The sequence below is a fragment of the Streptomyces sp. NPDC039736 genome (genome assembly GCF_055596485.1).
The window spans coordinates 399,444-453,400 of record NZ_JBVIUQ010000002.1 but is presented as its reverse complement, the minus strand read 5'-3'; the positions used below and the strand labels follow the sequence as shown (position 1 = coordinate 453,400).

Below are 53,957 nucleotides of genomic sequence, written 5' to 3'. Positions count from 1 at the left end.
TTGATCTCGCCTCTTCGGATGCGGTCGCGCAGGGTGTCGGCCACTTCCCTGTACGTCCGCCTGCCACCGCTTCCCGGACTGCTCAACTCGCTCACACCACAACGGTATAACTCACAGCCATCTGACGGGAGTTGTCGCTCAGTTGTTTATGGATCGCGACCAAGTGGGGACAACTCCCTTGAGTTGGTTGCCACTTGGCACACTTGGCTGAGGCAGCGTCGCCTCCCCGCCGCCCGTACCGCCGGTGATTCCCGAGGGAGGGACCCCATGCCTGCTCTGCTGCTGCTTTCCGCCGTCTTCGTCATCGGATTCGAGAGGTTCGTCGAGTGGCGCTACGGGGCCCCCGGCTCCATCGGTGTCCTGCTCACATGCATCGGGGCGAAGGCCAAGAGCCCCGCCTGCGCGGGCGTCGGTGCGGCCCTCCTCACGCTCGCGGTGCTCGCGCCCGTCGCCGCCGCCTAGGGAGCAGCCCGGCTGCCGACTCGCGCTCAGTTGGCAGCCAGGTCCAGATCCTGGCTGATCGTGTTCCAGATCGCGTCGAACCACGACTGCGACTGCTCCACGAACGTCCGGTCCCGCTCCCCGCCCGCCTGCCGGTCGAAGGGGAACAGCATGGACCGGGTGCCCACCGTGTCGTACATCTCCAGGGGCTCGCGGTCCTGCTCGAACTGCTCCTCCTGCTTCGTGATCATGTAGTACGCGAAGAGGGCCTCCGTGCCGTTGAGGAGGTACAGCTTCACGGGGGGAGTGAAGGGGAGCGCCCGGAAGGTCACGTTCACGTCGATGCCGTGCGAGCGGCGCAGGCTGCGGAGGTTGTGCAGCAGCACCTGCCCCTGCGCGTTGCGCTGCGAGAGCCAACGGCCGTGCGGGCGGGGGTCGTTGCCGTCCGCGACCGGCGTCGGGAAGGCCAGGTCGATGTTCCGGCTGGGGAGCAGCACCCGCACGGTGATCCTGGACGGCCGCACCCGGCCCTCGTGCACCCGGCGCAGCGCCTCCCCGAAGCCCAGCGTCAGCGAGACGGCCGTCAGGCACAGGGCGTCGATCTCGACGTGGTCGGCCTCGAAGGCCTCCGTGATCCGTGAGCCGAGGGCGACCATGGTGGGCTGCGGCGGCGAGGCGACGCTCGCGCCGAGCGCGGCGGGCGCGTCGCCCGCGACCGTCGCCGGGGAGCCCTTGGTCACGTTGGTCAGCAGCCCCTCCTCGACCAGGATGCGGAGCGCCTGGCGCACCGCGCCGCGCTCCACCGCGTACTCCTCCGCCAACTGGGCCTGCGTCGGCATGCGGTCTCCCGGCCGCAGCTCCCCGGTTCTGATCCGGGCCCGCAGCGCATCGGCCACGTCTCGGGGTGACCTCTTCCGGCCGTTCATCGCGGCGCCGACTGTGCTCACAACCAGAACACTACAACTTCACACCATCTAACGGGAGTTGTTGACGGACCTGGTTAAAGGTTCTTGGTGCATGGGGACAACTTCAGAAGAGTTGGCCACCAACTCGTACAAGGTGGTTTCGCTTCCACCGGGATGGTTCGCAGTGACACCAGGATCGTCCGCCCCTCCACCAGCCTGGCTGTACGGCCCGTACCGACCGGCCAACGGGCCGCCACCCCGACCACCGTCTGGAGTGATCCCCATGCCGCTCATCGTCTTCCTCGCCCTCGGCGCCTACCTCCTCAGCGAGGTGGTCGAGAAGCAGTACGGTCTGCTCGGCGCCGCGGCGCTCGGCTTCCTGACCGTCGGCGTCAAGACGAAGAACACCACCTGCATCAGCATCGGCGCCGTGGCCCTGGTCTTCCTCGGCCAGTCCGCCCTCGGCTGACGCCGCAGGGGCGAGAACCCTCAGAAGATGTCCGGGCACCACGGCTGACGCGCCGTCCGGAACAACCCGTCCACCCGGGCCGCCGCCCCCGCCACCTCCTCGGACACCTCACCCAGCGCCGCCATCCGCAGCGCCGACCGCCCACCCAGGTACAGCGCCCCCAACTCCCGGGCGCCGAGGCGGAGTTCCGCGTCCTCGGCCGTCGGCTCGCAGGTCGCCGTACCGAACTCCGACACCGTCAGCCGGAAGCGTCCGCCCGCCAGGCCCAGCCGGTCCGCCACCTCCAGCACCGCCGTCCCGCTCTTCTCGTAGGTCCTGGCCTCCAGCGCCCGTACGACGTCCAGCACCCGCACCCACAGCCAGTCCGCCGACGTCACCACGGTCGCCGCCCGCTGATCGACCAGCAGGTCGGGCAGCAGGTCGTCCGGCGCGCGGTAGCCGGTCCGCACCTTCGCCACCCAGTCGATCGAGCACAGGTAGTGCCACAGCGCGCGCTCGGCCGCGGGGCTGGTGGCGATCATGTGGTCCACGTGCACGGTGTTCAGCGGCTGCTTGCCGTCGCCCCACGTGTCGTCCGCCCGGTACGCCGCCAGCCCCTCCACCTGCCCGCCGCGCGAGGCCGGGGCGCGGTAGACCACGTAGAAGGCGGGCGGCTGGGGGTCGAAGGAGTACGCGGTCAGGCCCGTACGCGCCTGCCACCAGTGCTCGTCGCGGTCGATCGCGCCGTGCCGCTCCGCCCGGAACCGCTCGTGCAGCTCCGGGCCCGCCTTGCGGATCTCCTCGCCGTCGACCAGTTCGATCCGGCCGCCGCACTCGGGGCCCGACCAGCGGGGGTCCAGGCCCGTGCGGTGCGTGTCGATCTCCCAGACGTTCGTGGAGGTGGCGTGCCCGAAGCCGTAGCGTCCGTAGATCGGGTACTCGGCGGCGATCAGGGTGGCCACCACGTCCCCCCGCTCCTTCGCCTCCGCGAGGTCCGCGCGGATCATGCGGCTGAGCAGTCCGCGCCTGCGGTGCGTCGGCGCGACGGTGACCGCGGAGATCGCGTCGGCCCGCACGAACTGCCCGCCGGGCACTGTGAGCTGCTGGGCGAAGGAGCGGTACGTCGCCACGCACCGCCCCTGGTCGAACGCCCCCCGCGCCCGCGAGAGGTCGGTCCGCGACAGCCGCAGCGCGAGATCCTCCTCGGTGTACGCGGCGGCCCGCAGGAACCCGGTGTTGGTGGCACGGGCCCAGTCCGGGAAGTCGGCCTCGGTCAGCACTCGTACGTCAGGGGAGTCGGCGGCAGCGGAAAGATCGGCGTGGGCGCTCATGCGCCCACGCTAAGCACGCCCCGCTCAGAATGTCGCCCGGATTTCCCCGACCTTCACCGGCCCGCCGAGCAGCGGCGCGTCCCCGATCCGGGCCACCACCTCGCCGTCCACGCCCAGCAGCCGCAGCGCCCTGGCCAGGACCGGCCCCAGCGCCCGCCCGGCACCGTCGTCGATCTTGAAGGCGAGGGCCCGCCCGTCCGGCAGCGCCATCGCCTGCACGGCCTCCGCGCCCATCTTCGACAGGGCCCCCGGCACGGCCCGCATCAGCCAGGTGTCGGGGCGCCTCGTGCCCGCCACGTACTCGGGGTGCGCCCGCATCGCGTCGGCCACCCGGCGCTCGGGGGTGCCCTCGTCGGCGAGGACGAAGTGCCGGAAGGCGCGGGCGAGGCCGGCCAGGCTGATCGCCATCAGCGGCGCCCCGCAGCCGTCCGTGCCCACGGCCGTGACCCGCTCGCCCGCCGCGCGCTCCACGCCCGCCAGGACGAGCTGCTGGAGGGGGTGGGCGGGGTCCAGGTAGCCGGCGGTGTCCCAGCCGTTCAGCCGGCAGGCGGCGATCATCGCGGCGTGCTTGCCGGAGCAGTTCATGGTGACCCGGTCGCGGACGTGCCCGGCGGCCAGGTACGCCTCGGCCTCGACGGGGTCCAGCGGCAGGTCCGGCGGCGTCTGGAGGTCGGCGTCGGTGAGCCCGTACTCGCTGAGCATCTCGCGCACGAGAGCGAGGTGGAAGCCCTCCCCGGAGTGGCTCGCGGCGGCCAGCGCCAGACGCTCGCCGGACAGGTCCAGGCCCGCCCGGAGCACGGCGGCGGCCTGCATGGGCTTGTTGCTGGAGCGGGGGAAGACGGGGGAGGTGACGTCGCCGAGGGCGAGCTCCGTGCTGCCGTCGGCCGCCAGCACCACCAGCGAACCCCGGTGGTGGCCCTCGACGAAGCCGGATCGGACGACTTCGGCGAGGACCGGGGGTATGACAGGGGCCGGGCCGGCAGCGGGGGCGGTGGAGGTCGTCATCGTCGACAGGGGCCTTCCGGACAGGGACCCGCCCGCGATCGGGGCCGGCCGGGGATCGCCCGGTCAGGACCTCAATGGAGCAGATCGTCTACTTGTGCTTCGCCTTCACGGTACCTGCGGGCGATCTCCGCGCTGCAATCGTCGGCGGTGCGCTGGAGGGCCTGCCGCTGCCGGGAGACCTGCTGCTCGTAGCCGATCAGGCGGTCCATTCCCGCGTGCAGCTCCGCGTCCGTCCGGGCGTCGAGGTCGGACAGCTCGACCTCCGCGAGCATCTCGGCGGCCAGCCGCGTGTACTCCTCGTTGCGCGGTGTGGACAGCGTCACGTGCCGGGCGGAGGAACGGTGGGCGGAGGGGGTGTCGGCGAGGATCTCCGACAGCCGCTCCACCACGGGCGTCATGGGCCCGCCCCGCCGGGCCAGCTCGGCGCGCAGGATGTCGATGCGGCCGTGCAGCAGCCGCCGTACGTAACTGAGGTCGGCCTCGTCGCTCTGCGCGCCCTGGCGCAGGATGCGCAGCTCGGGCAGGCCCAGGGCCCCGAGGTCGAGCGGTGGAAGTGCGGGCAGTGCGTCGCGCACCCCTCGATCACCGGCCCTGTGGCCGTGAACCGTGTGCCCGGCGCCAGAAATGCTCATGAGTGTCCGTCCCCTCGAACGGTGCGGCGCACCGCCTTGCCACGCATCGTGCCACTCCTGCCGCTTCCCACGCAGGCGCACTGCACCCGTATGGCCCTTGCACGGGGGAGGGGATCGCGGGCGGGCATCATGGTCGGCATGCGAGCTGTGGTGCAGAGAGTGGACGGCGCGAGCGTCGTCGTCGGCGGCGAGACGGTCGGGGAGATCGTCGGCGAGGGCCTGTGTGTCCTGGTGGGAGTGACCCACGAGGACACCCCGCAGAAAGCGGCGCAACTGGCCGGGAAGCTGTGGTCGGTGCGGATCCTGGAGGGCGAGAAGTCCTGTTCCGACGTGAACGCCCCGCTCCTGGTGATTTCACAATTCACCCTGTACGGGGACGCCAGGAAGGGCCGGCGCCCCACCTGGAACGCCGCCGCCCCCGGCGAGGTCGCCGAGCCGCTGGTCGAGGAGGTCGTGGCGCGGCTGCGGGAGCTGGGGGCGACGGTGGAGACGGGCCGGTTCGGAGCGGACATGCGGGTGTCGCTGACCAACCACGGGCCGTTCACGGTGCTGCTGGACGTCTAGGCCCGGAGAATCGGAGCGGAGGGACCTCCGGGCCCGGAAAGTGGGACATCCGGGCCGCGAAGTGTCCTACTGCTCGACGACGACCTCCTGGGCGGCCGCCGTGTCCCCCGCCATGAGCTCGGCGTCCACCGGCACGTTCCGCTTCACCAGCGCGAGCGCGATCGGCCCGAGCTCGTGGTGGCGCACGGACGTCGTCACGAAGCCGATCTGCCGTCCGTCCGGGCCGTCGGCCGCCAGCCGCACCGGCGTCCCCGACGGCGGCAGCAGGACCTCGCTGCCGTCCAGGTGCAGGAAGACCAGCCGGCGCGGCGGCTTCCCGAGGTTCTGCACGCGGGCGACGGTCTCCTGCCCCCGGTAGCAGCCCTTCTGCAGGTGCACCGCGCTGCCGATCCATCCCAGCTCGTGCGGGATGGTCCGGTGGTCGGTCTCGAACCCGAGCCGGGGCCGGCGCCCCTCCACCCGCAGCGCCTCGTACGCCAGCACGCCCGCCGCGGGCCCGTGCCCGGCGGCGAACTTCTCCAGGTCGGCGCGCGGCAGGAACAGGTCCCGCCCGTACGCGGTCTCCCGTACGACCACACCGTCCGGCGCCTCGGCGATCGACCCGGCGGGCAGCCAGACGACCGCGAAGTCGTCCGTCCGGTCCTGGACCTCGACCCGGTAGAAGAACTTCATGCTCTCCAGGTACGCGATCAACTCGCCCCGGGTGCCCGGCTCGACGTGCATCCAGACGGTCTCGCCGTCGTCCACCAGGTACATCGCGTGCTCGACGTGCCCGTTGGCGGTGAGCACCAGCGCCTCGGTGGCCTGCCCGGCGGGCAGCTCGGTGACGTGCTGGGTGATCAACAGGTGCAGCCAGCTCAGCCGGTCGGAACCGGTGACGGCGACGACCCCCCGGTGCGAGAGGTCCACGAAACCCGACCCGCCGGCGAGCGCGCGCTGCTCGCGGAACAGATCCCCGTAGTGCGCGGCCACGCCCTCGTCACGTCCCTCGGCGGGGACGGCGCCGGGCAGGGAGAGGAGGGGGCTGCTCGGTGAATTCGACTGCATACCACCCAGCCTACGACTCGGCCGGGGAGCCCTTCTCCGCCGTGGTCCCCGCCGTGCAGCCGGCGCACCGGCCAAAGATCGCGAAGTGCTTCATATCGGTCTCGAACCCGAATTCGCCCCGCAGTTTGGCGATGAAGTCCCCGGCGACCTCCACGTCGGCCTCGATGACGTCGGAGCAGTCCCGGCACACGAGGTGGAGGTGGTGGTGCCGGTCGGCGAGGTGGTACGTCGGCGCGCCGTGCCCGAGGTGCGCGTGGCTGACCAGCCCGAGCTCCTCCAGGAGCTCCAGGGTGCGGTAGACGGTCGAGATGTTGACCCCGGAAGCGGTCTTGCGCACCTCGCCCAGGATGTCGTCGGGCGTCGCGTGCTCCAGCGCGTCCACCGCTTCCAGCACAAGCTGCCGCTGCGGTGTCAGCCGATAACCGCGCTGCCGCAGATCACTCTTCCAGTCGGTGCTCACCACGCCGCCCAGTGTAGGCAGCGCGGCGAGCGTCCGGCCCGCGTCCGGCTCAGCGGAAGAACGCGATGCCGTCGTCCGGCAGGTCGGGGAGGTTCTTGGCCATGGCCTCGACCTCCTCCGGGGTGACGGTCTTCTTCAGGTGCGCGGACATGTACGGGCGCAGCTCGACCTCGGGGGTGGCCTTCTCGCCGACCCACATCAGGTCGCTCTTGACGTAGCCGTACAGACGCTTGCCGCCCGTGTAGGGGCCGGACGCGGCGGTGCGCGCGACGGCGTCCGTCACCAGGTCGATCTGCGGCTTCTGGGCGGCCAGCTCGCCGTACCAGATCTCGACGACACCGGTGTCGCGGGTCATGACGACCTCGACCTTGCGGTCCTTGTCGACGCGCCAGAAGCCGGACTCGGTCTCCAGCGGCTTCACCTTGTTGCCCTCGGCGTCGAGGATCCAGGAGTGCGAGACGTACTCCAGGAAGTCGCGGCCGTCGTGGCTGAAGGTGACTTCCTGGCCGAAGTTGGCCTTCTCCTGGCCGGGGAAGTCGGTGACGCCCGCACCCGTCCACTTCCCGAGGAGGAAGACGAGGGGGACGAGGTCCGGGTGGAGGTCGGACGGGATCTCGATCATGAGGGGCTCAGGCGATCTGTGTGGAGGGGGTGACGGCTCGCTGTCCGGTACGCGTGTGCGTCCGTACGGGTCAGCGCTGGCCCTGGTAGAGCTTCTTCACGGCCAGACCGGCGAAGGCGAGGACGCCGACGCAGACCAGGACCAGCAGGGCGGAGAAGACTGCCTCAAGCACGGGGTGCTCCTTGGGATGAGCGGGGTGTGGGACACGGGCCGGCCCCCAGCTTAGTCCGCCGGGCTCCGGCGCTCTCGGTGAGGTTCGCCGCGCACTAGGGTCGGGGCATGTCGAAGAAGCTCGTGATCAAGGTGACCGCCGGGGCCGACGCCCCCGAGCGGTGTTCGCAGGCGTTCACCGTCGCGGCGGTGGCGGTGGCCAGCGGGGTGGAGGTGTCGCTGTGGCTGACCGGTGAGTCGGCGTGGTTCGCGCTGCCGGGGAGGGCGGCGGAGTTCGAGCTGCCGCACTCGGCGCCGTTGCCGGACCTGATCGAGTCGGTCCAGGCGGGCGGGACGATCACCCTGTGCACGCAGTGCGCGGTACGGCGCGACATCGGCGAGCAGGACGTGCTGGAGGGCGTGCGGATCGCCGGGGCGCAGGTGTTCGTGAGCGAGATCATGGCGGACGGCGTGCAGGCACTCGTCTACTGACGCCGGGGGCGCCCGTCCAGTTCGTCCCACCAGTCGTCGGACCCGGGGTCCCCGGTGGTGTCGTCGTACCACCGGTCCTCGGGCCCCTTCCGGTTGGCGACGACCGCAGCGACGGGCGGGATGACGGCCGCCACCACGCACATGCCGACCGCGACCGGCACCGACCACAGCCGCACGACCGCGCATGCGCCCACGAAGAGGACGAGGCACGTCCCCATCAGAAGGAAGTAGCCACGGCGGCGACGGGCGTACATGCCCCCACGGTACGTCCGGGGGCCGGGCGGTACGAGGGACGCGTCAGGAAAGAGCAGACCGGAGGGCCGCACCCTTCGTCACAGGTATGGCGTCCAACCCCCTGTGGGTGCGGCCCTCCGGCCGGTATCGCTGCGCGACGCGGATCTCAGACCGCGATCGCGACCTCCGCGAGCCCGCCCGTCCGGGCGACGACCGTGCGGTCGGCCGTGCCGCCCGGGACCAGGGCGCGCAGCGTCCAGGTGCCCTCGGCGGCGTAGAAGCGGAACTGACCGGTGGCCGAGGTGGGGACCTCGGCGGTGAACTCGCCGGTCGAGTCGAGGAGGCGGACGTAGCCGGTCACCGGCTCGCCGTTCCTGGTGACGCTGCCCTGGATGGTGGTCTCACCGGGCTTGATGGTGGAGGCGTCGGGGCCGCCGGCCTGTGCTCCGCACATGAGGGGTACTCCAAGTTCCGTGAGGGAGGGAGGGTGCTTACTTGCCGGCGCCGAGCTCGATCGGCACGCCGACCAGGGAGCCGTACTCGGTCCAGGAGCCGTCGTAGTTCTTGACGTTCTCGACGCCGAGGAGCTCGTGCAGGACGAACCAGGTCAGGGCCGAGCGCTCACCGATGCGGCAGTAGGCGATGGTGTCCTTCGACAGGTCGACCCGCTCGGCCTCGTAGAGCGCCTTGAGTTCCTCGTCGGACTTGAAGGTGCCGTCGTCGTTGGCGTTCTTCGACCACGGGATGTTGCGGGCGCCGGGCACGTGGCCGGGGCGCTGCGACTGCTCCTGCGGGAGGTGGGCGGGGGCCAGCAGCTTGCCGGAGAACTCGTCGGGCGAGCGGACGTCGACCAGGTTCTGGGTGTCGATGGCCGCCACCACGTCGTCGCGGTAGGCGCGGATGGACTCGTCCTGCGGCTGGGCCTTGTACGAGGTCTTCTCGCGCTGCGGGACCTGCGCGCCGTCGACCAGGTCGCGGGAGTCCAGCTCCCACTTCTTGCGGCCGCCGTCCAGGAGGCGGACGTCGCCGTGGCCGTACAGCTTGAAGTACCAGAAGGCGTAGGAGGCGAACCAGTTGTTGTTGCCGCCGTAGAGGACGACCGTGGTGTCGTTCGCGATGCCCTTCTCGGAGAGGAGCTTCTCGAAGCCGGCCTGGTCGACGAAGTCGCGGCGGACCGGGTCCTGGAGGTCCTTGGTCCAGTCGATCCGGATCGCGTTGCGGATGTGGTTCTTCTCGTACGCGCTGGTGTCCTCGTCGACCTCGACGACGGCCACCTTCGGGTCGTCCAGGTGGGCCTCGACCCAGTCGGCGTCGACCAGTACGTCGCTGCGGCTCATGTGTTTCTCCTCCGGGGCAGTTACGGGGGGATACGGGTGCGTGCTTGCACGGTGCTGCGGGGTGCGCCCGGGTACGGCTGCGGGGCCGCGGGGGCGGCGGCGCACGGTACGTCGGGAGGGGGCGCGGATCGCCCCGGGAAGGCGGGGGTACGGACTACGAGGCCCGGCGGGTCCCGCTCAGAAGGAGCGGCGACAGAGCATGGCGGCGACGCGGCACAGGTCTACTGCCCGCCGCTTCGTGAGGTCCGCCTGTCGCTGCTGCATGGGTCCGATCGTAGGGACGTACCGGTGGGCGTGTCACCGGTGTGTCATATCGTGAGACGAAAACGTCCGGTGCATGGGATACGACGAGGGGCCGGAACGTCCGTCCCGGCCCCTCGTCCCGCCCGTTCGGCGTCCAGTCCTGCGGAATGGACTCCTCCGTCTCGCTATCCGGCCAGGTGCACGTCCGCCCCGCTCACGGAGATCTCCATGCCCGTCTCGACCGGGGTGACCTTGTCCAGCTTCAGGCCGTTCGGCAGGCCGCCGATCGGGCGCTCGAAGTCGATCTTCTTGCGGATCAGCTCCTCGACGCCGGGGATGCCCTGTCCGGGCACCTCGTCGGCGCGCACGGCGATGGACCTGCCGCCGTCCTTCAGGCTCACGCTGGACAGCACGCTGCGGGTGATCTCCCGGCCCAGGACCGAGACCGTGCCGGTGACCTTGACCTTGCCGTTCCCGCCGTGGGCGAGCTTGACGTCCTTGTCGCCCGCGGCGCGGGTGAGGTCGTCGTAGGAGATCACGGCGGTGCCGGTGGCACGGGCGGCGGTGGCGGAGGAGAAGTTGTTCTCCAGGGCCACGTCGTGCAGTTCGGCGGTCATCCTGCCCACCGTCAGCTTCTTGCCGTCCGCGCTCGCCTGGAGGCCGTCCAGGGCGACGTCGACCCGGTCGAGGTTCTTGCCCAGGACCTGGGTGAGGAACGGGAAGCCCTTGATGTCGACCTGGGGTTCCGTGGCGAGGCCCTGGCTGGTGCGGACCTTGGCGGCGACCTCGCCCTCGGCGTAGTTCACGGCCAGGCGGTCGGCGGCGACGAAGATGCCGCCGAAGACCACCGCCAGGATGAGAAGTATTCGTATCGCTCGCATGACCGGTGTTCCCCCACCCGCGTTCGTCGGCCCCCGTGTCTGACGGTGAGCCTAACCGGTGGGGATCACACCATTCCCACCGATGACCACCTGCCACAACGACACCGCGGTCAGGCGAACGCCCTGCCCAGCAGGTACACCGCCGGGGCCGCCGCCGTCAGCGGCAGCGCCACGCCGGCGGTCATGTGCACGAACTTCGACGGGTAGTCGTAGCTCGCCACCCGCAGCCCGATCAGCGCGCACACGCCCGCGCCGAAGCCGATCACCGCGCCGCCCGTGCCGACCCCGTTGGTCCCGCCGACCGCGATGCCGGCGCCCGCCGCGGCGAGCAGCGCGACCGCCACCGACGCGGCCGTCGGCAGCGGCAGCGCCCGCGCGAAGACCGCGACGGCGACCGCGGCCCCGCCGACCGTCATGGCCTTGGGGTCCGCCGCCAGGTGCCCGGAGGCGACGACCGCGAGGGCGGCCGAGGTGACGCCCGCGGTCAGGGCGTACAGCCGCTCGTCGGCGGGCATCCCGTTGCGCAGGTGCAGGACGAGGGTGAGCAGCACCCAGACGCCGAGCGTGCCCAGGATCGCGGCGGGCGCGTACAGGGCGTCGAGGAACAGGATCGCCACGTCGGCGGCCACACCGCCGAGGAAGGCCAGCGCGATGCCCTGCCGGGCGGGCCACATGCCGTTCAGCCGGAACCAGCCGGCCGCCGTGACCGCCTGGAGCAGCACCAACGGCACGACCAGGGCGAACGGCCCGAACGACGCCGCCCCGGCGAGCAGCGCGCCGAGCACCGCCGTGATCAGGGCGGGCCGCATGCCGGGCTCCATGACCGGCGACCGCCCTTCGGCGCGGGCCCGCTGGGCGTCGGTGATCCGCACGTTGCCGCGGGTCGCCGGGGAGCTGTAGGCGGGAGCGGGCTCCGCGGCCGGAGGGACGCCGTGCGGGGCGTGGGCCCGCGGGGCCGCGGCGGCGGGGGCGTGCCACTGCTCGGGGCCGGGCTGGGGGTGGGGCTGTGGTTGGGGGTGGGGCTGGGGGTGCTGGGCCGGGACCTCGGGCGGGAGCGGCTGACTGCCGGTCGGCCGGGTCCCGCTCCCGTACGCGGGGCCGCCGTACGAACCGTCCGGAGGACCCCCGTACGAGGCGTCCGAGGAACCCCCGTACGAGCCGTCCGGGGTGCCGCCGTACGAGCCGTCGTACGAGGGCTGGTTCTGCTGCGGGAGGTACGCGGTGTCCGCGGCCGCCAACCCGGGCTGGGCCGCCTGGTACGGGGTGTCCCAGGTCAGGCCCTGCCAGGTCTGGGTGGAGTACGGGTCCTGGGGCTGGGGTTGAGCCTGGAACTGCGGGGACTGCGGGGCCTGCGGGGACTGCGGGGCCTGTTGGTCGGCGGGGTGGGGCTGGTCGCCGTACGGAGCGGCCGGAAAGGGGTCCTGCCCGTACGCGTCGGCCGGCGGCCGGCCGTGGTCCTGCTGCCGGTACGGGTACTGCTCGTTGCTGCTGGAGTTGCTCATGGTCTGGGGTTCACCCTCCTGCGAACGGCGGGAGCACCTCGACCGTGCCGCCCTCGGCCAGCCGTACCGTCCCGTGGTCACGAGTGCCGACGGGGTCGCCGTCGATCAGGAACGAGCACCGCTGGAGCACCCGCGTCAGCTCCCCCGGATGCCGTTCGCGGACCGCGTCCAGCGCTTCGGCCAGGGTGTCTGCCGCGTACGGCTCCTCGGCGGTGCCCGCGGCGGCCTTGGCCGCCGCCCAAAAGCGGATGGTTCCCGCTGCCACAGCGGCACTCCTCTCACGCGACCGGCTCGTCAGCTGTCCATCATGGGCCATCCGGCGCACCCGCCCGCCACCACCGCTTCGGCCCCCACGCCCTGACGCGCTTCCGTGCGCCCCCCGTGCACCGGTGCGCACGAAAAACCGCGGCCCCGCCTTACGCGGGCCCGGACCGCGGCACGACCGGGCGGTGCGCCGGGTCCGCGGGGTGATCAAGGGAACAGGGAGGGCGTCCGCCCGGTGGGCTATTCTGCTGGGCAGAGGACTCGGGCAGCGTTGCCCCCGAGTCCTTTTGTGCTTTCCGGGTGACCTAAAGAGCTCGGAAAGAACAGGGCAAGAGAGCAGGAAAGCGGGCACGTCGGACCCCGGGGCGCGGGGGCCTTCGGCCTAGGACGTACGTACACAGCAGTACGTACCCACCCAGCAGTACGCATGCAGTGCCGTAAACGTCCTCGCAGGGACCGAGGAGGAACCGACGTTATGGGCGAGCGAACCGTGCACCAACCGAAGACGACGACGATCGTGCGAGCAGGTGGGGCGCGATGAGCTCCCTGCTGCTCCTCACCAACGCCCTCCAGCCGTCGACGGAGGTGCTCCCCGCCCTCGGCCTGCTGCTGCACAGCGTGCGCGTGGCCCCCGCCGAAGGACCGGCGCTGGTGGACACCCCCGGCGCGGACACCATCCTGATCGACGGCCGCCGCGACCTCCCGCAGGTGCGGTCGCTGTGCCAGTTGCTGCGCTCCACCGGGCCCGGCTGCCCGCTGATCCTGGTCGTCACCGAGGGCGGCCTGGCGGCCGTCACCGCCGACTGGGGCGTCGACGACGTCCTCCTGGACACGGCGGGCCCGGCCGAGGTCGAGGCGCGGCTGCGCCTGGCGACGGGCCGCCGGAACCTGACCGCGGACGACATCCCCACCGAGATCCGCAACGGCGACCTGACGGTGGACGAGGCGACGTACAGCGCGAAGCTCAAGGGGCGGGTGCTGGACCTGACCTTCAAGGAGTTCGAGCTGCTGAAGTACCTGGCGCAGCACCCGGGCCGGGTCTTCACGCGGGCGCAGCTCCTCCAGGAGGTGTGGGGCTACGACTACTTCGGCGGCACGCGCACGGTGGACGTCCACGTGCGGCGGCTGCGCGCGAAGCTCGGCGTCGAGAACGAGTCCCTGATCGGTACCGTCCGCAACGTCGGCTACCGCTTCGTGGTACCGGAGAAACCGGAGAAACCAGAGAAGGCGGCGAAGACGGACACGACGGAGGCCCGCGGGCCGGGGCGGGCCGTCGGCCGGGAGGCCGAGAAGGCCCGCGCACGGGCCTCCGCCTCGGTAGCCCGGACGGCGGAATGACCCGTACCGGGCCAAGTCGGCCGGATCCTTGGGACGACCGGCCTGTGACCTGGTCTCTCCGCGTAGACTTCCGCGCGTGGCCAAGGTGACGCGGGACGATGTGGCAAGACTGGCGGGGACGTCGACCGCGGTCGTCAGTTACGTCATCAACAACGGACCCCGGCCGGTCGCCCCGGCCACGCGCGAGCGTGTCCTCGCCGCGATCAAGGAGCTGGGCTACCGCCCGGACCGGGTCGCGCAGGCCATGGCGTCCCGCCGCACGGACCTCATAGGGATGATCGTGCCGGACGCCCGGCAGCCGTTCTTCGCCGAGATGACGCACGCGGTGGAGCAGGCGGCCGCCGAGCGCGGAAAGATGGTGCTGGTCGGCAACTCCGACTACCGCAACGAGCGCGAGATCCACTACCTGCGGGCCTTCCTCGGCATGCGGGTCTCGGGCCTCATCCTGGTCAGCCAGGGCATGAGCGAGAGCGCCGCCGCCGAGATCGACGCGTGGGACGCCCGGGTCGTGCTCCTGCACGAGCGGCCGGAGGCCATCGACGACGTCGCCGTCGTCACGGACGACATCGGCGGCGCGCAGCTCGCGACGCGGCACCTGCTGGAACACGGTCATGAGTACGTCGTCTGCTTCGGCGGCGTCGAGTCCACCCCGGCGGTGGGCGACCCGGTCGCCGACCACGTCGAGGGCTGGCGGCGGGCGATGCACGAGTCGGGGCGGTCGACGGAGGGGCGGCTCTTCCAGGCGCCGTACGACCGCTACGCGGCGTACGAGGTGGCGCTCGGGCTCCTCTCCGGTCCCGAGCGCCCGCCCGCGATTTTCTGCTCGACGGACGACCAGGCGATCGGCGTGCTGCGGGCGGCGCGCGAGCTGCGGATCGACGTGCCGGGGGACCTGGCGGTGGCCGGTTTCGACGACGTCAAGGAGGCGGCCCTGACGGACCCGCCGCTGACCACCGTCTCCTCGGACCGCCCGGCGATGGCGCGGGCGGCGGTGGACCTGGTGCTGGACGACGGCCTGCGGGTGGCGGGCTCGCGCCGGGAGCGGGTGAAGCAGTTCCCTTCGGCGCTGATCGTGCGGCGCTCGTGCGGCTGCGGGTAGCCGGGCGGCGCGCTGGGGCTGCGGGCAGCCGGGCGGCGTGCGCGGGGCCGGGGGCGGCTCTCCCGCAGGCGCCCGCGCTCCCTTACATCGGGCATACGGGAATCTGCCGGGCTTCTTAACCGGCCCTCAGACAGTTCTCATGCGCCGAGCCCAAGCTCATGAACATGACGAACGAGACCTTCCCCACCGGCAGCGCCCCCGACCCCGCAGGCGCCCCCGGCAGCGACCCGCACCCGCAGCCCGCGTACACCGGGTTCCCGCCGCCCCCGGCGCACGCCCCCACCGTCCACCGGCGCCGCGCCGGCCGCCCGGTGGCCCTGCTCGCCGCGGTCGCCGTCGTCGCCGCGACCTTCGGCGGCGGCGCCGCGTACCTCACCGAGCGCTACACCGGTGACGACGGCACCGGCCTCAGCAGCGCGGGAGCCCCGGGCAGCAACGTCTCGCAGTCCAGCATGGGCACCGTCTCCGGCGTCGCGCAGGCCGTCGGCCCCGCCATCGTGGAGATCGGCGCGCAGTCGTCGTCCGGCCGGTCCACCGGGTCCGGTGTGATCATCACCGCCGACGGCGAGGTCGTCACCAACAACCACGTCATCGCCGGGGCCGACTCCGTCAAGGTCAAGCTGTCGGACGGCAGGACCTACACCGCCGAGGTCGTCGGCACCGACCCGGACAAGGACCTCGCCCTCCTGAAGATCCAGGGCGCCGCCAAGCTCCCCACCGCCAAGCTCGGCAGCAGCAAGGACGTCAAGGTCGGCGACCAGGTCGTCGCGATCGGCTCCCCCGAGGGCCTGTCCGGCACCGTCACCAGCGGCATCGTCTCCGCCCTCGACCGGGACGTCACGGTCTCCAAGGAGCAGCCCCAGCAGCAGCGCGACGGCGGCGGCTGGCCGTTCGAGTTCGGCGGCGAGCAGTTCAACGGCGACACCGGCCGGTCCAAGACCACGTACAAGGCCCTCCAGACCGACGCGTCCCTCAACCCCGGCAATTCCGGCGGCGCGCTCATCAACATGCGCGGTGAGATCATCGGCATCAACTCCGCTATGTACGCACCGAGTTCGGGCGACGGCGGCAGCGCGGGCAGCGTGGGCCTCGGCTTCGCCATCCCGGTGGACACGGTCAAGGCCGACCTCGACAGCCTCCGCAAGGGCGGCCCGGGCGGCCGGCAGCAGGACCAGGGCCGGCCGGAGCAGCGCGGCGACGGCCTCGGCGGCCTCGGCGTGTGACGCCCGGCACCGTGCAAAGCTGGACGCGCCGCCCCGTACCGAGAAGAGCAGGACCAGGACGAGATGACTCCCGCAGCCACGCCCCCCGAGGACCGGACGACGGCCTCCGCCGAGCGCATCCTCGTCGTCGACGACGAGCCCGCCGTGCGCGAGGCGCTCCAGCGCAGTCTGGCCTTCGAGGGGTACGCGACCGAGGTCGCCGTGGACGGGGCCGAGGCGCTGATGAAGATCGCCGCGCACTCCCCCGACCTGATCGTGCTCGACATCCAGATGCCTCGCATGGACGGCCTCACCGCCGCCCGCCGGCTGCGCCACTCCGGTGACACCACGCCGATCCTGATGCTCACCGCCCGCGACACGGTCGGCGACCGGGTCTCCGGCCTCGACGCGGGCGCCGACGACTACCTGGTCAAGCCCTTCGAGCTGGACGAACTCTTCGCGCGGGTAAGGGCGTTGCTCCGCCGCAGTTCGTACGCGGCCCAGGCCGGGCTGCCCGGGACGCCGGGCGACGTCCTGTCCTTCGAGGACCTGCGGATGGACCTGGTCACCCGCGAGGTGACCCGCGGCGAGCGCCCGGTCGAGCTGACCCGCACCGAGTTCACCCTGCTGGAGATGTTCCTGGCGCACCCCCGTCAGGTCCTCACCCGCGAGCAGATCCTGAAGTCCGTCTGGGGCTTCGACTTCGAACCGTCCTCGAACTCGCTCGACGTGTACGTCATGTACCTGCGCCGCAAGACCGAGGCGGCCGGCGAGCCCCGCCTGGTCCACACGGTCCGGGGCGTCGGCTACGTCCTGCGGGGCGGGGAGTGAACGGCCCCGTCCGCCGCTACCGCCGCCTCCCCCTGCGCTCCCGGCTCGCCCTGCTCGTCGCCACCGCCGTCGCGCTCGCCGTCGCCGCCGCATCCGTGACCTGCTGGTTCGTCACGCGGGAGGCGCTGCTGAACGCCCTGGACGGCTCGCTGAGCAACAACCTCCCCGACCGGGGCTACGTGTCCCAGCGGATCGACCTCGACCCGGCGGCGGACCGGGCCCGCTGCCTGCGCGAGATCCCCGGCCGCGACGACCCCACCGCGTACCAGCAGACCATCCAGGTCGTCACGGCCGACGACCAGCAGTGCGTCATCATGGGCCGGCAGTCGGTCCGGGTGACGGACCTGGACCGGGCGGTGGCCGCCGGACACCTGGCGGAAGCACACCACGACGCCGTCGCCTCCGACGGCAGGAAGTACCGGGTCTACACCTACCCGCTGCGCGACTACCCCCAGCTCCAGCTCGCCGTGTCCGTCGCCCGCCCGCTCGGCGAGGTCGACAAGCCGCTGGACGACCTCGCCCTGCTCCTGCTCTTCGTCGCCGGGGCCGGCGTCCTCCTGGCGGGCGGCGCGGGACTCTGGGTCGCCCGCAGCGGGCTGCGCCCCGTCGACCGGCTCACCGGCGCCGTCGAACACGTCGCCCGCACCGAGGACCTGAGCCTGCGCATCCCCGTCGAGGGCGACGACGAGATCGCCCGCCTGTCCGCCTCCTTCAACGCGATGACCGCGGCCCTCGCCTCCTCCCGCGACCTCCAGTCCCAACTGATCGCGGACGCCGGCCACGAGCTGCGCACCCCCCTCACCTCCCTGCGCACCAACATCGAACTCCTCGCCCGCAGCGAGGACACGGGCCGCCCGCTCCCCCCGGACGACCGCAGGGCGCTCCTGGCGTCGGTGAAGGCCCAGATGAGCGAACTCGCCTCCCTCATCACCGACCTGCAGGTGCTGGCCCGCCCGGAGTCGGCCCCCGGGCACGCCTCCCCGAAGGTCGTCGGCTGGCACGACCTGACCCGTACCGCCGTGGAACGCGCCCGCCTGCGCGGCCCGGAGCTGTCCTTCGACGTCTCGCTCGCCCCCTGGTACGTACGGGCCGAACCCCCGGTCCTGGAACGGGCGTTGATGAACCTCCTCGACAACGCCGTCAAGTTCAGCCCGCCCTCGGGCACCGTCGACGTCCGCCTCCACCTCGGCGAACTGACCGTCCGCGACCACGGCCCCGGCATCCCGCCCGCCGACCTCCCGCACGTCTTCGAACGCTTCTGGCGCTCCCCCTCCGCCCGCGCCCTCCCCGGCTCCGGCCTGGGTCTGTCCATCGTGGCCCGCGCCATCCGCGAGGCGGGCGGCGAGGTCTCCCTGCGCGCCCCCCTGGACGGCGGCCCGGGCGCGGAGGCGGTGGTGCGGCTGCCGGGAGCGCCGACACCGCCGCCGGGCGGGGTGGCGTAGCGCCGCCGGAAGGACCGGGTGCGGCAAGCGCGTCACGCGCACCTTTCAGGCGCGGCGGCGCTCAGGAAGGTCCCCGGCTCCGTGCCGTGCCGTGCCGCGGGCCAGCGCGGACAGGCGTTCCGCGTCCGGGGTGCCGGGTTCGGCCGACCAGAGGACGAGCTGCTGTTCGGGGGAACCGGCGTAGCGGAAGGTGTCCCAGTCGAGGGTGAGTTCGCCGACGGCGGGGTGGGCGATGCGTTTGCTCCCGAAGTCCTGGTGCGCGACCCGGTGTTCGGCCCACCAGGCCCGGAACTGCCGGTCGGCGACGGCCAGTTCGCCCACGAGAGCCGTAAGGGCTGGGTCGGCCGGATGCGTTCCGGCCTCCATCCGCAGGACCTCGACGCAAGTGCGGGCCACGTCCTCCCAGTCCGGGTAGATGTCGCGCATCGCCGGGTCGGTGAAGACCATGCGGATGTAGTTGCGCTCGGACTCGGGCACGGCCGCGAAGTCGCAGAGCAGTTCCGCCGCCAGCGGGTTCCACGCGAGGACGTCGAGCCGTGGGCCGAAGACGATGGCGGGCGTGGTGGTGAGCTGGCCGAGCAGCCGGGTCAGGTGCGGGTGCACGTGGGGGCGCGGGGACCGGCGCGGCGTCGTGCGGTGCCCGGTCCGCGCGGCCTGGGCGACCAGTCCTTCCGCGTACGTCCTCTGGTCGGCGTCCAGCCGCAGCTCCCGCGCAAGGGAGTCGAGCACCGGCGGCGACGGCGCCAGCCGGCCCTGTTCGATGCGTACGTAGTAGTCGGTGCTGATCGCGGCGAGCTCGGCCACCTCCTCGCGGCGCAGCCCCCGCACACGCCGCCGGGTGTGCGCGCGCTCGGGGAGCCCCACCTGCGCGGGGGTGAGCTCGCCACGGCGGTGCCTGAGGAACTCACCGAGCTCACGAAGATGCGCGGAACCAGTCATTCCTTCAGCATGGCACCGGGGAAAAGGCCCTGCCTGGGAGAGATCCTTCCCAGGAAACAGCACGACCTTCCTGCGCCCGGCCGTCGGCCGGACAGTGGATACGGGCCCGCAGATCGCCGGCCGCCCACCACCCCGCAGGAGCAGAACATGAGGACTGACGTCCGCTTCCCGACCAACGGCCTGCAGCTCGCCGGCCACCTCTACCTCCCCGACGGCGTCGACGGCCCGTTCGCCGCCATCGTCGTCGGCCACCCCACGACCGGAGTCAAGGAGCAGGCCCCGGCGGCGTACGCGACCCGCCTGGTCAAGGAGGGCTTCGCCGTCCTGACCTTCGACGCCGCCTTCCAGGGCGAGTCCGAGGGCCTGCCGCGCGGTCTGGAGGACCCCTTCCAGCGTGCCGAGGACTTCCGCGCGGCGGTCTCCCACCTCACCACCCGCCCCGAGATCGACCCCGACCGCATCGGCGTGATGGGCGTGTGCGGCTCCGGCGCCTACGCGCCCTACGCCGCCCAGACCGACCACCGGATGAAGGCCGTGGCCGGTGTGTCCGGGACCGACGTCCCCAGCTTCTTCCGCGGCGCCGACCCCGAGGGCTGGCAGCAGATGGTGGCGAGCTCCGGGAACCTCCGCAGCGCCGAAGCCGCCGGCGAGCCCGCGGCGACCTTCGCCGTGCTGCCGGAGAAGGTTGACGCCGACACCCCCGCCCCGACGGCCGAGTTCGTCGACTACTACAAGACGCCCCGCGGCAGTCACCCGCGCTCCACGGGTGACATGGTCGTGCGCAGCGCGGACCTGCTCGACCAGTTCGACTCCTTCGCCGACGTCGCCAAGATCGCGCCTCGCCCGCTGCTCATGATCGCCGGTACCGAGGCGGTGACCCGCGGGTTCTCCGAGAAGGCCGTCGCCGACAGCCCCGGCAACGCCGAGCTGTTCCTCATCGAGGGCGCCGGCCACGTCGACCTGTACGACCGCGATGAGTACATCACCCCTGCCGTCGCCAAACTGGTCGAGTTCTTCGGCGAGCACCTCGCCTGAGCCGGCACGCGGCGGCGCCGGCCCGCCTCCCCCCGGTACCGCTCAGGGCGCCGGCACCACCGCGAGCCGGTCCACCAGCAGGGCGATCCGCCGGTCGGCGAGTTCGGGGGGCAGGCGGCCCGCGCGGGTGAGGGTGGCCAGGCCGTGCAGGGCCGCCCAGAAGGTCTCCGTGAACAGGCCCGGGTCGGTGCCGTCGCCCGCGACCTCCGCCAGGCTCTCGCGCAGTGCGGCGAAGGCGTCCTTGAGGGGGGCCGGGGTGTCCTCCCGGGCGTACGCGAGGCCGCCGTCGAGGTGGAAGAGGGCGTCGTAGACCGCCGGGTGGCGGGTGGCGAAGTCGAGGTAGGCGCGGGCGAGGGCGGCGACCCGTTCCCGGGGGCCGGGGGTGGCGGCGGTGGCGGCCCGTACCGCTGCGGCCATCTCGGCGGCCCCTTCGAGGGCGACGGCGCCGATGATCTCGCGCTTGCCGCGGAAGTGGCTGTAGAGGACGGGCTGGCTGTACTCGATGCGCTCGGCGAGCCGGCGGGTGGTGACCGCGTCCCACCCTTGCCGCTCGGCGAGTTCACGGGCGGTGGCGACGATGAGGCGCTCGCGCTCGGCGCGTTCGCGCTGCTTGCGTTCGTGGACCGACATGACTGGATTCTAGCAGCGCTAGACAAGCGAGCGCGAGTAGGTCTAGCGTTGCCATGACACCTAGCGCCGCTAGGTGATGTGCTCGTGGAGGGGTCGTCATGCTCGATGCGCTTCAGGTCGTCACCACCGTGCTCGTCGGACTGATGGTGGGGGTGGAGTTCGCGGTCGCCTTCGTCATGAACCCGGTCCTCGGCTCGCTGCCGGAGGACGCCGAGCAGCAGGCGCGCAGCAAGGGGGGCCGGATGCTGGGGGCGCTGATGCCGTTCTGGTACGTCGGCTCGCTGGTCCTGGCGGCGGCCTGGGCGGTCGCCGCGGGCAACGCCCTGGTCGTCACGTCGGCGGGTCTGCTCGTCCTCAGCGTGGTCGTGTCGCTCCTGCTCCTCGTCCCGATCAACAACCGGGGCAAGCGGTGGACGCCGGAGACCCGGCCAGCCGACTGGAAGGAGCAGATGAGCCGGTGGGACCGCTACCACTGCGTACGCGTGGCCGTGATCGTCGCGGCGTTCGCGCTGCTCGTCACCGCGCTCGTCTGACGGCCCGTCGCCCGCGGGGAACTGCGCGACCGGCCACTCGCTCACCTGCACGGGAACCGTGGGCAGCCGCGCGGCGAGCGCTTCGAGGAAGGGTCCGTGCGGAGGGGTGGTCCTGAGCGGCTCGGTGGGACATGTGTGGGGATTTCTGTCCCACTTCGCGGGACGCCATAACGGAGGAGCCGGGTCGTCGGCTGTGTTCCTGCGGGCGCTGCCCGCGCTTTCGTCCCCGGCGCGTTCGGCGGGAGCGAGGTGCGTCCTCCCGAGCGGCCCGCATCTCCCGTCGGACACGGGCGGCCTCGCCTCGGACGACCTCCGGTGAGGGGCCGCGCTCCCGCGCGGGCGTCGTGCTCCGGCAGGGGCGGCACAGGCCGCCCGGCAGTTCCCCGGGCCGTCCGGCCGCCCCGCAGCCGAGGCACTCGGCCATGGGTACGCCGAGGGGGGTCGGGGGGTCCGGGGGCAGCTTGGCGAGCAACCGGGACTGCGCGAAACCGAACGGGCGGGTGGCCGGGCTCGGCAGCAACAGGGTGAGGACGTACACGAGTTGGGTTTCGCTCGCCCCCGCCGGAACCACTCCCCCGCCGTCTCGGCCGGCGCGTAGCACTCACTCTCCGACAGCGCGAGCCGCGGCTCCCGCCGCCGCCCCTCGCACCGCGCAGTCCGTGATGTCCGGCGGGCAGGGCGTGCTCAGCGCGTGCGCGCGGCGACCCGGGGCTCCGCGTCCTCCCGCATCGCCGCCCGGTCCGCCGGTGGCAGCCACGCGTCCGGCGGCAGGTCGAGCCAGTGGCGCTCGTGTGCCAGGCGCCGGGCGGTGGCGGTGAGGGCGTCGAGCGCCGGATGGTCGAGGCCGGTGCGCCAGACCAGGGAGAGGGGCGAGAGCGGTACGGGGTCGCTCAGCAGGCGCAGGGCCATGCCGGGTATGTCGATGAACTCCGTGCTCGCCAGTACCCACCAGCCCCGTTTGCGCACGACGCGCATGAACTCCTCCGGGCCCTCTATCTCCGGGAACGGCTCGGCCAGGTGGATGCCGTGCCCGGCGAACAGGCGCAGGGCGAGGTCCGTCCACTCGGCGGCGGACGGATTGCCCGCGGCGGCGTACAGGGTCCGGCCTGCCAGGGCCTTCAACGGGACCCGGTCGTTCGCGCTCAGCGGGTGGTCCTCCGGCAGGAGCACCGCCAGCCGTTCGAAGCGGACCGGACGGTGGGACAGGCGCGCGGTGACGGCTGGGTCGAGTCCGGCGAACCGGCCGAAGGAGGCGTCGAGGGAGCCGTCCAGGATCTCCTGGGCGGCTCCGGTGAGGCCGGTGTGGAAGCGGGCGACGAGCTCCAGTTCCGGATGGGAGCGCCGGGTCTCCTCCAGCACCTGGTGGCCGGTGGTCACCAGGTCCCCGACGTCGACCAGGAGGGGCCGCTGCCCGCGGCCGGAGACCGCCGCGGCGAAGACCTCGTGCGCGGCGAGCACGTCGCGGGCGTACGGCAGGAGCCGTGCGCCTTCGGGTGTGAGGCGGACCTGCCGGGTGCTCCGGACGAACAGGCGGGCGCCTACGTCGCGTTCGAGGCGTTGGATGTCCCGGCTCAGCGCCTGCTGGGCCACGTACAGCCGGCCGGCGGCGCGCGTGAAGTGCAGTTCCTCGGCGGTGGCGACGAAGGCACGCAGAAGACGGGGGTCGAAGTCGCGGGGCATGCGGGAAACCTACCGCCGTGGGCAGCAGTCACAACCGATCTGCGTCAATGCCGGTCAGGCAGGTGTTGGACGCCGGAGGTCGTGGCGAACGAGCGTAGGGGCCATGCCTCATCACGTACGTTCACGTCCTGTCTCCCCCTCGGCCCCGCGCCCTCTGCTGCTGACGGTCAGCGGGCAGACGCTGGTGGCCGCTGCCGTGCGTCCGGAGCGTCGGGGGGAGGCTGGTGGCGGCGGCGAGCGGAGTGGTGGGCGCCAGGCGTCCGCTCCGTTCGGGGAGGCGACAGGGCGCGGCCGGGCCGGGTGGATGCCCATGAGGTGGAGGAGGAAGCGGTGAGCCTGGGGGCGGATGTGGCCGAGCTGTTGGCGGGGGCGGGCGTCGGTGACGTGGATGTCGCTGCCGCCGTGGCCGACGAGCACGTCAGGACGGCCGCGTACCAGCGCGTCGTCGCGGCGGTCGTCGCCTCGGGGAGCCGGGAGCGGGAGCGTGCGGTCGTGGACGTGCTGCTGCGCGATCCGCACGAGTTGGGCGCGAAGACGGCGGTGGTCGCCCTCGTGGACGGGGTCGCGCGGAGGGCGGGCGGGCTCGGTGAGTTCCGGGCGCGGGCGGAGGAGCTGCGGGTGGCGGCCGGGCGGTTCAGGGGGGAGGGGCACCGCGCGTTCGTCCGGCGGCGGATCGACGACTGGGTGCTCTGGCACTCGGTCCGGGAGGGTCGGGTGCCGACGGCGGGCGAGCTGGCGGAGGCCACCGACTGGATGCAGCGGCTGCTCGCCGGGCAGTCCACGTCCACGGCGGTACTCGCCCTCCTCGCCGCGTCCGGCCGCACCCGGAAGGTCCGCAACGTCGCGAAGGGGCGGGTCGCGGGGGTGCGCCCTACGGGCGGTGCAGGCCGGTCAAACGAGACGCAGCGTCTTGCGGAGGGCGGTCCGGGGCGGTAGCGTGCACCCCAGGACCTAGCGAGACGGAGCGTATCGTCTCGGATGACCCGTCCTGACCCCTGCGGAAGGCACCCCACTTGTTCCCAGCGACTGCCACCCCCACCTCCCAGCTCGCCGCCCTCGACCTCACCAAGCAGTACGACGGCCGGCTCGTCCTGGACCGCGTCTCCTTCACCGTCCGGCCCGGCGAGAAGGTCGGTGTCGTCGGTGACAACGGGGCCGGGAAGTCGACCCTCCTGCGGCTGATCGCCGGGCGCGAGCTGCCCGACAACGGCAGCCTCACCGTCACCGCCCCCGGCGGCGTCGGACACCTCGCGCAGACCCTGGACCTGCCCGGCACCGCCCGCGTCGGCGACGCGGTCGACCTCGCGCTGCGTGACGTACGGGAGCTGGAACGGGCCCTGCGGACCACTCAGGACATGGCGGTGTACGCCGCCCTCCTCGCCGAGTTCGAGGCGCGCGGCGGGTACGACGCCGACCGGCACGTCGACACCGCGCTCCACCACCTCGGGGAGCGCGAGGCCCTGGACCGGGGGCGCGCGCTGGGCACCCTGTCCGGCGGGCAGCGCTCCCGGCTGGCCCTCGCGGCCGTCCTCGCCTCCTCGCCCGAACTGCTCCTGCTCGACGAGCCGACCAACGACCTCGACGACGCGGCCGTGGCCTGGCTGGAGGGAAGGCTGCGGGCGCACCGCGGGACCGTCGTCGCCGTGACGCACGACCGCGCCTTCCTGGAGCGGGTCACCGGCACCGTTCTGGAGGTGGACGCGGACCTGCGGACGGTCCACCGGTACGGCAACGGATACGCCGGGTACCTCACCGCCAAGGCGGCGGCCCGGGCGCGCTGGGCCCGCCGGCACGAGGAGTGGAAGGAGGAGCTGGCCCGGCAGTCCGCCCTGGCGGAGAGCAACACCGCCCACCTGCACGCCATCCCCCGCAAGCAACCGCGCGGCTTCAGCGGCGCCGGGGCCTTCCGCGCCCGGTCGCGGGCGCACGGCGCGACGGGGCGGATCCGCAACGCGCGGGAGCGGGTCCAGCGGCTCACCGAACGTCCCGTTCCGCCGCCCCCGGCGCCGCTCGTCCTCACGGGGCGGATCGCGGGTGAACGCCCGTCCGCGGCAGTGGAGTTGAGCGGCGTGCGGGTGAGCGGACGGCTCGCTCTCGACGCGCTCACGCTGGAACCCGGCGAGCGGCTGCTCGTGACCGGGCCCAACGGGGCCGGGAAGTCCACCCTGTTGGAGCTGCTGGCGGGAGCCGTCGAGCCCGACTCCGGCACGGTCTCGCGTCCGGGGCGGATCGGGATGCTGCGGCAGAACACCCCGTACGCCGTCACCCGCGACCAGCGGTCCGTACTGGCCGCGTACGGGGAGGAGCGGGCCCGGCTCCTCGTACGGCACGGACTGTTCGGGGAAGCGGACCTGGCCACTTCCGTGGCCGCGCTCTCCACCGGGCAGCGGCGCAAGCTGGAGCTGGCCGACCTGCTGGCGGAGCCCTTCGACCTGCTCCTCCTCGACGAGCCGACCAACCACCTCTCCCCCGCCCTCGTGGAGGAGTTGGAGGCCGCGCTCGCCGCCTTCCCCGGCACGCTCGTCGTCGCCACCCACGACCGGCGGCTGCGGGAGAGCTTCGCGGGCGGCCGGCGGCTGGAGCTGGAGCCGGTCCGGTGAGCCGGGGGCGGGCACGCGGAAGGGGCGGCACCCGGAGTTCACCGGGCGCCGCCCCTTCGCACGACAGCGCGAGCGCGGACTACTTCACGATCGTGATCCGGTCCGTGGCCGGCGGTGCGAGCGGCTTGGCGGCGCTGGAGTTCGCGGCCAGGTAGGCGTTGAAGACGTCCAGGTCGGAGGCCGCGTTCAGCTTGTTCTTGCCGAGGGCGAGGGCGGGGAAGTTGTCGCCGCCGCCCGCGAGGAACTCGTTCATCGCGACCCGGTAGGTCTTGGCCGGGTCGATCACCTCGCCGTTGAGCTTGACGGTGGCGGCGTCGACGCGGTCGGCGCCCGTCTTGGTGAGGTCCAGGGTGTAGGTGAGGCCCCGGGAGACCTGGAGGATCTTCGGCGAGGCCTCGTTCTTGCCGCTGACCTGCTGCTTCAGGGCGGCGATGAGGTCCGCGCCGGTCAGGTCCACGACGTTCATCAGGTTGGTGAAGGGCTGCACGGTGAAGGCCTCGCCGTACGTCACCACGCCGTTGCCCTCGGAGCCCGACTGCTTGTGGACGAGGTCGGAGCGGATGCCGCCGGGGTTCATCAGGGCGAGCTGCGCGCCGCCCTTGTCGGCGGCGGCCAGGCCCTGCTGCTGGGCGTCGGCGATGAGGTTGCCCAGCGGCTTCTCCATGGCCGTGGAGCCGCGGCCCTCGATGTCGGCGGAGATGTAGCCCTGCGGGCGGTTGGCGATCGGGGCGGCGAGGACGTTCCAGCGCTGGATCAGGTCCCGCATGTCCGCGCCCAGCTCCTCGCGCTCGGACTGGTCACGGGTGACGATGTGGTTGCGCGAGCTCGGGGCCTTGGCCGTCGTACGGACGATGTCCTTGGTGCGGCGGTCGTAGGTGAGCGTGGTCTCCGTGTAGACCTTGCCGAAGGAGGCGGCCGAGGTCACCAGGCGGGGGTTGCCCGCCGGGTCGGGGATGGTGCAGACGTAGCTCTGGTGGGTGTGGCCGGTGACCAGCGCGTCGACCTTGGGACTGATGCCCTTGGCGATGTCGGTGATCGGTCCCGAGACGCCGTCGCCGGGGCCGGGGCTGTCGCAGTCGTAGTCGTACGCGGTGGAGGCGGGGGCGCCGCCCTCGTGGATGAGCGCGACGATGGACTTCACGCCCTGCCGGTCGAGTTCCTTGGCGTACTTGTTGACCGTCTCGATCTCGTCGTGGAACTTCAGGCCCTTGACGCCGGCGGCCGTGACGATGCCCGGGGTGTTCTCCAGGGTGACGCCGATGAAGCCGATCTTGACACCGTTCTTCTTCCAGACGGTGTACGGCTTCAGCAGGGTCCTGCCGGTCTTCTCCTTGGTGACGTTCGCGGAGAGGTACGGGAAGTCGGCGCCCTTGAACTTCTTCGGCTTGCCCTTCCGGTCCTTCTCGTAACAGCCTTCGGTGGGGTGGCAGCCGCCGTTCTGGATGCGCAGCAGTTCGGCGGAACCCTCGTCGAACTCGTGGTTGCCGACGGACGTCACGTCGAGCTTCATCTTGTTCAGGGCCTCGACGGTGGGCTCGTCGTGGAAGAGCCCCGACAGCATGGGGCTGCCGCCGATCATGTCGCCCGCGGCGGCCGTGACCGAGTACTCCTTGCCCTGGCGGGCCTTGCGCAGGCTGGTCGCCAGGTGCTCGACACCGCCGGCGTCGATCGCGCCGACCTTGCCGGAGGTGCCGGTCGGGGGCTCCAGGTTGCCGTGCAGGTCGTTGAAGGAGAGGAGCTGCACGTCGACCGTGCGCGCCGGCTTCGGGTGGCCGTGGCCGCCGTGTCCGTTTCCGCCGCCGTTGCCGTTCGCGGCCGCGGGCATCGCGGCGACGAGCGCGCCCGCGGTGGTGAGACCGGCGGCGGCGAGGAGGAACCGCCGGGCGGCGCGGTTCGGGCGAGGGTTCGCTGACATCTGTCCCCTTGTGAGTTCAGCGTGAAGGGTGCGGGGTGCGCTCGTGAGCCTAAAGTCAACGCGCGTAGCGCAACAGGGGGTAGCGGGTTACGAGGTGGTTTCCGTTGGCGGTGCGTCAGAGACGCGGCCCATGGCGTCCGGCCCCGCCGGCCGGACCCTCCCCGTACCCTCGACCCCATGACCAGCGACGCGACTCTTCCCGGCCCCGGCCGACTCCGGATCCTTGACGCGCTCGACGGGGCACAGGCCGCCCAGGTGCTCGAGCTGCTGTCCGACGCCGCCCGCAGCGACGGCGTGCAGGCCGTCTCCGAGCAGGGCCGCCTGCGACTGCGCGGCGGGCGACGGGAGGGGGTCACCCACTTCCTGATCGACGACGGCGGACTGCTCGTCGGATACGCCCAGTTGGAGGCCGCCGACCCCGTCGAGGCGCCGGCCGCCGAACTCGTCGTACGGGCCGACCAGCGCGGCAAGGGGTACGGCCGGGCCCTCGGCGACGCGCTCCTGGACGCGTCCGGGCGGCGGCTGCGGGTGTGGGCCCACGGCGGGAAGCCGGCGGCCCGGCACCTGGCGCAGGTGCTGGGGATGGCGATGTTCCGGGAGCTGCGGCAGTTGCGACGGCCGTTGAGCCCGCTCGACATCCCGGAGCCCGTCTTCCCGGAGGGCGTGGTGGTACGGACCTTCGTGCCCGGTCAGGACGACGCGGCCTGGCTGGCCGTGAACGCCGCCGCCTTCGCGCACCACCCCGAGCAGGGCTCGCTCACCCAGCGGGACCTGGACGACCGGATGGCGGAGGAGTGGTTCGACCCGGAGGGGTTCTTCCTCGCCGAGAAGGACGGGGAGCTGGTCGGGTTCCACTGGACCAAGGTGCACCGTGAGGAGCAGCTCGGCGAGGTGTACGTGGTCGGGGTCGCGCCCGGCGCGCAGGGCGGCGGGCTGGGCAGGGCGCTGACCGCCACCGGGCTGCGGCACCTCGCGGCCCGGGGGCTGCCGACGGCCTCCCTGTACGTGGACGCGGACAACGTCGCGGCGGTCACCGTCTACGAGCGGCTCGGTTTCACGACGTACGAGACGGACTTGATGTACCGGACCGAGTCGTAGGACCTCGTCGCGGTACCGCAGGACCGCCCCCGGGGCCGGTGTCCCAGCTTGACGCCGGCCCTTTTCTGCATCACCCTTTCACTACTTGATTAGTGAAAGGGAGGTGAAGCGCGATGGTCGAGTACCGCATCGACCGGCGCAGCGGTGTCGCGACCTACCTCCAGATCGTGCAGCAGACCAAGCACGCCCTGCGGCTCGGCCTGTTGCAGCCGGGCGACCAGCTCCCCACCGCGCGCGCGGTGGTGGAGGCCACCGCCATCAACCCGAACACCGTGCTCAAGGCGTACCGCGAGCTGGAGCGGGAGGGCCTGGTGGAGGCCAGGCGCGGGATGGGGACCTTCGTGACCCGGTCCCTGGGGGCCGCGCAGCCCGCCGGTTCGCCACTGCGCGAGGAACTGCGGACGTGGGCGGAGCGGGCCAGGTCGTCGGGGATGGACAAGGACGACCTGGCCGCGCTCTTCACCTCCGTACTGGATCAGATCTTCGAAGGGGAGCAGGGATGACCATCGCCGCGATCGAGGCCGTCGGCCTCGGCAAGAGGTACGGGCGGTCGGGGAAGTGGGCGGTCCAGGACTGCTCCTTCCGGCTGCCGCAGGGGCGGATATGCGCGCTCGTGGGGCCCAACGGAGCGGGCAAGTCGACCCTGTTGGGGCAGCTCGCGGGGCTGGTGCGGCCCACGCGGGGCGAGCTGCGGGTGATGGGGAGGACGCCGGGAACGGCGCGTGAGCAGATCGCGTTCCTCGCGCAGGAGAAGCCGCTGTATCCGCAGTTCACCGTCGCGGAGACGCTGCGCATGGGGCAGGAGCTGAACCCGGGCCGCTGGGACGCCGGGCGCGCGGCCCGCATCGTCGCGGACGGCGGCCTGGACCTCGGGCTCAAGGTCCGCGAGCTGTCCGGCGGCCAGCGCACCCGCGTCGCGCTCGCCCTGTGCCTGGGCAAGCAGCCCGACCTGCTGCTGCTGGACGAGCCGATGGCCGACCTGGACCCGCTCGCCCGCCACCAGTTGATGGGCAACCTGCTGGCCGAGGCCGGCGAGAGCGGCACCAGCGTGGTCATCTCCTCCCACATCCTGGCCGAGCTGGAAGGCGCCTGCGACTACCTGCTGCTGATGGAGGGCGGGCGGATCCGGCTCGGCGGGGAGTCCGAGGAACTCCTCGCCGCGCACGCGCTGTTGTCGGGCCCGGTCGCCGAGCTCGACGCGGACACGACGGTCGTCGAGTCCAAGGTGACGGGCCGCCACATGACGGCCCTGATCCGGCGCGACGCCAAGCCGGTGGGCGGCGACTGGGAGGTCGACGAGCCGACGCTGGAGGAGCTGCTGCTGGCCCACATGCGCTCGCCGCAGGCTCCGCCACTGCTGACGCCGAGCGCGGACCCGCGCTGCGGGGTGGCGGGACGGTCCGTGACGGAGGTCCGCGCATGAGCACGCTGACGCTGCTGCCGCCGCTGCGCGGCCCGCGCTGGGTCGCGGCGCGCCAGCACCGCCTGACGGGACGGGTGTTCGGGGCGGTGGTCGTGTTCTCCCTCCTCGCCGTGGCGGTCTTCCTGGCGGTCGCGGCGGGCACCGGCCCGAAGACCGGCTTCGCCCGGTCCGCCGACACCGGCATGACCATGCTCCTGCAACGCGTCGCCGGGGCGGCGACGCTGCTGCCCGCGCTGGTGGGGGCGTTCGTCGCGGGCCCGCTGGTCGCGCGGGAGCTGGAGTCGGGGACGTACACCTGGCTGTGGACGCAGTCCGTCTCGCCGGTCCGCTGGCTGGCGACGAAGCTGGCGCTGGTGTCGGCGGTGACGCTGTCCGGGACGGCCGTGCTGGTGGTGCTCTTCCGGCTGGCCCGGGGCTCGCTGAGCCAGGATTCCCGGTTCTCGCTGGCCTGGTACGACACCTCGTACGAGATGCTCGGGCCGGTACAGGTCGCGATGTGCGCGCTGGGCATCGGCGTCGGCACGCTGGTCGGGCTGCTGGTGCGCAGGACGGTGCCCGCGATGGTGGTCGCCGGGATCACGGTGCTCACGGTCTCCTGGACCTTCTCCGGGCTGCTGCGGGAGCTGCTGTGGCCGGTCGACACGCTGGTGTCGAGGACGCCGATCGAGTCGCTGCACACCCCCGGGGTGTGGGACCTCGCCGACGGCATGCTGACCGCTTCCGGGACGCGCGTCCTCAGTGACACGTGCCTGGGGACCGAGGGCGTCGGCAAGACTCCCGAGCGGTGCATGGCCGACCTGGGCGGCGTCCGGTACTTCGCGGACGTCCACCCCGAGACCCATCTGTGGCCGCTCCAGCTCGTGGAGTCGGGCCTGGTGCTGGTACTGGCGGGACTCGCCGTCGCGGTCGCGTTCCGGGTGCTGCGGGGCCGGCACGCGGGGGCGTCGTGAGTGCCGTGGGCGCGGGGGCCGCGCCGGGGGGCGGTGTGCCGTACCGGCACGTGCTGCACCAGCACCGGGCGGCGCTGTGGACCGCGCTCGCACTGGCGGGGCTCGCGGCGGCCCTGGTCGCCGGCGGGCGGCTGTGGGCGGCGGACGGCGGCTGGGGGCCGGCCGTCGGGCAGGCTCTGGCACTGGGGCTCCCGCTGTTCGGCGGGATGCAGGTGGCGGGGCCGATGGTGGCCGGGGAACTGGCGTCGGGGACGTACAAGCTGGCCTGGACGCAGGGCGTCACCCCGGCCCGCTGGCTGGCGGCGAAGGCCGCGGTGCCGGCGGGGGTGCTGGTCGCGCTGACGGCGGGACTGGGATGGGTGCACGACTCGGCGGTGGCGCTCGGGCCGGCGCCGGTGGCGTACGCGCTGTTCGCGGTGGCCTTCGGGGTGCTGTGCGGGCTGCTGGTGCGGCGGACGACGGGGGCGATGGCCCTCGCCGGGGCGACGCTCGGCGTTCTGCTACTGGCGGGGCGCGCCCAGCCGCACGACACGTTCGCCGGACAGCTCACGCTCGCCGTGCCGCTGGTGGCGGCGACGGCGGTGGCGGCCGGGGCCGCGTTCCTGCTTCTTCGCCGACTGTCCAGGGGGGACGTGTCATGACCGGTACGTCGAGCACGGTGAGCCCGGAGCGCACGCGTGCTCCGCAGGGCGAGGCGCACGTGCCGAGCCCGCTGGGCGGGGCGGTGCGGGCGGCCCTGCGGCAGCACACATGGGCCCTGCGGATCACTCTCGCGCTGCTGGTGCTGGTCGCCGGGGCGTGGGCGGGGTCGGGGGTGTGGCTGGAGGTGACGGGGATGTCGGGGGGCGACGACATCGCCGGCGTGGCCGTGGCGTCCTTCGCACTGCTCCGGGTACGTCATGGGGGGCGGGCGTGAGCGGGGCGCCGGGCACCAGCCGCGTGTCCGGGCCCGACCGGCTCGTGCTGCGGCAGAGCCGGCCGGTGCTGCGGCCGGCGGCGGTGCTGTTCGGGCTGGGGCTGGTGACGGTCCTGGGGCTGCGCCTGGTGGGGGTGGGCGACGGTTCGCCGCACCGGACGGCGATGCGGGCCCTCACCGAGCACGCCGGACACGCCGCCGTGCTGGGGCCGTTGCTGATCGGGGCGCTGGTGGCGGGGCCGCTGGTGGCACGGGAACTGGACTCGGGAACCTACCGGCTGGCCTGGACGCTGGGCATGTCACCCGCGCGGTGGCTGGGCGCGAAGATCGGCGTGGCGGCGGGGGCCGCGGCGGCGGGGTCGGTGCTGCTGGGGGTGGTGTTCCGGCTGGGGCAGGGGGCCGTCGAGGGCGGGTTCTTCCCCTGGCACCAGGCGCACGCCTATGCGGCGTCGGGCACCGCCGGGACCGCGTACGCCCTGCTCGGGGTGGCCGTCGGCGCACTCACCGGGCTGCTGGTGCGGCGCACGCTGCTCGCGGCGGGCGCCGCGGCGGTGGCGACGGGAGCGCTGACGCTGGCCGTGGGGCGGGTGCGGGAGTACCTGTGGCCGGTGGTGACGGTGACGCGGCCGGAGTCACCGGGGACGCCGCCGGCGGTCCTGCCCTCGCCGTGGGAGGTCTCCTCCGGGCTGCTCACCGCGTCCGGGAAGCGGCTGCCCTGGCGGTACTGCTGGGAACAGCCGCCGGAAACCTACGCCGACCCGAACGGCTGCATGGCGTCGCGCGGGGCGGTCTCGCACTTCTCCGACCTGCATCCCGAGTCCCATTTCTGGCCCCTCCAGCTCATGGAGACCGCGGTCGTGCTGGTGCTGGCGGCGGGGGCGGTGTGGCTGGCGTTCCGGGTGTTGCGGAGGGTGCATGGGTGAGGGGGCGCGGGGGCGCGGGGTCCGCGCTCGCCGGGGTGCGGGGCGGGCGCGTGCGGCCCGCACCCCCGGGGGCGGGTAGTCACTCCACCGCCGTGAGGTCCTTGGCGTAGTACTCGATGGCTTCCCGGTAGTTCCGCACGGACGCGTCGGTGCTGGTCTCCGTCAGCAGGCGCAGCAGGATCCGCATGCCGTCGTGGGCCTCGCCCGTGTTGAACAGGGCCATCGCGAGGAAGGCGCGGAGCGCCCCGTGCTCGGGGAACTCCCGCGTCCCGGTGCGCAGCGTGCGGACGGCGTCCTCGTACCGGCCGAGCGTCCGGTACGTACTGCCCAGGCCCAGCAGCGCGCCCCTGCGGTCCTCGGGGGTCAGCGTCCCGGCGAGCGCGCTCTCGTAGAAGGGGACCGCCGCCGCCTCCAGACCGAGCCGGTCGTGCGCCCACGCGGTCTGGTACGCGATCTCCGCGTCGTCGGGGAAGCGCTCCCCGAGGGCGAGGAGACGGACCCGGGCCTCTTCGGTGCGGTCGGCGGAGCGCAGGGCCACGGCTTCGGCGAGGAGGGCGTCACGGTCGTGGTGGGTGGTCATGGGGGGATGATCGCAGGGGAGGGACGGGCCGGCGAAGGTATTTCTCCAGAAGCTCCGTGCCGGGGGCGGGGGCGGGGACGAAGGCCCCGTCCGGCGGGGCTCCGCCCGTCCGGGGACCGGCCCCCTACCCCGGCCGCACCAGCCTCGCCTCGTACGCGAACACCGCCGCCTGGGTCCGGTCCCGCAGGCCCAGCTTCACCAGCACCCGGCTCACATGCGTCTTGATCGTGGACTCGGCGACGACCAGGCGGGACGCTATCTCGCCGTTGGAGAGCCCGTGCGCGATCAGCACCAGGACCTCCGTCTCGCGGTCGGTGAGCTCCCCGAGCTGCGTTTCCTCGGCGGGCCGGCGCACCGGCACCGTCTCGGTCAGCTTGGCGAACTCGGCGATCAGCCGCTTCGTCACGGCGGGCGCGAGCAGTGCCTCCCCGCCCGCCACCACCCTGACCCCCTCGGCCAGTTGGCGGGCCGAGGCGTCCTTCAGCAGGAATCCCGAGGCTCCCGCCCGCAGCGCCTGGTAGACGTACTCGTCGAGGTCGAAGGTGGTGAGGACCAGCACCTTCGTGTCCCCGCCCGCCGCCACGATCTCGCGGGTCGCCTCGATGCCGTTCAGCTCCGGCATCCGGATGTCCATCAGCACGACGTCCGGTCGCAGGGCCGCCGCCTGCGCCACGGCCTGCCGCCCGTCGACCGCCTCGCCGACGACCTCGATGCCGGGCATCGCGTTGAGGAGTACGGAGAAGCCCTCCCGGACCATCATCTGGTCGTCGACGATCAGCACCCGGATGGCGCCGGCGGGCGTCGCCGGGGGGACGTGGGCGGTCGTCATGCGGCGGACTCCTTCCGCAGGGAGGGACCGGCGGTCGCCGGAGGCGGAGAGGAGGGCTCGGGGGGCCCTTCGGGCCGGGCGGCGGGCCCGGTGGTCGCGGTGACCGTCGACGACACGGCGTCCTGCCCCGCGCCTCCCGGCCGCCCTTGGACCGGCACGGGCACCGGCGCGGCGGCGGATACGGGCTCGGCCACCGGGGTGGGGGCAGGCTCGGCCGCCGGGGTGGGCGCGGGCTCGGCCGCCGGGGTGGGCGCGGGCACCGGCACTGCGTCCTCCACCGTGGCCGGTGTCCCGGCCCCCGCTCCCCCGGCCCCCGGGGCGTCCGCCGCGACCGGCACGAAGACCGTCACCTCGAAGCCCCCTTCCGGTGTCGGCTCCGCCGTCATCTCGCCGCCCAGCATCTGCATCCGCTCCCGCATCCCGGTCAGCCCGTGCCCGGCGCCGGGCGAGGGCGGGGCGTCGGCCGTCCCGGGCCCGTTGGCCACCCGCAGCCCCAGGCCGCCCAGGACGTAGCTCACCTCGACGCGGGCCTCCGCGCCCGGCGCGTGCCGCAGTACGTTGCTCAGCGCCTCCTGGACGATCCGGTAGGCCGACAGCTCCACGCCCTGTGGCAGGACCCGCACCGCGCCGGTCGTGGCCTGCTCGACCGAGAGGCCGATGTCCCGGACGTTCGCCAAGAGCTTCGGCAGGTCGGCCAGTCGGGGCTGCGGCGCGTCGGGGGCCTCGTAGTCCTCCGCCCGGACGACGCCCAGCACCCGGCGCAGTTCGGTGAGGGCCGCCACCGCGTTCTCCCGGATCGTGACGAAGGCCTGCTCCAGCTCGGGCGGCGGGTTCTGCACCCGGTAGGGGGCGGCCTCCGCCTGGATGGCGACGACCGACATGTGATGGGCGACCACGTCGTGCAGCTCACGGGCGATGGTGGTGCGCTCTTCGAGCAGGGTGCGCCGGTCGCGCTCCACGGCCGTGACGGTCTTCTGCACGACGATCTCGCGCCGGTGCGCCCGACGGCTGTGGACGAAGGAGACCAGCAGGAGGAACATGCCGAGGAAGAAGAGGACGGGGAGGCCGTTGCCCCCGCTCGACGACTCCAAGGAGATCAGCGCGCTGTACAGCGCGTTGATGCCCCACATCCAGGCCGCCGCCCGGGGGCGGGTCCTGGCGGCGACGACCGTCGTGACCACCAGCATCGCCACGATCGAACCCGGCGGGTACGGAACCCCCGACCCGTACGCCCCAAGGACGCCGGCGAACGGAATCGCCGCCAGGCAGGCCCACCAGGCGAGCACCGGACGGATCAGCGTCAGCGCGACCGGCAGCGTCGAGAGGAACCCGACGAGGAGCTGCTCCTCCCCGCCGGACACGCTCGTGAAGCCGACCCCGAAGGCGAGGACCGCCAGCGCCAGCACCAGCGCGTGCACCGACCAGGCCGCGCCCGTCCGTGTCCACTCGGGGAAGCGGGTCCACCCCGGGGTGGCCGTGTTCAGGGGCGGCAACGGCCGGAAGGCGAGCGGGTCGCGCAGCAGATCCTCGCGCAGACCCCGCAGCGCCGTCGCGGCGAGGCGGAATTCGGGGCTTCTACTTCGGGTCGTCTGGTTCACGTTTCCCAAGGTAGGGCGGGGTCCGCGAAAGGGCGTCCACCCGTGCTCCTACCTTTCACGTCCCCCTCAAGTACTACGCGCCCCGCCCCGTCGGCCCGTACTCCTACGCGCCCCGCCCCGCCTGCCCGTGCCCCCGCGCGTCCACCGACCCGTAGCCCTACGCGCCCGGCAACCCGTACCCCGCCCGTCCGCGCGTCCGCCGATCCATGCCCCTACACATCCGCCTGCCCGGGCTCCGCCCGGAACGCGTCCGCGTGCGCCGCCGCCCACTCCTCGAAGGTCCTGGCCGGGCGCCCCGTCACGTCCTGCACCGTGGTGGCCACCGTGCGCCCCTCGACGGGAGTGTTGCCGTACACCTCCAGCATGAAGTCGATGGTCTCCTGCGGCATGTGCTGCGCCCGCATCCGCTCCACCGCCTGCTCCGCGGTCAGCTCGACGAGCCCGATCTCCGCACCCCGCGCCGCACCGAGGATGCGCACCTTGTCGTGCACCGTCAGGGCGGCCGGCCCCGTGATGACGTGCGCCTTCCCGTGGTGGCCGCCGTCCCGGGACAGCAGGGCCACCGCCGCGACCGCCCCGATGTCGCCCTCGTGCACCATCGAGCTGACCCGGTCCGTGAACGGCTCCTCGACCCGGCCGTGCGTCTTGATGTCGTCCGCCCAGAACAGGGCGTTCGACATGAACTCCACCGGCATCAGCACGGTCCACTCCAGACCGTGTTCGTTGTCCCGCACCGCGTCCTCCAGCGGACTGGGGCCGCCGCCGTGCAGCACCGTCACCCGCCGCACCCCCGCATTCGCGGCCCGCGCGAGGATCTCGGGGCCCGTGGCCAGCGGCGCGTAGTCCTCGCCGCCGAAGACGATCAGGTGGACCGCTTCGACGCCGTCCAGCGCGGGGGCCAGGGTCGCCGGGTCGGCGAGGTCTCCGCGTACGACCTCGACCTCCGCCGGGAAGCCGGCCCTGGCCGGGTTGCGGGTGAGGGCGCGCACCCGGGCGCCCCGGGCGAGGAGTTCGGCGACCACCTGGCGGCCCACCGAGCCGGTGGCTCCGGTGACCAGGACCTTCTGCGCGTCGTTCCGTGTGTTCGTCATGTCTCACACCGTAGGAGGGCTTGCGGACAGATACGGTCCGCAAGTCGCGTCCCTAGTAGGCGAGTTGCGCGATCTCCTCCGCCACCACCGCGCACGCGTCCGCCGCCGGGTCGATCAGCGGGAAGTGCCCGACGTCCTCCAGCAGGGTCAGCCCCACCACCTCCCCCGCCTTCGCCGCCGCCTCCGCGTACGCCTCCGCCACCTCGTGCGGAACGGTCGTGTCGAAGCGGCCCTGCACCACGGCCGTCGCGATTCCGGTGGGCAGCAGGGCCGCCGGATCCGCGTACGGCCTGCGCTCCTCGTACGCGTCCTGCCCGCCCAGGAGCTGGACGACCGCGCCGCCGCACACCCCGCGCCGCACCGCCTCCTCGAAGTCCGCGACCGGCGCGAGCGCGACCACCCCGCGCAGCGGCGGCGGCGCGTCGAGCCGCCACGGCGACCCCTCGGGGAGCACGTGCCGGGAAGCCGCCCACAGCGCGAGCTGACCGCCGGCGGAGTGCCCGGTCACGACGGTGCGGCGGACGTCCGCCTCGGGCAGCGCCTCCTTCGCCAGGTGCGGCAGCGCGTCCAGGGCGGCGGCGACGTCGTCGAAGGTCTCCGGCCAGCGGCCCGCGAGCGGACCCGACGCGTCCTGGTGCGGCAGCGAACTGCCGCGCCGGTACTCGACGTTGGCGACCGCGAAGCCGCGCCGGGCCAGGAAGTCGGCGAACGGCGTGACGTGCTGCCGGTCGTACGGAGCCCGCCACGCCCCGCCGTGCAGGACGACCACCAGCGGGGCCGCCCCGCTCCGCTCGCCGCGCGGCGCGTAGAAGTCGATGATCTGGTCGGGGTGACCGCCGTACGGAGCGGTGGCGTCCGGCGCGACGGCGGGAAGCGCCGGCGGCTCGTCGGGAGGGAGCCCGGACGGCCCGTCGAGGGGGAGCCCGGACGGCTCGTCCGGCAGGGGAATGCTCGGCATGACGGCTTCAACCTCCGGGCACTGGTGGGTCGTTCCTACACCCTTGTGGATCATTAAGCGCGGACGCTACCAGGCGTTTTGTGTGCGTGTGGCCACGCCGGAGACCGTTCCCCCCGACGTGGCCACCTGCTACGACGGCGCTACAGCACCTCGGCCAGCACCCGGGCCGCCCGCTCCACGTCGGCGAAGCCGACGTACAGCGGAGCGAACCCGAAGCGCAGCACGTCCGGGTGCCGGAAGTCCCCGACCACGCCCCGCGCGATCAGCGCCTTCATGACCGTGCCCGCGTCGTCGCAGCGCAGCGCGATCTGGCTGCCGCGCTCGGCGTGCGCGAGCGGCGTGACCAGGCCGAGACGCCCTTGCGGTGCGTACGCCGTCACGCACTCCACGAAGAAGTCCGCGAGGGCGAGGGACTTCGCCCGTACGGATGCCACGTCGACGCCCTCCCAGACGTCGAGCGAGGCCTCCAGCGCCAGCATCGACAGGATGTCGGGCGTACCGACCCGGCCGCGCAGCGCGCCGCCGCCCGGGGCGTACTCCGCCGTCATCCCGAACGGGTCCGCGTGCCCCGTCCAGCCCGGCAGCGGCGAGTCGAACCGGTCCTGGTGGCGGGCGGCGACGTACAGGTAGGCGGGCGAACCCGGCCCGCCGTTCAGGTACTTGTACGTGCAGCCGATCGCCAGGTCCACCCCGTGCTCGTCGAGCCCGACCGGCAGCGCGCCCGCGCTGTGGCACAGGTCCCAGACGGCCAGCGCGCCCGCCGCGTGGACCGCGGCGGTGAGCCCGGGCAGGTCGTAGAGGCGGCCCGAGCGGTAGTCGACGTGGTTGAGCAGCACGGCGGCGGTACGGGGCCCGAGGGCGTCGCGCACCTCCTCCGGCCGCACCGGGCGCAGGGTGCGGCCGGTCATCCGGGCGGCGGACCGGGCGATGTAGCCGTCGGTGGGGAAGGTGGTGGCGTCGACGAGAACCTCGTCGCGCTCCTCCCCGGCCAGCCGGATCGCGCCGACCAGCGCCTTGAAGACGTTGACGCTGGTGGAGTCGCCGACGACGATCTGTCCGGCCGCGGCGCCCACGAGCGGGGCGATGCGGTCGCCGATCCGCTCGGGCGCGGTCCACCAGCCGCTCTCGTCCCAGGACCGGATGAGCAGCTCGCCCCACTCGCGGCCCGCCACGTCCTGGAGGCGTCCGGGAACGGCCGCGGGCAGCGCGCCCAGGGAGTTCCCGTCCAGGTAGACGAGGCCTTCGGGGAGGCTGAACAGCTTGCGGTGCCCGGCGAGTTCGTCGGCGGCGTCGAGTTCGGCCGCACGTTTCACGTGAAACATCGCCGGTGCGCTCGCGGAAGCATTCTCAGGCACGTCCTCACGCGCGTTCTCAGACATGGCTGCGCGCCGTCCACAGCTCCGGGAACACGTTCTTGCGGGCGCGCTTCTCCAGCCACGCCACCCCGGCGGAGCCGCCCGTGCCGACCTTGGAGCCCATCGCGCGGCGCGTGGCCACCAGGTGGTCGTTGCGCCAGCGCCACACGAGCTCGCCGACCTCGGTCAACGCCTCGCCGAGCACGATCAGTTCGGAGCGGTTCGCGCCGACCTGCTCCTCGGCGTACACCTGCGCCCAGACCGCCTCGATCTCGGGAGAGGGCTCGTACTTCTTCGTCAGGTCCCGCTCCAGGACCTCCTGCGGAACGGGCAGGCCGCGCCGCGCGAGGAGGCGCAGGACCTCGTCGTACAGGCTGGGCTGGTGCAGCGCCTTCTCCAGCTCGTCGTGCACCCGGGGCGCACCCCGGTGCGGGACCAGCATGGAGGCGGACTTGTCGCCGAGCAGGAACTCCAGCCGCCGGTACATCGCGGACTGGAATCCGGAGCCCTCGCCGAGCGCGCTGCGGTAGGAGTTGAACTGGGTGGGCGTGAGGTTGGCGAGCGGCTTCCAGGAGGCGTTCAGCGCCTCCAGCTCGCGGGTGGAGCGCTTCAGTGCGTCCAGTGCCACGGGGAGCTTCTCCTCGCGCAGCGCTGCCGCCGCGGTCTCCCACTCGTGGACGATGACCGTGAACCACAGCTCCATGACCTGGGTGGTGACCAGGAAGACCATCTCTCCGGGATCGTCGGAGAGGGGGTGCTGGAGGTGGGTGAGTACGTCGGCCTGGACGTAGTCCTCGTACGGTGTGGTGCCTGCGAAATCGAGGTTCGGGGTCTCCGAACCTTCGGTTCCGGGCGCCTCGGGGGTGTGCGTCATCGCATGCTCCTCGACACGGCTTCCAGGTAGCGGTCCGCCCCTTCCTCGAAGGATTCTCGGGCCCCGGTCCCCTGCTGGGCAGCATAGTCCGGGCCTGCGCGAGGTGCGCCTCAGAGGGCGGGACCTGCGAGGTACGTCCCATTGGTCCCGTACGGATGGGCGTTGGAGTCGCATCCGTCGAGGCCCTTGATCTGCTGCATCATCACGGGTGCGGGACGGCCGGGGCCCGGGCAGCCGAGGTGGCCGAGGCCCAGGGCGTGGCCCAGTTCGTGGTTGATGATCAGGTGCCGGTACGCGGCGGGGGCGCCGGCGAACCGCGGCGATCCGGTCAGCCAGCGCTTGAGGTTCACCACGACGCCCTTCCCCGTCTCGCAGTTCAGCTCGCCGCCGGTGTCGAGGCCGGCCTTGGCGCACAGCCGGTCGGCGGTCTTCGGGGTGGCGATGCGGATAACGAAGTCGGCCTTGCTCGTGACCAGTTGGAAGCGGCCGCGCCCATTGCGGGCCCAGCCCCTGGGGTGGGCCACGATGCGCTGGATCTCGGCGGCGGCCTCGTCGGGCTCGACGCCGCTGCCCCTCTCGACCTGCACCTGGTAGCGGCGCAGGGTGCCGGAGCCGACGGGGCTGCCGTTCAGGCGGGCGGGGGCGAAGGTGCCGCTGCCCGAGTCGGGGACGCGGGCGCGGCTCGGCGGGTCGCTGGAGACCTCACCGGGGCTGTCGGGAGCGGCGGGACCGCCAGTGGCGGGGTCGGGGGCTGCTCGCGGTGTCGGGCCCGGTCCGGTGTCCCAGGCGGCTATGGCGAGTCCGGTGCCGCCGAGGCCCGCGGCGAGGCAGAGGAGCAGGACGAGGAGGCGGCCGCGGCGGGTCAGACGGGTGCGGGCGGGCGGCCGGGGGCGGGGTGTCCGGCCCCCGGACGACGGGTGTCTGCAGCGGCCTCGGCCCACGTCGGAGCCCTCCCCTGGTCGGTGTCTCCGGCAGGTGGGGGGAGCGGGGCGCGGGGGCCCGGACACCGGCGACGGTCTTGCCTAGCGGTCCGGGCGATCGTACAGGCGTCTCATCGGCCGCCAGGGCCGACGGCGCGGCGGTGTGTCGTCCCGGGGCCGGGGCGGACGGCGCGAGGGACATGCCGTCCCGGGGCCCGGCCTCGGCCCCGGGACGTGTGCGGGCCGGTCAGCCCAGGGTGTCGGCGGCCAGCGCGGAGGAGTCGCGCAGGAAGGTCGAGCAGCGCTCGTACTCCTCCTGGTCGCCGATGGCCTGCGAGGCGCGGGCCAGGGCGTGCAGGGCGCGCAGGAAGCCGCGGTTGGGCTCGTGCTCCCACGGCACCGGGCCGTGTCCCTTCCAGCCGGCGCGGCGCAGCGAGTCGAGGCCGCGGTGGTAGCCGGTGCGGGCGTACGCGTACGACTCGACGACGGAGCCCTTGTCGAACGCGTCGTCCGCGAGCTGCGCCCAGGCCAGCGAGGAGGCCGGGTACTTCGCGGCGACGTCGGCGGGCGCCGTGCCGTTCGCGAGGAGCTCGCGGGGCTCCGGGTCGTCGGGCAGGTGGGTCGGGGGCGGTCCCCCGAGCAGGTCCTGGTGAATAGCCATGCCCCCTAGTCTGCCTCCCCCCTGCGACAACCCGCACCGCTCCACCGGCCCCCCTCCCCGCCAGGACGACCCGCACCGCTCCACCGGCCCCCCTCCCCGCCACGACGCCCCGCACCGCACCGCTGGGACCGATCCCGCGCTACGACGACCCGCCCCGCTCCTGCCGGTCCGGCTCCAGGGGCGGCGCGTCCACCCCGCAGTGCGTGCGGCACTCGCTCTCAGGAGCCGCGCCCTTCGGATTGCGCACGGTCGTGAAAGCGATCAGCGCGCCCAGCACCAGCACGCCCGCGCACATCGGCATCGCCCGCCGGAAGGTCGCCCCGAACTCCTGCGCCGAGCGGTACGCGTCCGGCCCCATCCCCGCCAGCAGCGGCAGCGCGGCCACCGCGACGAGTCCGGCGGCGCGGGCGGCGGCGTTGTTGATCCCGGAGGCGAGCCCGGCCCGCCCGTCCGCCACCGAGGCCAGCACGGTCGCGGTGAGCGGGGCCACCAGCGTCACCATGCCCGTCCCCATCACCACCATCGCCGGCAGCACGTCCGCCAGGTACGACGCGTCCTCCCCCACCCGCAGCATCAGCAGCATCCCCGCCGCGCACAGCAGCGGCCCCACGGTGAGCGGGACGCGGGGCCCGATCCGCTGGGCCAGCTCCCCGGAGCGGGCCGACAGGAACAGCATCAGCACGGTCGTCGGCAGCATGGCCGTCCCCGCCTGGAGCGCCGAGTACCCGGCCACCACCTGCAACTGCAACGCCGCCAGGAAGAAGAACCCGCTGAACGCGGCGTACACGCACAGCGTCACGACGTTGATCGCGGTGAACTGCCGGGAGGCGAAGAGCGCGAGCGGCATCATCGGCTCGGCCCGCGTCCGCTCGACGTACAGGAACGCCCCCGCGACGACCACCCCCAGCACGCCGCACCCCACCACCACGGCCGACGCCCCCCGCGCCGGGGCCTCGATGAGCGCGTACGTCACCAGGGCCAGCGCGACGGCCGCCAGCACGGCCCCCAGCACGTCGAACCGGCCGTGCGCCTGCGGATCCTTCGACTCCGGCACGTGCCCGAGCGCGACCGGCACGCACAGCGCGGCCAGCGGCACGTTGATCAGGAACGCCCAGCGCCAGCCGGGCCCGTCCACGAGCCACCCGCCGAGGAACGGTCCGACCGCGGCCCCGATCCCGCCGAGCCCGGACCATAGGCCGACCGCCCTCGCCCGGTCGTCGGGGTGGAACGAGGCCTGGATGAGCGCGAGCGACCCCGGCGTGAGCAGCGCCCCGCCGATGCCCTGCAACGCCCGGGCGGCGATCAGGACGGTCGCGTTCGGTGCGAGCCCGCACAGCAGGGAGGCGGCGGCGAACCACACCACCCCGACCACGAACACCTTCCGCCGCCCGTACCGGTCCCCGAGGGCGCCGCCCAGCAGGATCAGTCCGGCCAGCGTCAGCATGTACGCGTTCACGGTCCACTGGAGCCCGGCGAGATCGGCGCCGAGGTCCTTGCCGATGCGGGGCAGGGCGACGTTGACGACGGTGGAGTCCAGCATCGCCATGCTGGACCCGAGCACGGTGGTGAGCAGTACCCACCGCCCGGTCGCGCTCCCGACCCGGAGCCCTCCGGCACTTTCGGTTTCGGCCATATCCGGATGGTCCCCGCACCCGGCCGGTCCGGCCAGGCGAAAGGGGCCGCCCCCTGGAAACGGCGAGGGCCCGGCCGCCCCGGACGCGGAGGTCCGAAGGGGCCGGGCCCTCCCGGAAAGGGAATTACTTCAGGCGGGTGCCCGTGGAGCGGAGGGCCGCGCAGGCCTCCGTCACGCGCTTCGCCATGCCGGCCTCGGCGGCCTTGCCCCACGTGCGCGGGTCGTACTTCGACTTCGTGCCGACCTCGCCGTCGACCTTCAGCACCGCGTCGTAGTTGCGGAACATGTGGTCCACGACCGGACGCGTGAAGGCGTACTGGGTGTCCGTGTCGAGGTTCATCTTCACGACGCCGTTCTCCAGCGCGGTGGCGATCTCCTCGGCGGTCGAGCCCGAGCCGCCGTGGAAGACGAAGTCGAACGGGGACGCCTTGCCGTACTTCGAGCCCACGCCCTCCTGGAGGTCCTTCAGGAGCTCCGGACGGAGCACGACGTTGCCCGGCTTGTAGACGCCGTGCACGTTGCCGAAGGAGGCTGCCAGCAGGTAGCGGCCCTTCTCGCCCAGGCCGAGCGCCTCGGCGGTGCGCAGCGCGTCGTCGACGGTCGTGTACAGCTCGTCGTTGATCTCGTGGCTGACGCCGTCCTCCTCGCCGCCGGTCGGGGTGATCTCGACCTCAAGGATGATCTTGGCGGCGGCGGCCTTGGCCAGCAGCTCCTGGCCGATGGCCAGGTTGTCGGCCAGGGTCTCGGCGGAGCCGTCCCACATGTGGGACTGGAAGAGCGGGTCGCGACCAGCCTTGACGCGCTCGGCGGAGATGTCGAGCAGCGGGCGGACGTAGCCGTCCAGCTTGTCCTTGGGGCAGTGGTCGGTGTGCAGCGCGACGGTGATGTCGTACTTCGCGGCGACGATGTGCGCGAACTCGGCCAGGGCGACCGCGCCGGTGACCATGTCCTTGTTGTGCTGGCCACCCAGGAACTCCGCACCACCGGTGGAGATCTGGATGATGCCGTCGCTCTCGGCCTCGGCGAAGCCGCGCAGTGCAGCGTGCAGAGTCTGGGACGAGGTCACGTTGATCGCCGGGTAGGCGAACTTCTCCGCCTTCGCCCGGTCGAGCATCTGGGCGTAGACCTCGGGGGTTGCGATGGGCATCTGTCCGCTCCTTGGGATATGCGGGTGTGCGTGCTGGTCCCTGACCTGGGGGCGACGTCATCGTCGCCGCCCATCTTTCCAGACTCTCCCCGGGTCTCCACCCGGCGGCCGCCCCCGTCCCGGGTGCCGGAATGCGCAGAGGTCGGAGCGTTTCACGTGAAACACTCCGACCTCGGGCAAAACCCCAGGTCACAGCCCTGCTCTCGTGGGACAAGGACCTGGGTCACCCCTTCAGGCCAGGCCGAGATCACCCAGCTCGTAGCCGGTCAGGTAGGGCAGCCCGGCGTCCGCGACGGCCTGTGCCGCACCCCGGTCGACGATCGTGGCGACCGCCACGACCTCGCCGCCGGCCTCGCGGACCGCCTCGACGGCGGTCAGCGGGGAGCCGCCGGTGGTGGACGTGTCCTCCACGACCAGGCAGCGACGGCCCTTGACCTCGGTGCCCTCGATGCGGCGCTGCATGCCGTGCGCCTTCTGCGCCTTGCGCACGACGAACGCGTCGAGCCGCCGGCCGCGGGCGGCGGAGGCGTGCAGCATCGAGGTGGCGACCGGGTCGGCGCCCAGGGTCAGCCCGCCGACGCAGTCGAAGTCGAGCTCGGCGGTCAGGTCGAGCATGACCTGGCCGACCAGCGGCGCGGCCTCGCCGTCCAGCGTGATCCGGCGCAGGTCGATGTAGTAGTCGGCCTCCAGACCCGAGGAGAGGGTCACCTTGCCGTGCACCACGGCCTTGTCCTTGATCTGCTGGAGCAGGTCAGCGCGTACGTCAGTCATGCGTACGAGCTTAAGTGGCGGCCGAGGACCCCGCCGCCACGGTCCGTGGGCAGGCCCTCGGCCCGACCACAGCCGCCCACGCGCGCCCCGGGAGCAGGCCCTCGGCCCGGCCGACGCCCCCACCCGCCCCGAAGCAGGACCTCAGCCCAGCCGCCGCCACGTCCACGTCGTCGAGGCCTCCAGCGGGTCCACCGGCGTGACCAGGCGCGGCAGGGTGTTGAGGCCGTTCGGCGGACCGGTCTGCGGCTCGACGCACACGGCCGCCTCCTGCTCGTCGTACACGACCACCCACTCCTCCCGGCTGGTCACCCTGATCTCCAGCTCGCCGGGCCAGGTGAGGGTGACGTCGACGCCGTCGGGCATGCCGAAGCAGTCGTCCCAGGGGCCCGGCCGGGGGTCGATGCGGCGCCCGGTGGGGAGGTGGTCCTCGCCCCGCTCCTCCTGCCAGGCGGCGGTGAAGTCCAGGGTCACGTCCTGGCCGCCGAGGTTGCGGCGGAACCAGGGGTGCCAGCCGACCTGCGCCGGGAAGGAGTCGTCGTACGTCTCGACGCCCAGGGTGAGCGTGAGCGCGTCCGGCGTCAGGTCGAAGAGCTGGGTGACGCGGCCCGCGTAGGGCCAGGGGCTGGTGAGGTCGTACGTGAACGACGCCGACGCCGTGTCACGGACGGCGGTGCGCCAGCGGGTGTCGCGGCCGGTGCCGTGGATGGCGTGCGGCGGGGAGTTCACCGGGAGCTGGTGGACCTTGTCGCCGTCGCGGAAGCGGCCGTTCTCGGTGCGGCCGCACCACGGGACCATCGGGAAGCTGCCGAAGTGCTTGCCGTTCTCGGGCCGGCGGAGCACCTCGGTGCCACCGATGCGCAGGCTCTCGATCCGGCAGCCGTCCGCCGGATCGACGGTCAACTCGGCGTCGCCTGCGGTCAGTACGACGGCGGTGTTCTTCTTCTCTTCGCTACTCACCCTGGGGACACTACCCAGCCCGGGGGGCTACCTGCGCCGCCTGAGCACCCGGCCGACGACCACGGCGGAGGCCACCGCGAGCGCGGCGGCGGGGGCCAGCCGGCGCAGGGTGAACGTGCCGGAGGCGGGGGCGGGGGCCATGACGGGGGCGTACCGGCCGCGCGGCGGCGCGTGGTCGACCTCCTCGGCGCTGCGGCCGATCATGGTGCGACGGGCGTGCGCGGCCTCGGCCAGGGGCTCGTCGGGGAAGGCCTCCGGGAGCTCGCCGGGGAGCCCTTCGAGGGCTTCGCGCAGGGCGAGCTCCTCGTCCTCGCGGGTGGGGCCCGGGCCGGGGAGGGGGTCGTCCTCGGTCAGTTCCTCGTCGCTGAGCCGGTCGAGGGAGGGCGCCGGGATCTCGGTCTCGAAGAGGGAGGCGCGGGGTTCGTCGGGCCGGGAGTCGCGGTCCGGCCGGGGCTCGGACTTCGGGGCGCCCGGCTTCGGGGACGCCTGCTTCGGCTTCGGGGCGGCCGGGCCCGCGGCCTCCGTGCCCAGCGCTGCCGCGAAGCGGTCCAGGAGACGGCGCACGGCGGACTCGACCGTGGCGGGGTCCAGTTCGGTGATGCGTCCTTCGCCGTGGGCCGTGCCGGTGAAGCTCAGCTTCGTACCGTCCTCGTGGCGGGCGGTGCGGACGGTCAGGGACAGTTTCACGGAGCCGTTGCCGCGGGCTTCGGCGCCCTCGCCCTCGACGGTGCAGGCGCCCTTGGCCGCGGGGGTGACGGTCAGGGCGCCCCGGTAGGTGATGGTGTGGCCGCCGAGCCGGACCTTCAGACGGCCGGTCAGCGGGGTGGACGACTTGTCGGCGTCCTGCTGGAAGCCGGGGAGGCAGCGGGCGACCCGGGCGGGGTCGGCGAGCGTCTGCCGGACGGCGGCGGGCAGCACCGGAACGAGCACCTCATGGTCCATGGTCCCTGAGCCTACTCAGGCGCGTCCGCTTCACACCCCGTCTCGCCCAGAAGTCCCGGGACGAAGGCGGCGACGGCGGGACCCGCCGCCCGTACGGCCCATCCGCCGCCCGGGGCCGCCGCCCGTACGGCCCTGCTGCCGTACGGATTCACCTGCCGTACGGGCCCCTACTGCCCGTACCTCGGGTGCACCAGCGTGGACGCCGCCACCCCCCGCAGCCGGCCCGCCTCCGCCGACCTCGCGCCCTCCAGGAGCAGCGGCGCCGTCAGTGAGCGCAGACGCGGGGCGTCCGGGGAGATGCCCAGCCCCGGGCGGGTGCGGGCGGCGAGGATCAGGCCCCAGTCGCGCGGGGCGCGGGAGTCGCCCGACGGGCGGTCCGGGCCTGCGCCGAAGTCGGAGACGCGGCCGGTGGCCCGGTAGGGGCGGGTGGCGAGGCCCGCCGCGCGCAGGGTGGCCTCGACGGTCCAGTAGACGTGGGGGCGGGCGCCGGTCGGGCCCGCGTGGACGACCATCCGGCCGCCGGGGGCGAGGACGTCCGCCGCGAGCCCGTAGAACTCCTGGGAGTAGAGCTTGGTCGAGGCCGTGATGCCCGGGTCGGGCAGGTCGGAGACCACGACGTCGTACGGGAGGCCGTCGAGCGGGGCGGAGCGGAGCCAGGCGAAGGCGTCCGCGGTGACGACGCGCAGCCGGGGGTCCTGGTGGACGCCGCCGTTCAGGGCGACCAGCGCCGGGTCGGTGCGGGCGAGCTGGACGACGCCCGGGTCCAGTTCGACCAGGGTCACCGAGCGGACGCCGGGGTACCGCAGGACCTCCCGGGCGGCCATTCCGTCGCCGCCGCCGAGGATCAGCACGCGGGCGTGCCCGCCGCGCATCGCGGGGTGCACCAGGGCCTCGTGGTAGCGGTACTCGTCCCGGCTGGAGACGCGCAGGCGGCCGTCCAGGAAGAAGTCCATGGGGCCGGACGCGCTGCCGGTGATGACGACCTCCTGCGCGTCGGTCTGCACGGCGACCCGCACCCGGTCCCCGTACACCGCGCGCCGGGCCGCCCGCTCGAAGTCGTCGACCAGGACGGTCGCGGTGGCCAGGGAGGCGAGGACGGCCACGTTGACGCCGACCAGCAGCCAGCGGTTGCGGCGCGTGAGTTCGCGCCGGAACAGCCACAGCACGAGGGAGCCCCCGGCGGCGGTGTTCACCGCGCCCGTGACCAGCGCGCCGGTGAGCTGGCCGAGCATCGGGAGCAGGAAGAAGGGGAAGAGGAGGCCCCCGACGAGCGCGCCCACGTAGTCGGCGGCGAAGAGGTCCGCCACGTCGCCGCTGGCGTCCCCCTCGGCCCCCTCGGCCCCCTCGCCCGCGGCGCGCGAGCTGCCGATCCGCTGGATCAGCGTCATCAGCAGCGGGATCTCCGCCCCGATGAGGACGCCGATGGCCAGCGAGAACGCCACCAGGACGTACCGCGCGCCGCCGAACCACGCGAACGACGCGTACAGCACCAGCGCCGAGCAGCCGCCGACCGCGGCGAGCCCCGCCTCCAGCATGCCGAAGCCGACGGCGGCCCGGCACCGCAGCCGTTTGGCGAGCAGCGAGCCGACGCCCATCGCGAAGACCATCGTGGAGAGCACCACGGAGGCCTGGGTGACCGAGTCGCCGATCAAGTACGAGGCGAGGGCGACCAGTTCGAGTTCGTAGACCAGACCGCAGGCGGCGCACAGGAAGACCACCCCGAGCACCAGGAACCTGGCCGTCCGCGGGCTCACCGGAAACGGCCGCCCCGGCCCGGACCGCCGCCCGCCCTGCACCGGAACGCGTTCGGAGGAGCGTTTCAGCGAGTCGGGGGGAGGTCCGGCGGGGTCGGGCCCGGCTGGGGCGGAGGCCGGTTGGATCATGTTGGGCAACGCTACGTCACCACTTGCTCGCAGCACGTCACCCACACGGGTGCACCTGGGGCGCGTACGGCATACCCCGCGCCACGCGGCGCCCGCCCGCGGGGCGCGGGCCTCAGACCCCGGCCGGCACCCGGGTCCCGACCCGGGTGCGGGTCACGACCAACTGGCCCTCCTGCGGATAGGCGTGCCAGGTGCGCCAGTTCACCTGGCCGCCGCCCTCGTGCTGGGCGAGCAGCGCGGTGAAGGCGTACGGGCTGCCGGGGAACGTTCCCGCCAGCCCGTGGGGGTGGTCCGCGACCAGGGCCAGCAACTCCTGGGCGCGGCCCGCGAAGGCGGCCTCCGAGAGGAGTTCCACGCGGGCCGCGAACTCGTAGTCCCAGTCGCCCACCTGCCTGGACACCCCCAGCGGCAGCGGGGTCCTGCTGCCCGGGATGCAGGCGACGGTCTCCGAGCAGTACCCGTCGCCCTCCGTGAGGAGCACCTGGTGGGACGCGCCGAGGAGACGCAACTGGAGCGTCGCGCCGCCGAGTTCGAGGTCGAGGACGGCCAGGGCGGGCAACGGCTCCCGGCCGAGCGCCCAGGCCAGATCGGAGGCACACGTGTCGGTGTAGTCGGTCTTGAGGGTCGTCAGCATGGGGTGGCTCCGCAAACACGCAGTGGGGGGTGGGCCAGGGGCACGCCGGAGATGTACGGGGTGGAGCTGGAGAACCGCCCGCTCGGGGAATTTCCACAGCGAGGGAATCATGAAGTGTGCGGCGCACCTAGCGTTTTTACCCAATCTGGCGTGGTTTCCATCCCCTCGGGGGCCACACGGTTCAACTGTTCAACAAAAGGGCGCCCGGCGGAAGTTGAGAAGGGGACACGCGTACGAGTCCTCTCCCCGGCTCCGCCGGGCGCGCGGTGTGCCGTACCGGCGGATCGGCTGCCCCGTGTCAGCCGCTCCGCCGGACGCCGTCAGCTACCGCCACCGCCGCAGCCGCCCCCGCCGCCGCAGGAGGACGAGCCGCCGCCGCACGAGGAGCCGCCGCTGTCGCCGCCGCCCGCCCACACCCCGCCGAACAGGCTGGAGTCCGAGCTGCTCGAACGGCGCCGCTTCTTCGTCGTGCTCACCTTGGTGCGCCGCTTCGGGTCCGGCGTGCCGAAGACCTTCGCGACGATCGCCACGAGCACCACCAGCATCACACCGAGCGCGATGAAGAGACCGGTCACGGCCCTCACCGTCCTTCCGTTCCCCCGGAGCGGAGGGCGTTCCCTCCGCACGTGGAGGAGGGATTCCCGAACGCCGACGCGCCCAAAGCACACTTGAGCAAGTCCAGAGGTTCCGCGCAGGATGGCCGCCATGACGACCTCCGCAGGCTCCCCCCACGGCGCCCCCGACGCCCCCCGCCCCTTCCTCAACCGCCGGCTCGCCGAGTTCGGGACGACGATCTTCGCCGAGATGTCGGCGCTGGCCGCCTCGACCGGCGCGATCAACCTCGGCCAGGGCTTCCCCGACGAGGACGGCCCCGAGGAGGTCCGCGAGGCGGCGGTGCGCGCCCTGCGCGACGGCCGCGGCAACCAGTACCCGCCGGGTCCGGGCGTCCCCGAGCTGCGCCACGCGATCGCCGCCCACCAGCGCCGCTACGGCCTCGCCGTCGACCCCGACACCGAGGTCCTGGTCACCGCGGGCGCGACGGAGGCCATCGCCGCCTCCCTCCTGGCCCTGCTGGAGCCCGGCGACGAGGTGATCGCGCTGGAGCCGTACTACGACAGCTACGCGGCCTGCATCGCCATGGCGGGCGGCCGCCGCGTCCCTGTGCAACTGCGCCCGGAGGACGGCGCGTACCGGCTCGATCTCGACGAACTCCGCGACGCGGTCACCCCCCGCACCCGCCTCCTCCTCCTCAACACCCCGCACAACCCCACCGGCACCGTCCTCACCCGCGACGAGCTCACCGAGATCGCCCGGCTCGCCGTCGACCGGAACCTCCTGGTGATCACCGACGAGGTGTACGAGCACCTGGTGTACGACGCCGAGCACCTCCCCCTCGCGGCCTTCCCCGGCATGCGCGAGCGGACGGTGACCATCTCCTCCAGCGGCAAGACGTTCGCGTTCACCGGCTGGAAGGTGGGCTGGGTGACGGCCCCGCCCGCGCTGGTGGCGGCGGTCCGCTCGGCCAAGCAGTACCTGACGTACGTCTCGGCGGGGCCCCTCCAGTACGCGGTCGCCGAGGCGCTGGCGCTCCCGGAGTCGTACTACGAGGACCTGCGCGCCCAACTGCGCGCCAAGCGCGACCTGCTGTGCACGGGCCTCGCGGAGGCGGGCTTCGGGGTGTACCGGCCGGCCGGGACGTACTTCGTGACGACCGACATCCGCCCGCTGACCGGCGGGGACACCGCCGACGGCTTCGCCTTCTGCCGCGAACTGCCCGAGCGGTGCCAGGTGGTGGCCATCCCCAACGCGGTGTTCTACGACGACCGCGCGGCCGGCGCGCCGTTCGTCCGGTTCGCCTTCTGCAAGCGGACCGAAGTCCTCCAGGAGGCCGTGGCCCGTCTGAAGGGGCTCGCGGCGGCCTGACCGGCACACCGGGAGACCCGTGGGGCCGGCACTCCGGAACGCTCCGTGCCGGCGCTCCGGGGGAGGCTTCTCAGGGCTTGGACCTGCTGCGCTTGACCGCCGCGCCCGTGAAGCCCGCGCAGACGACGATCGCGACGCCGATCACGCCGCCGGCCACCGTGCGCAGGGTGCCGTCGAAGACGGTCCCCGCCACGGCCAGGGCCACCACGAGCAGGGCGAGCGTGAGCACCGGCCCGGTCAGGCCCGGACTGCTCCGGTCGGCCCCGGCCGGCCGGGCCGGCTCGGTCTGCTGGTTTGGCTGTGCTCCGGACACGGCTGTGTCTCCCCTCATCGGCACCTCGTCTGACCTGCACTTTCGGTGCCCTCCTACGGTCCCATCGGCGGCCGCGCCCGTCAGGGGCCTCGGCGTGCAGCTTCCTGCGCGGCCGGGTGCAGCTTGTTGCAACGGCCGCCCCGGCGGCGGGAGAAGGGCGGAAACCTTTCCGCAGGGGTTCGCTGACACCCCGTACGCTTTCCGTACACCCGGTCGGCCGACCTCCGGTAGCGGACGGCACCGGGGCCGATCAGGGTCGGGGATGGCCGGCCACCGGCCGCCCCGCGACCGTCCCCGCCGCCCGGAGGTAGCCCCGTGTCCGTCGACACCTCCGTCGACACCGTCGTCCCCACCCGGTCCACGAACGCCCCCCGCCCGGCGGCCCGCCGCGACCGGGCCGCCGCCCTGCGCGCCGCGTTCCTGCGGGCGGCCCCGGCGCTCGCGCTGTTCGCGGCGGTGCGGCTGACCGGGACGCTGCTGATGGCGGTGTGGGCGTGGCACATCGGCAAGTCGCCGCTGCGACTGCTCGGCCAGTCCTGGGACTCGCTCTGGTACACCCGGATCGCCGCGCACGGCTACGGCCACACCCGGATCTTCGGCGACGGCGAGATCATCCAGAGCGACCTGGCGTTCTTCCCGCTCTATCCGGGGCTGATCCGGGCCGTGTCCTCGCTCCTGCCGGTCACGCCGGGCGGGGCGGGCCTGCTGATCTCGTGGACGGCCGCGCTGGCCGCCGCCTGGGGTGTCTTCGCGGTGGTGGACCGGCTCCACGGGCGCCGGGTCGCCACCGTCACCGTCGTGCTGTGGGGCTTGCTCCCGCACTCCGTCGTCCTGTCCATGGCGTACACCGAACCGGTGCTCGTCGCCCTGTCGGCCTGGTCGCTGTACGCGGTGCTGACCCGGCGCTGGCTGCTCGCGGGCGCGCTCGCCGCGCTGGCGGGGCTGTCGCGGCCGAACGCGGTGGCGCTGGTGGCCGCCGTCGTGCTGACGGCGGCGCACGAACTGCTCAGGGGACGCCAGCGCGGCTGGCGGGTGTGGACGGGGGCGCTGCTCGCGCCGCTCGGCTGGGCGTCGTACGTCCTGTACGTCGGCATCCGCAAGGGCGATCCGCTCGGCGGGTACTTCGCCGTGCAGGCGGACTGGTCCTCCCGCTTCGACTTCGGTTCGGGCACCCTGAAGTTCATCAAGCACCTGGTCAGCGCGCCGGAACGGTTCGGCTTTCCGATGGCGCTGGTGATCGTGGCGGTCGGAGTGCTGCTGTTCGCCCTCATGGTGTACGGAATGGACCGCCGGCCCCCGCTCGTGCTGCTGGTCTACGCGGGCGTCCTGGTCGTCATCACGGTCGGCGGTGCGGGTTTCTTCGAGTCCAAGCCCCGCTTCCTGCTTCCCGCGTTCCCGCTCCTGCTCCCGCTGGCCTGCGCCCTGACCAGGGCCCGGCCGCGGGCGGCGGTCACGGTGACCGTCGCGCTGGCCGGGCTCTCGATGGCGTACGGGACGTACCTGCTGACGGTCGCGCCGATGCCGATGTGAGCTGCGACGCCCTCAGGGACGCCGGGGCGGCCCGCGGTGGGTTCAGGACGCCGGGGCGGCCTGCGACTCCTTCAGGATCTCGATGCCCAGCGCGTCCGTGCCCTCCGCCTGCCCGGTGAGCCGGTGGACCATGACCCAGTGGCCGTCGGGCAGCGCGCCGGTGAACACGGAGGCGTCACCGGTGGCCCCGTTGTGCCAGAGCAGGGTGCCCGCCCGTTGCCAGGACAGGGCGGGCTCGCCCAGCCG

Annotated in this window: 59 protein-coding genes and 1 pseudogene (2 of these 60 cut by a window edge); 22 read left to right on the top strand and 38 right to left on the bottom strand. The window is 73.2% G+C overall.

The window, feature by feature from the left end; genetic code table 11:
* A protein-coding gene (locus tag ACZ56L_RS07040) for a winged helix-turn-helix domain-containing protein (protein ID WP_468686506.1) crosses the window boundary here: on the bottom strand, positions 1–95 show its start. The gene continues 793 nt to the left of window position 1, outside the view; the window shows 95 of its 888 coding nt (coding positions 1–95); the start codon lies at positions 93–95; the stop codon falls past the left edge of the window.
* Between the two features lie 172 nt (positions 96–267).
* On the opposite strand from ACZ56L_RS07040, the gene ACZ56L_RS07035 reads away from it, so the two are divergent.
* Positions 268–462, top strand: a complete 195-nt coding sequence (locus ACZ56L_RS07035; protein ID WP_471062325.1) for a hypothetical protein — start codon at positions 268–270, stop codon at positions 460–462.
* 26 nt (positions 463–488) lie between these two features.
* On the opposite strand, the gene ACZ56L_RS07030 is transcribed toward ACZ56L_RS07035, so the two are convergent.
* Positions 489–1,394 carry a winged helix-turn-helix domain-containing protein gene (locus ACZ56L_RS07030; RefSeq protein ID WP_401755633.1) on the bottom strand — a complete coding sequence of 302 codons (906 nt, stop codon included), beginning with the start codon at positions 1,392–1,394 and terminating at the stop codon, positions 489–491.
* Between the two features lie 235 nt (positions 1,395–1,629).
* Here ACZ56L_RS07030 and ACZ56L_RS07025 point away from each other — a divergent pair, with 235 nt between their 5' ends.
* A complete protein-coding gene (locus ACZ56L_RS07025; RefSeq protein ID WP_345221363.1) occupies positions 1,630–1,815 on the top strand; it encodes a hypothetical protein in 186 nt (61 codons plus the stop codon).
* A gap of 20 nt (positions 1,816–1,835) precedes the next feature.
* Here ACZ56L_RS07025 and ACZ56L_RS07020 read toward each other — a convergent pair whose 3' ends face one another.
* The 3 genes from ACZ56L_RS07020 to ACZ56L_RS07010 form a co-directional block, all read right to left on the bottom strand.
* On the bottom strand, positions 1,836–3,125 hold the full coding sequence (locus tag ACZ56L_RS07020) for a GNAT family N-acetyltransferase (protein ID WP_471062324.1): 1,290 nt from the start codon (positions 3,123–3,125) through the stop codon (positions 1,836–1,838).
* 24 nt (positions 3,126–3,149) lie between these two features.
* The gene (locus ACZ56L_RS07015; protein WP_345221359.1) at positions 3,150–4,130 is read right to left on the bottom strand and encodes an asparaginase; all 981 of its coding nucleotides are present in this window, start codon (positions 4,128–4,130) and stop codon (positions 3,150–3,152) included.
* A 71-nt stretch (positions 4,131–4,201) separates the two neighbouring features.
* Positions 4,202–4,762: an RsiG family protein gene (locus ACZ56L_RS07010; RefSeq protein ID WP_468691892.1), complete on the bottom strand. Its 561-nt coding sequence runs from the start codon at positions 4,760–4,762 to the stop codon at positions 4,202–4,204.
* A 138-nt stretch (positions 4,763–4,900) separates the two neighbouring features.
* Here ACZ56L_RS07010 and dtd point away from each other — a divergent pair, with 138 nt between their 5' ends.
* Complete coding sequence (gene dtd, locus ACZ56L_RS07005; protein WP_401754793.1) at positions 4,901–5,326, top strand: D-aminoacyl-tRNA deacylase; 426 nt, start codon at positions 4,901–4,903, stop codon at positions 5,324–5,326.
* Between the two features lie 66 nt (positions 5,327–5,392).
* On the opposite strand, the gene ygfZ is transcribed toward dtd, so the two are convergent.
* The 3 genes from ygfZ to ACZ56L_RS06990 are packed head-to-tail and all read right to left on the bottom strand — an operon-like array spanning position 5,393 to position 7,455.
* Complete coding sequence (gene ygfZ, locus ACZ56L_RS07000; protein WP_345221353.1) at positions 5,393–6,373, bottom strand: CAF17-like 4Fe-4S cluster assembly/insertion protein YgfZ; 981 nt, start codon at positions 6,371–6,373, stop codon at positions 5,393–5,395.
* Positions 6,374–6,383: 10 nt separating this feature from the next.
* Positions 6,384–6,836: a Fur family transcriptional regulator gene (locus tag ACZ56L_RS06995; protein ID WP_345221351.1), complete on the bottom strand. Its 453-nt coding sequence runs from the start codon at positions 6,834–6,836 to the stop codon at positions 6,384–6,386.
* 46 nt (positions 6,837–6,882) lie between these two features.
* Positions 6,883–7,455 (bottom strand): heme-binding beta-barrel domain-containing protein, encoded by a 573-nt coding sequence (locus ACZ56L_RS06990; protein ID WP_345221349.1) that lies wholly within the window; start codon positions 7,453–7,455, stop codon positions 6,883–6,885.
* A 279-nt stretch (positions 7,456–7,734) separates the two neighbouring features.
* Here ACZ56L_RS06990 and ACZ56L_RS06985 point away from each other — a divergent pair, with 279 nt between their 5' ends.
* Positions 7,735–8,097 carry a DsrE family protein gene (locus tag ACZ56L_RS06985; RefSeq protein ID WP_345221347.1) on the top strand — a complete coding sequence of 121 codons (363 nt, stop codon included), beginning with the start codon at positions 7,735–7,737 and terminating at the stop codon, positions 8,095–8,097.
* Here the strand turns inward: ACZ56L_RS06985 and ACZ56L_RS06980 are convergent.
* The 7 genes from ACZ56L_RS06980 to ACZ56L_RS06950 form a co-directional block, all read right to left on the bottom strand.
* Positions 8,091–8,351: a DUF3099 domain-containing protein gene (locus ACZ56L_RS06980; protein ID WP_345221345.1), complete on the bottom strand. Its 261-nt coding sequence runs from the start codon at positions 8,349–8,351 to the stop codon at positions 8,091–8,093. The two genes, ACZ56L_RS06985 and ACZ56L_RS06980, sit on opposite strands and share 7 nt — an antisense overlap.
* Positions 8,352–8,497: 146 nt before the next feature.
* On the bottom strand, positions 8,498–8,785 hold the full coding sequence (locus ACZ56L_RS06975) for a DUF1416 domain-containing protein (protein WP_345221343.1): 288 nt from the start codon (positions 8,783–8,785) through the stop codon (positions 8,498–8,500).
* Positions 8,786–8,822: 37 nt separating this feature from the next.
* The gene (locus ACZ56L_RS06970; protein WP_345221341.1) at positions 8,823–9,668 is read right to left on the bottom strand and encodes a sulfurtransferase; all 846 of its coding nucleotides are present in this window, start codon (positions 9,666–9,668) and stop codon (positions 8,823–8,825) included.
* 177 nt (positions 9,669–9,845) lie between these two features.
* Entirely contained in the window at positions 9,846–9,932 is an 87-nt protein-coding gene (locus tag ACZ56L_RS06965; RefSeq protein ID WP_380836819.1) for a putative leader peptide, read from the bottom strand.
* A 164-nt stretch (positions 9,933–10,096) separates the two neighbouring features.
* Positions 10,097–10,792, bottom strand: a complete 696-nt coding sequence (locus tag ACZ56L_RS06960) for an LmeA family phospholipid-binding protein (RefSeq protein ID WP_471062318.1) — start codon at positions 10,790–10,792, stop codon at positions 10,097–10,099.
* A 110-nt stretch (positions 10,793–10,902) separates the two neighbouring features.
* A complete protein-coding gene (locus ACZ56L_RS06955; RefSeq protein ID WP_471062316.1) occupies positions 10,903–12,294 on the bottom strand; it encodes a hypothetical protein in 1,392 nt (463 codons plus the stop codon).
* Between the two features lie 10 nt (positions 12,295–12,304).
* Complete coding sequence (locus tag ACZ56L_RS06950; RefSeq protein ID WP_345221336.1) at positions 12,305–12,559, bottom strand: MoaD/ThiS family protein; 255 nt, start codon at positions 12,557–12,559, stop codon at positions 12,305–12,307.
* A gap of 536 nt (positions 12,560–13,095) precedes the next feature.
* On the opposite strand from ACZ56L_RS06950, the gene ACZ56L_RS06945 reads away from it, so the two are divergent.
* From ACZ56L_RS06945 to ACZ56L_RS06925, 5 genes are all read left to right on the top strand, one after another.
* Positions 13,096–13,896, top strand: coding sequence for a winged helix-turn-helix transcriptional regulator (locus ACZ56L_RS06945; RefSeq protein ID WP_401754807.1), 801 nt, complete (start codon positions 13,096–13,098; stop codon positions 13,894–13,896).
* A 76-nt stretch (positions 13,897–13,972) separates the two neighbouring features.
* Positions 13,973–14,995, top strand: coding sequence for a LacI family DNA-binding transcriptional regulator (locus tag ACZ56L_RS06940; RefSeq protein WP_345221332.1), 1,023 nt, complete (start codon positions 13,973–13,975; stop codon positions 14,993–14,995).
* A 158-nt stretch (positions 14,996–15,153) separates the two neighbouring features.
* A complete protein-coding gene (locus ACZ56L_RS06935) occupies positions 15,154–16,218 on the top strand; it encodes a S1C family serine protease (RefSeq protein ID WP_401754810.1) in 1,065 nt (354 codons plus the stop codon).
* A 63-nt stretch (positions 16,219–16,281) separates the two neighbouring features.
* A complete protein-coding gene (locus tag ACZ56L_RS06930) occupies positions 16,282–17,028 on the top strand; it encodes a response regulator transcription factor (protein WP_401754813.1) in 747 nt (248 codons plus the stop codon).
* Positions 17,025–18,470: a HAMP domain-containing sensor histidine kinase gene (locus tag ACZ56L_RS06925; RefSeq protein WP_471062312.1), complete on the top strand. Its 1,446-nt coding sequence runs from the start codon at positions 17,025–17,027 to the stop codon at positions 18,468–18,470. Before ACZ56L_RS06930 ends, ACZ56L_RS06925 begins: the two co-directional genes overlap by 4 nt.
* Before the next feature lie 45 nt (positions 18,471–18,515).
* On the opposite strand, the gene ACZ56L_RS06920 is transcribed toward ACZ56L_RS06925, so the two are convergent.
* Positions 18,516–19,409 carry a helix-turn-helix domain-containing protein gene (locus ACZ56L_RS06920; protein WP_471062310.1) on the bottom strand — a complete coding sequence of 298 codons (894 nt, stop codon included), beginning with the start codon at positions 19,407–19,409 and terminating at the stop codon, positions 18,516–18,518.
* Positions 19,410–19,556: 147 nt separating this feature from the next.
* On the opposite strand from ACZ56L_RS06920, the gene ACZ56L_RS06915 reads away from it, so the two are divergent.
* Positions 19,557–20,444: an alpha/beta hydrolase gene (locus ACZ56L_RS06915; protein WP_471062308.1), complete on the top strand. Its 888-nt coding sequence runs from the start codon at positions 19,557–19,559 to the stop codon at positions 20,442–20,444.
* Between the two features lie 42 nt (positions 20,445–20,486).
* Here ACZ56L_RS06915 and ACZ56L_RS06910 read toward each other — a convergent pair whose 3' ends face one another.
* Positions 20,487–21,074: a TetR/AcrR family transcriptional regulator gene (locus ACZ56L_RS06910; protein ID WP_471062306.1), complete on the bottom strand. Its 588-nt coding sequence runs from the start codon at positions 21,072–21,074 to the stop codon at positions 20,487–20,489.
* A gap of 98 nt (positions 21,075–21,172) precedes the next feature.
* Between ACZ56L_RS06910 and ACZ56L_RS06905 the strand changes: the two genes are divergently transcribed.
* On the top strand, positions 21,173–21,607 hold the full coding sequence (locus ACZ56L_RS06905; protein WP_471062304.1) for an anthrone oxygenase family protein: 435 nt from the start codon (positions 21,173–21,175) through the stop codon (positions 21,605–21,607).
* Positions 21,608–22,291: 684 nt separating this feature from the next.
* On the opposite strand, the gene ACZ56L_RS06900 is transcribed toward ACZ56L_RS06905, so the two are convergent.
* Positions 22,292–23,287 (bottom strand): LysR family transcriptional regulator, encoded by a 996-nt coding sequence (locus ACZ56L_RS06900; protein WP_471062302.1) that lies wholly within the window; start codon positions 23,285–23,287, stop codon positions 22,292–22,294.
* Positions 23,288–23,587: 300 nt separating this feature from the next.
* Between ACZ56L_RS06900 and ACZ56L_RS06895 the strand changes: the two genes are divergently transcribed.
* The gene (locus ACZ56L_RS06895) at positions 23,588–24,223 is read left to right on the top strand and encodes a hypothetical protein (RefSeq protein WP_471062300.1); all 636 of its coding nucleotides are present in this window, start codon (positions 23,588–23,590) and stop codon (positions 24,221–24,223) included.
* 77 nt (positions 24,224–24,300) lie between these two features.
* The gene (gene abc-f / locus ACZ56L_RS06890; RefSeq protein ID WP_471062298.1) at positions 24,301–25,887 is read left to right on the top strand and encodes a ribosomal protection-like ABC-F family protein; all 1,587 of its coding nucleotides are present in this window, start codon (positions 24,301–24,303) and stop codon (positions 25,885–25,887) included.
* Positions 25,888–25,966: 79 nt separating this feature from the next.
* On the opposite strand, the gene ACZ56L_RS06885 is transcribed toward abc-f, so the two are convergent.
* The gene (locus ACZ56L_RS06885; protein WP_345221308.1) at positions 25,967–27,802 is read right to left on the bottom strand and encodes a bifunctional metallophosphatase/5'-nucleotidase; all 1,836 of its coding nucleotides are present in this window, start codon (positions 27,800–27,802) and stop codon (positions 25,967–25,969) included.
* Between the two features lie 177 nt (positions 27,803–27,979).
* Between ACZ56L_RS06885 and mshD the strand changes: the two genes are divergently transcribed.
* The 7 genes from mshD (at position 27,980) to ACZ56L_RS06850 (ending at position 33,112) form a co-directional block, all read left to right on the top strand.
* The gene (mshD, locus tag ACZ56L_RS06880) at positions 27,980–28,900 is read left to right on the top strand and encodes a mycothiol synthase (protein WP_345221306.1); all 921 of its coding nucleotides are present in this window, start codon (positions 27,980–27,982) and stop codon (positions 28,898–28,900) included.
* 113 nt (positions 28,901–29,013) lie between these two features.
* Entirely contained in the window at positions 29,014–29,403 is a 390-nt protein-coding gene (locus ACZ56L_RS06875) for a GntR family transcriptional regulator (protein ID WP_345221303.1), read from the top strand.
* Entirely contained in the window at positions 29,400–30,323 is a 924-nt protein-coding gene (locus tag ACZ56L_RS06870) for an ABC transporter ATP-binding protein (protein WP_468691921.1), read from the top strand. Before ACZ56L_RS06875 ends, ACZ56L_RS06870 begins: the two co-directional genes overlap by 4 nt.
* Positions 30,320–31,273, top strand: a complete 954-nt coding sequence (locus ACZ56L_RS06865; protein WP_401754845.1) for an ABC transporter permease — start codon at positions 30,320–30,322, stop codon at positions 31,271–31,273. Before ACZ56L_RS06870 ends, ACZ56L_RS06865 begins: the two co-directional genes overlap by 4 nt.
* The gene (locus ACZ56L_RS06860; RefSeq protein WP_471062295.1) at positions 31,270–31,914 is read left to right on the top strand and encodes a hypothetical protein; all 645 of its coding nucleotides are present in this window, start codon (positions 31,270–31,272) and stop codon (positions 31,912–31,914) included. Before ACZ56L_RS06865 ends, ACZ56L_RS06860 begins: the two co-directional genes overlap by 4 nt.
* Positions 31,911–32,189 (top strand): hypothetical protein, encoded by a 279-nt coding sequence (locus tag ACZ56L_RS06855; protein ID WP_471062293.1) that lies wholly within the window; start codon positions 31,911–31,913, stop codon positions 32,187–32,189. The genes ACZ56L_RS06860 and ACZ56L_RS06855 overlap by 4 nt, the downstream gene beginning before the upstream one ends.
* Positions 32,186–33,112, top strand: a complete 927-nt coding sequence (locus tag ACZ56L_RS06850; protein ID WP_471062291.1) for an ABC transporter permease — start codon at positions 32,186–32,188, stop codon at positions 33,110–33,112. Before ACZ56L_RS06855 ends, ACZ56L_RS06850 begins: the two co-directional genes overlap by 4 nt.
* Positions 33,113–33,191: 79 nt before the next feature.
* Here the strand turns inward: ACZ56L_RS06850 and ACZ56L_RS06845 are convergent, their stop codons facing one another.
* The 17 genes and pseudogenes from ACZ56L_RS06845 to ACZ56L_RS06765 form a co-directional block, all read right to left on the bottom strand.
* Positions 33,192–33,692, bottom strand: coding sequence for a tetratricopeptide repeat protein (locus ACZ56L_RS06845; protein ID WP_468691929.1), 501 nt, complete (start codon positions 33,690–33,692; stop codon positions 33,192–33,194).
* Between the two features lie 124 nt (positions 33,693–33,816).
* On the bottom strand, positions 33,817–34,521 hold the full coding sequence (locus tag ACZ56L_RS06840) for a response regulator (RefSeq protein ID WP_380836726.1): 705 nt from the start codon (positions 34,519–34,521) through the stop codon (positions 33,817–33,819).
* A 305-nt stretch (positions 34,522–34,826) separates the two neighbouring features.
* Positions 34,827–36,119: pseudogene (locus ACZ56L_RS06835) on the bottom strand (sensor histidine kinase); the annotation flags it as partial.
* 212 nt (positions 36,120–36,331) lie between these two features.
* A complete protein-coding gene (locus tag ACZ56L_RS06830; RefSeq protein WP_471062289.1) occupies positions 36,332–37,210 on the bottom strand; it encodes an SDR family oxidoreductase in 879 nt (292 codons plus the stop codon).
* 52 nt (positions 37,211–37,262) lie between these two features.
* Complete coding sequence (locus ACZ56L_RS06825; protein ID WP_401754861.1) at positions 37,263–38,168, bottom strand: alpha/beta hydrolase; 906 nt, start codon at positions 38,166–38,168, stop codon at positions 37,263–37,265.
* Positions 38,169–38,308: 140 nt separating this feature from the next.
* Positions 38,309–39,490 carry a kynureninase gene (gene kynU / locus ACZ56L_RS06820; protein ID WP_471062287.1) on the bottom strand — a complete coding sequence of 394 codons (1,182 nt, stop codon included), beginning with the start codon at positions 39,488–39,490 and terminating at the stop codon, positions 38,309–38,311.
* Positions 39,491–39,539: 49 nt separating this feature from the next.
* Positions 39,540–40,397 carry a tryptophan 2,3-dioxygenase family protein gene (locus tag ACZ56L_RS06815; protein WP_345221278.1) on the bottom strand — a complete coding sequence of 286 codons (858 nt, stop codon included), beginning with the start codon at positions 40,395–40,397 and terminating at the stop codon, positions 39,540–39,542.
* 110 nt (positions 40,398–40,507) lie between these two features.
* Positions 40,508–41,338, bottom strand: coding sequence for a DUF3152 domain-containing protein (locus tag ACZ56L_RS06810; RefSeq protein ID WP_471062285.1), 831 nt, complete (start codon positions 41,336–41,338; stop codon positions 40,508–40,510).
* A gap of 226 nt (positions 41,339–41,564) precedes the next feature.
* Entirely contained in the window at positions 41,565–41,978 is a 414-nt protein-coding gene (locus tag ACZ56L_RS06805; protein ID WP_345221273.1) for a DUF3151 domain-containing protein, read from the bottom strand.
* A 139-nt stretch (positions 41,979–42,117) separates the two neighbouring features.
* Positions 42,118–43,611 (bottom strand): MFS transporter, encoded by a 1,494-nt coding sequence (locus ACZ56L_RS06800; RefSeq protein ID WP_471062283.1) that lies wholly within the window; start codon positions 43,609–43,611, stop codon positions 42,118–42,120.
* Between the two features lie 124 nt (positions 43,612–43,735).
* Positions 43,736–44,758, bottom strand: a complete 1,023-nt coding sequence (fbaA, locus tag ACZ56L_RS06795; protein WP_345221269.1) for a class II fructose-bisphosphate aldolase — start codon at positions 44,756–44,758, stop codon at positions 43,736–43,738.
* A 231-nt stretch (positions 44,759–44,989) separates the two neighbouring features.
* Entirely contained in the window at positions 44,990–45,529 is a 540-nt protein-coding gene (gene pyrE, locus ACZ56L_RS06790; RefSeq protein ID WP_345221266.1) for an orotate phosphoribosyltransferase, read from the bottom strand.
* Between the two features lie 141 nt (positions 45,530–45,670).
* Complete coding sequence (locus ACZ56L_RS06785) at positions 45,671–46,486, bottom strand: aldose epimerase family protein (RefSeq protein WP_468691940.1); 816 nt, start codon at positions 46,484–46,486, stop codon at positions 45,671–45,673.
* 27 nt (positions 46,487–46,513) lie between these two features.
* Positions 46,514–47,428, bottom strand: coding sequence for an SRPBCC domain-containing protein (locus ACZ56L_RS06780; RefSeq protein WP_471062280.1), 915 nt, complete (start codon positions 47,426–47,428; stop codon positions 46,514–46,516).
* A gap of 167 nt (positions 47,429–47,595) precedes the next feature.
* A complete protein-coding gene (locus ACZ56L_RS06775; protein WP_468691943.1) occupies positions 47,596–49,311 on the bottom strand; it encodes a polyamine aminopropyltransferase in 1,716 nt (571 codons plus the stop codon).
* 112 nt (positions 49,312–49,423) lie between these two features.
* On the bottom strand, positions 49,424–49,945 hold the full coding sequence (locus ACZ56L_RS06770) for a DUF2617 family protein (RefSeq protein WP_345221259.1): 522 nt from the start codon (positions 49,943–49,945) through the stop codon (positions 49,424–49,426).
* Positions 49,946–50,265: 320 nt separating this feature from the next.
* Entirely contained in the window at positions 50,266–50,520 is a 255-nt protein-coding gene (locus tag ACZ56L_RS06765) for a hypothetical protein (protein ID WP_471062278.1), read from the bottom strand.
* 121 nt (positions 50,521–50,641) lie between these two features.
* On the opposite strand from ACZ56L_RS06765, the gene ACZ56L_RS06760 reads away from it, so the two are divergent.
* Positions 50,642–51,868, top strand: coding sequence for a pyridoxal phosphate-dependent aminotransferase (locus ACZ56L_RS06760; RefSeq protein WP_401754887.1), 1,227 nt, complete (start codon positions 50,642–50,644; stop codon positions 51,866–51,868).
* A 70-nt stretch (positions 51,869–51,938) separates the two neighbouring features.
* On the opposite strand, the gene ACZ56L_RS06755 is transcribed toward ACZ56L_RS06760, so the two are convergent.
* A complete protein-coding gene (locus ACZ56L_RS06755; protein ID WP_345221253.1) occupies positions 51,939–52,181 on the bottom strand; it encodes a hypothetical protein in 243 nt (80 codons plus the stop codon).
* A gap of 315 nt (positions 52,182–52,496) precedes the next feature.
* On the opposite strand from ACZ56L_RS06755, the gene ACZ56L_RS06750 reads away from it, so the two are divergent.
* Positions 52,497–53,711, top strand: a complete 1,215-nt coding sequence (locus ACZ56L_RS06750) for a hypothetical protein (protein WP_471062275.1) — start codon at positions 52,497–52,499, stop codon at positions 53,709–53,711.
* 42 nt (positions 53,712–53,753) lie between these two features.
* Here the strand turns inward: ACZ56L_RS06750 and ACZ56L_RS06745 are convergent, their stop codons facing one another.
* Positions 53,754–53,957: the 3' end of a serine hydrolase domain-containing protein gene (locus ACZ56L_RS06745; RefSeq protein ID WP_471062273.1), read on the bottom strand. Its footprint extends 636 nt past the window's final position; 204 of the gene's 840 nt are visible here — the last part of the coding sequence; its start codon lies off the right edge, out of view — the gene reads right to left on this strand; its stop codon occupies positions 53,754–53,756.

Bases quoted from the DNA above. Each gene is read 5' to 3' on its own strand.
- ACZ56L_RS07035 (WP_471062325.1), top strand. From the start codon at position 268: ATGCCTGCTCTGCTGCTGCTTTCCGCCGTCTTCGTCATCGGATTCGAG.
- ACZ56L_RS07025 (WP_345221363.1), top strand. From the start codon at position 1,630: ATGCCGCTCATCGTCTTCCTCGCCCTCGGCGCCTACCTCCTCAGCGAG.
- ACZ56L_RS07020 (WP_471062324.1), bottom strand. From the start codon at position 3,125: ATGAGCGCCCACGCCGATCTTTCCGCTGCCGCCGACTCCCCTGACGTA.
- ACZ56L_RS07015 (WP_345221359.1), bottom strand. From the start codon at position 4,130: ATGACGACCTCCACCGCCCCCGCTGCCGGCCCGGCCCCTGTCATACCC.
- ACZ56L_RS07010 (WP_468691892.1), bottom strand. From the start codon at position 4,762: ATGAGCATTTCTGGCGCCGGGCACACGGTTCACGGCCACAGGGCCGGT.
- dtd (WP_401754793.1), top strand. From the start codon at position 4,901: ATGCGAGCTGTGGTGCAGAGAGTGGACGGCGCGAGCGTCGTCGTCGGC.
- ygfZ (WP_345221353.1), bottom strand. From the start codon at position 6,373: ATGCAGTCGAATTCACCGAGCAGCCCCCTCCTCTCCCTGCCCGGCGCC.
- ACZ56L_RS06990 (WP_345221349.1), bottom strand. From the start codon at position 7,455: ATGATCGAGATCCCGTCCGACCTCCACCCGGACCTCGTCCCCCTCGTC.
- ACZ56L_RS06985 (WP_345221347.1), top strand. From the start codon at position 7,735: ATGTCGAAGAAGCTCGTGATCAAGGTGACCGCCGGGGCCGACGCCCCC.
- ACZ56L_RS06980 (WP_345221345.1), bottom strand. From the start codon at position 8,351: ATGTACGCCCGTCGCCGCCGTGGCTACTTCCTTCTGATGGGGACGTGC.
- ACZ56L_RS06975 (WP_345221343.1), bottom strand. From the start codon at position 8,785: ATGTGCGGAGCACAGGCCGGCGGCCCCGACGCCTCCACCATCAAGCCC.
- ACZ56L_RS06970 (WP_345221341.1), bottom strand. From the start codon at position 9,668: ATGAGCCGCAGCGACGTACTGGTCGACGCCGACTGGGTCGAGGCCCAC.
- ACZ56L_RS06965 (WP_380836819.1), bottom strand. From the start codon at position 9,932: ATGCAGCAGCGACAGGCGGACCTCACGAAGCGGCGGGCAGTAGACCTG.
- ACZ56L_RS06960 (WP_471062318.1), bottom strand. From the start codon at position 10,792: ATGCGAGCGATACGAATACTTCTCATCCTGGCGGTGGTCTTCGGCGGC.
- ACZ56L_RS06955 (WP_471062316.1), bottom strand. From the start codon at position 12,294: ATGAGCAACTCCAGCAGCAACGAGCAGTACCCGTACCGGCAGCAGGAC.
- ACZ56L_RS06945 (WP_401754807.1), top strand. From the start codon at position 13,096: ATGAGCTCCCTGCTGCTCCTCACCAACGCCCTCCAGCCGTCGACGGAG.
- ACZ56L_RS06935 (WP_401754810.1), top strand. From the start codon at position 15,154: ATGAACATGACGAACGAGACCTTCCCCACCGGCAGCGCCCCCGACCCC.
- ACZ56L_RS06930 (WP_401754813.1), top strand. From the start codon at position 16,282: ATGACTCCCGCAGCCACGCCCCCCGAGGACCGGACGACGGCCTCCGCC.
- ACZ56L_RS06920 (WP_471062310.1), bottom strand. From the start codon at position 19,409: ATGACTGGTTCCGCGCATCTTCGTGAGCTCGGTGAGTTCCTCAGGCAC.
- ACZ56L_RS06915 (WP_471062308.1), top strand. From the start codon at position 19,557: ATGAGGACTGACGTCCGCTTCCCGACCAACGGCCTGCAGCTCGCCGGC.
- ACZ56L_RS06910 (WP_471062306.1), bottom strand. From the start codon at position 21,074: ATGTCGGTCCACGAACGCAAGCAGCGCGAACGCGCCGAGCGCGAGCGC.
- ACZ56L_RS06905 (WP_471062304.1), top strand. From the start codon at position 21,173: ATGCTCGATGCGCTTCAGGTCGTCACCACCGTGCTCGTCGGACTGATG.
- ACZ56L_RS06900 (WP_471062302.1), bottom strand. From the start codon at position 23,287: ATGCCCCGCGACTTCGACCCCCGTCTTCTGCGTGCCTTCGTCGCCACC.
- ACZ56L_RS06885 (WP_345221308.1), bottom strand. From the start codon at position 27,802: ATGTCAGCGAACCCTCGCCCGAACCGCGCCGCCCGGCGGTTCCTCCTC.
- mshD (WP_345221306.1), top strand. From the start codon at position 27,980: ATGACCAGCGACGCGACTCTTCCCGGCCCCGGCCGACTCCGGATCCTT.
- ACZ56L_RS06875 (WP_345221303.1), top strand. From the start codon at position 29,014: ATGGTCGAGTACCGCATCGACCGGCGCAGCGGTGTCGCGACCTACCTC.
- ACZ56L_RS06870 (WP_468691921.1), top strand. From the start codon at position 29,400: ATGACCATCGCCGCGATCGAGGCCGTCGGCCTCGGCAAGAGGTACGGG.
- ACZ56L_RS06865 (WP_401754845.1), top strand. From the start codon at position 30,320: ATGAGCACGCTGACGCTGCTGCCGCCGCTGCGCGGCCCGCGCTGGGTC.
- ACZ56L_RS06855 (WP_471062293.1), top strand. From the start codon at position 31,911: ATGACCGGTACGTCGAGCACGGTGAGCCCGGAGCGCACGCGTGCTCCG.
- ACZ56L_RS06845 (WP_468691929.1), bottom strand. From the start codon at position 33,692: ATGACCACCCACCACGACCGTGACGCCCTCCTCGCCGAAGCCGTGGCC.
- ACZ56L_RS06840 (WP_380836726.1), bottom strand. From the start codon at position 34,521: ATGACGACCGCCCACGTCCCCCCGGCGACGCCCGCCGGCGCCATCCGG.
- ACZ56L_RS06830 (WP_471062289.1), bottom strand. From the start codon at position 37,210: ATGACGAACACACGGAACGACGCGCAGAAGGTCCTGGTCACCGGAGCC.
- ACZ56L_RS06825 (WP_401754861.1), bottom strand. From the start codon at position 38,168: ATGCCGAGCATTCCCCTGCCGGACGAGCCGTCCGGGCTCCCCCTCGAC.
- kynU (WP_471062287.1), bottom strand. From the start codon at position 39,490: ATGTTTCACGTGAAACGTGCGGCCGAACTCGACGCCGCCGACGAACTC.
- ACZ56L_RS06815 (WP_345221278.1), bottom strand. From the start codon at position 40,397: ATGACGCACACCCCCGAGGCGCCCGGAACCGAAGGTTCGGAGACCCCG.
- ACZ56L_RS06805 (WP_345221273.1), bottom strand. From the start codon at position 41,978: ATGGCTATTCACCAGGACCTGCTCGGGGGACCGCCCCCGACCCACCTG.
- ACZ56L_RS06800 (WP_471062283.1), bottom strand. From the start codon at position 43,611: ATGGCCGAAACCGAAAGTGCCGGAGGGCTCCGGGTCGGGAGCGCGACC.
- fbaA (WP_345221269.1), bottom strand. From the start codon at position 44,758: ATGCCCATCGCAACCCCCGAGGTCTACGCCCAGATGCTCGACCGGGCG.
- pyrE (WP_345221266.1), bottom strand. From the start codon at position 45,529: ATGACTGACGTACGCGCTGACCTGCTCCAGCAGATCAAGGACAAGGCC.
- ACZ56L_RS06780 (WP_471062280.1), bottom strand. From the start codon at position 47,428: ATGGACCATGAGGTGCTCGTTCCGGTGCTGCCCGCCGCCGTCCGGCAG.
- ACZ56L_RS06775 (WP_468691943.1), bottom strand. From the start codon at position 49,311: ATGATCCAACCGGCCTCCGCCCCAGCCGGGCCCGACCCCGCCGGACCT.
- ACZ56L_RS06770 (WP_345221259.1), bottom strand. From the start codon at position 49,945: ATGCTGACGACCCTCAAGACCGACTACACCGACACGTGTGCCTCCGAT.
- ACZ56L_RS06760 (WP_401754887.1), top strand. From the start codon at position 50,642: ATGGCCGCCATGACGACCTCCGCAGGCTCCCCCCACGGCGCCCCCGAC.